At 61.9% G+C, this 53189-nt stretch carries 41 protein-coding genes and 2 pseudogenes; 23 read left to right on the top strand and 20 right to left on the bottom strand.

All coding sequences use genetic code 11. The features are described 5' to 3' along the window. The 12 genes and pseudogenes from V7D69_RS05825 to V7D69_RS05770 all read left to right on the top strand — a co-directional run. Positions 1–395 (top strand): annotated as a pseudogene (locus V7D69_RS05825) (conjugal transfer protein TraV); the annotation flags it as partial. After that, the gene (gene traC, locus V7D69_RS05820) at positions 395–2941 is read left to right on the top strand and encodes a type IV secretion system protein TraC (protein WP_333605329.1); all 2547 of its coding nucleotides are present in this window, start codon (positions 395–397) and stop codon (positions 2939–2941) included. The pseudogene V7D69_RS05825 and the gene traC, both read left to right, overlap by 1 nt. 31 nt (positions 2942–2972) lie before the next feature. After that, a complete protein-coding gene (locus tag V7D69_RS05815; RefSeq protein WP_333605328.1) occupies positions 2973–3368 on the top strand; it encodes a hypothetical protein in 396 nt (131 codons plus the stop codon). Further along, positions 3365–3772 (top strand): type-F conjugative transfer system protein TrbI, encoded by a 408-nt coding sequence (locus V7D69_RS05810; protein ID WP_333605327.1) that lies wholly within the window; start codon positions 3365–3367, stop codon positions 3770–3772. The genes V7D69_RS05815 and V7D69_RS05810 overlap by 4 nt, the downstream gene beginning before the upstream one ends. Beyond that, positions 3759–4283: a S26 family signal peptidase gene (locus tag V7D69_RS05805; RefSeq protein ID WP_333605326.1), complete on the top strand. Its 525-nt coding sequence runs from the start codon at positions 3759–3761 to the stop codon at positions 4281–4283. Before V7D69_RS05810 ends, V7D69_RS05805 begins: the two co-directional genes overlap by 14 nt. Next, positions 4280–4927 (top strand): type-F conjugative transfer system protein TraW, encoded by a 648-nt coding sequence (traW, locus tag V7D69_RS05800; RefSeq protein WP_333605325.1) that lies wholly within the window; start codon positions 4280–4282, stop codon positions 4925–4927. Before V7D69_RS05805 ends, traW begins: the two co-directional genes overlap by 4 nt. Further along, the gene (gene traU / locus V7D69_RS05795; protein WP_333605324.1) at positions 4924–5952 is read left to right on the top strand and encodes a conjugal transfer pilus assembly protein TraU; all 1029 of its coding nucleotides are present in this window, start codon (positions 4924–4926) and stop codon (positions 5950–5952) included. The genes traW and traU overlap by 4 nt, the downstream gene beginning before the upstream one ends. After that, complete coding sequence (trbC, locus tag V7D69_RS05790) at positions 5949–6713, top strand: type-F conjugative transfer system pilin assembly protein TrbC (protein WP_333605323.1); 765 nt, start codon at positions 5949–5951, stop codon at positions 6711–6713. Before traU ends, trbC begins: the two co-directional genes overlap by 4 nt. After that, a complete protein-coding gene (locus tag V7D69_RS05785; RefSeq protein WP_333605322.1) occupies positions 6710–8416 on the top strand; it encodes a conjugal transfer protein TraN in 1707 nt (568 codons plus the stop codon). The genes trbC and V7D69_RS05785 overlap by 4 nt, the downstream gene beginning before the upstream one ends. After that, positions 8397–9233, top strand: a complete 837-nt coding sequence (locus V7D69_RS05780) for a conjugal transfer protein TraF (RefSeq protein ID WP_333605321.1) — start codon at positions 8397–8399, stop codon at positions 9231–9233. The genes V7D69_RS05785 and V7D69_RS05780 overlap by 20 nt, the downstream gene beginning before the upstream one ends. 1 nt (position 9234) lies before the next feature. After that, positions 9235–10659 carry a conjugal transfer protein TraH gene (locus V7D69_RS05775; protein ID WP_333605320.1) on the top strand — a complete coding sequence of 475 codons (1425 nt, stop codon included), beginning with the start codon at positions 9235–9237 and terminating at the stop codon, positions 10657–10659. A gap of 35 nt (positions 10660–10694) precedes the next feature. Then, complete coding sequence (locus V7D69_RS05770; RefSeq protein ID WP_333605319.1) at positions 10695–13397, top strand: conjugal transfer protein TraG N-terminal domain-containing protein; 2703 nt, start codon at positions 10695–10697, stop codon at positions 13395–13397. A 4-nt stretch (positions 13398–13401) separates the two neighbouring features. On the opposite strand, the gene V7D69_RS05765 is transcribed toward V7D69_RS05770, so the two are convergent. The 6 genes from V7D69_RS05765 to V7D69_RS05740 form a co-directional block, all read right to left on the bottom strand. Continuing rightward, a complete protein-coding gene (locus V7D69_RS05765) occupies positions 13402–13632 on the bottom strand; it encodes a hypothetical protein (protein ID WP_333605318.1) in 231 nt (76 codons plus the stop codon). A 97-nt stretch (positions 13633–13729) separates the two neighbouring features. Beyond that, the gene (locus tag V7D69_RS05760; RefSeq protein ID WP_333605317.1) at positions 13730–17023 is read right to left on the bottom strand and encodes a DUF499 domain-containing protein; all 3294 of its coding nucleotides are present in this window, start codon (positions 17021–17023) and stop codon (positions 13730–13732) included. A gap of 13 nt (positions 17024–17036) precedes the next feature. Beyond that, positions 17037–19841: a DUF1156 domain-containing protein gene (locus V7D69_RS05755; RefSeq protein WP_333605316.1), complete on the bottom strand. Its 2805-nt coding sequence runs from the start codon at positions 19839–19841 to the stop codon at positions 17037–17039. Then, entirely contained in the window at positions 19825–24075 is a 4251-nt protein-coding gene (locus V7D69_RS05750) for a sacsin N-terminal ATP-binding-like domain-containing protein (protein WP_333605315.1), read from the bottom strand. The genes V7D69_RS05755 and V7D69_RS05750 overlap by 17 nt, the downstream gene beginning before the upstream one ends. Then, entirely contained in the window at positions 24072–27581 is a 3510-nt protein-coding gene (locus V7D69_RS05745) for a helicase-related protein (protein ID WP_333605314.1), read from the bottom strand. The genes V7D69_RS05750 and V7D69_RS05745 overlap by 4 nt, the downstream gene beginning before the upstream one ends. 22 nt (positions 27582–27603) lie before the next feature. Then, positions 27604–28467, bottom strand: coding sequence for a WYL domain-containing protein (locus tag V7D69_RS05740; protein ID WP_333605313.1), 864 nt, complete (start codon positions 28465–28467; stop codon positions 27604–27606). A gap of 106 nt (positions 28468–28573) precedes the next feature. Here V7D69_RS05740 and V7D69_RS05735 point away from each other — a divergent pair, with 106 nt between their 5' ends. The 9 genes from V7D69_RS05735 (at position 28574) to V7D69_RS05695 (ending at position 37064) form a co-directional block, all read left to right on the top strand. Beyond that, on the top strand, positions 28574–28810 hold the full coding sequence (locus V7D69_RS05735; RefSeq protein WP_333605312.1) for a DUF2188 domain-containing protein: 237 nt from the start codon (positions 28574–28576) through the stop codon (positions 28808–28810). Between the two features lie 44 nt (positions 28811–28854). Next, positions 28855–32196, top strand: a complete 3342-nt coding sequence (locus V7D69_RS05730; RefSeq protein WP_333605311.1) for a DEAD/DEAH box helicase — start codon at positions 28855–28857, stop codon at positions 32194–32196. A 348-nt stretch (positions 32197–32544) separates the two neighbouring features. Beyond that, the gene (locus tag V7D69_RS05725; RefSeq protein WP_169493606.1) at positions 32545–33189 is read left to right on the top strand and encodes a S24 family peptidase; all 645 of its coding nucleotides are present in this window, start codon (positions 32545–32547) and stop codon (positions 33187–33189) included. 13 nt (positions 33190–33202) lie between these two features. Then, positions 33203–33628 carry a hypothetical protein gene (locus V7D69_RS05720; protein ID WP_333605310.1) on the top strand — a complete coding sequence of 142 codons (426 nt, stop codon included), beginning with the start codon at positions 33203–33205 and terminating at the stop codon, positions 33626–33628. Then, the gene (locus V7D69_RS05715) at positions 33619–33927 is read left to right on the top strand and encodes a DUF5818 domain-containing protein (RefSeq protein WP_333605309.1); all 309 of its coding nucleotides are present in this window, start codon (positions 33619–33621) and stop codon (positions 33925–33927) included. Before V7D69_RS05720 ends, V7D69_RS05715 begins: the two co-directional genes overlap by 10 nt. Continuing rightward, positions 33927–34124 carry a DUF6961 family protein gene (locus V7D69_RS05710; RefSeq protein ID WP_333605308.1) on the top strand — a complete coding sequence of 66 codons (198 nt, stop codon included), beginning with the start codon at positions 33927–33929 and terminating at the stop codon, positions 34122–34124. Before V7D69_RS05715 ends, V7D69_RS05710 begins: the two co-directional genes overlap by 1 nt. 234 nt (positions 34125–34358) lie before the next feature. Next, entirely contained in the window at positions 34359–35078 is a 720-nt protein-coding gene (locus tag V7D69_RS05705; RefSeq protein WP_333605307.1) for a DUF1353 domain-containing protein, read from the top strand. A 190-nt stretch (positions 35079–35268) separates the two neighbouring features. Further along, the gene (locus V7D69_RS05700) at positions 35269–35889 is read left to right on the top strand and encodes a hypothetical protein (protein WP_333605306.1); all 621 of its coding nucleotides are present in this window, start codon (positions 35269–35271) and stop codon (positions 35887–35889) included. 62 nt (positions 35890–35951) lie between these two features. Continuing rightward, entirely contained in the window at positions 35952–37064 is a 1113-nt protein-coding gene (locus V7D69_RS05695) for a hypothetical protein (protein WP_333605305.1), read from the top strand. A 78-nt stretch (positions 37065–37142) separates the two neighbouring features. Here V7D69_RS05695 and V7D69_RS05690 read toward each other — a convergent pair whose 3' ends face one another. The 7 genes from V7D69_RS05690 to V7D69_RS05660 all read right to left on the bottom strand — a co-directional run bounded on the left by V7D69_RS05690 (position 37143) and on the right by V7D69_RS05660 (position 47773). Beyond that, entirely contained in the window at positions 37143–38867 is a 1725-nt protein-coding gene (locus V7D69_RS05690) for a thiamine pyrophosphate-binding protein (protein ID WP_333605304.1), read from the bottom strand. Between the two features lie 24 nt (positions 38868–38891). Then, on the bottom strand, positions 38892–39926 hold the full coding sequence (locus tag V7D69_RS05685; RefSeq protein WP_333605303.1) for an FAD-dependent oxidoreductase: 1035 nt from the start codon (positions 39924–39926) through the stop codon (positions 38892–38894). A 28-nt stretch (positions 39927–39954) separates the two neighbouring features. Next, positions 39955–41391 (bottom strand): FAD-binding oxidoreductase, encoded by a 1437-nt coding sequence (locus V7D69_RS05680; protein ID WP_333605302.1) that lies wholly within the window; start codon positions 41389–41391, stop codon positions 39955–39957. 42 nt (positions 41392–41433) lie between these two features. After that, positions 41434–41919 carry a hypothetical protein gene (locus tag V7D69_RS05675; protein ID WP_333605301.1) on the bottom strand — a complete coding sequence of 162 codons (486 nt, stop codon included), beginning with the start codon at positions 41917–41919 and terminating at the stop codon, positions 41434–41436. A 199-nt stretch (positions 41920–42118) separates the two neighbouring features. After that, positions 42119–45043: a MobF family relaxase gene (gene mobF, locus V7D69_RS05670; protein WP_333605300.1), complete on the bottom strand. Its 2925-nt coding sequence runs from the start codon at positions 45041–45043 to the stop codon at positions 42119–42121. 37 nt (positions 45044–45080) lie between these two features. Then, a complete protein-coding gene (locus tag V7D69_RS05665; protein ID WP_333605299.1) occupies positions 45081–47450 on the bottom strand; it encodes a type IV secretion system DNA-binding domain-containing protein in 2370 nt (789 codons plus the stop codon). Next, positions 47447–47773, bottom strand: a complete 327-nt coding sequence (locus V7D69_RS05660) for a hypothetical protein (protein WP_333605298.1) — start codon at positions 47771–47773, stop codon at positions 47447–47449. The genes V7D69_RS05665 and V7D69_RS05660 overlap by 4 nt, the downstream gene beginning before the upstream one ends. 448 nt (positions 47774–48221) lie before the next feature. On the opposite strand from V7D69_RS05660, the gene V7D69_RS05655 reads away from it, so the two are divergent. Further along, positions 48222–48416: a hypothetical protein gene (locus tag V7D69_RS05655; protein ID WP_100865752.1), complete on the top strand. Its 195-nt coding sequence runs from the start codon at positions 48222–48224 to the stop codon at positions 48414–48416. Positions 48417–48497: 81 nt separating this feature from the next. Here V7D69_RS05655 and V7D69_RS05650 read toward each other — a convergent pair whose 3' ends face one another. Further along, on the bottom strand, positions 48498–48734 hold the full coding sequence (locus tag V7D69_RS05650) for a hypothetical protein (RefSeq protein ID WP_333605297.1): 237 nt from the start codon (positions 48732–48734) through the stop codon (positions 48498–48500). 321 nt (positions 48735–49055) lie between these two features. On the opposite strand from V7D69_RS05650, the gene V7D69_RS05645 reads away from it, so the two are divergent. After that, positions 49056–49286, top strand: a complete 231-nt coding sequence (locus V7D69_RS05645; RefSeq protein ID WP_333605296.1) for a DUF6437 family protein — start codon at positions 49056–49058, stop codon at positions 49284–49286. A gap of 116 nt (positions 49287–49402) precedes the next feature. On the opposite strand, the gene V7D69_RS05640 is transcribed toward V7D69_RS05645, so the two are convergent. The 6 genes and pseudogenes from V7D69_RS05640 to V7D69_RS05615 form a co-directional block, all read right to left on the bottom strand. Beyond that, positions 49403–49795 (bottom strand): single-stranded DNA-binding protein, encoded by a 393-nt coding sequence (locus V7D69_RS05640; protein WP_333605295.1) that lies wholly within the window; start codon positions 49793–49795, stop codon positions 49403–49405. 300 nt (positions 49796–50095) lie between these two features. After that, on the bottom strand, positions 50096–50524 hold the full coding sequence (locus V7D69_RS05635; RefSeq protein WP_324260349.1) for a DUF6915 family protein: 429 nt from the start codon (positions 50522–50524) through the stop codon (positions 50096–50098). Between the two features lie 11 nt (positions 50525–50535). Then, positions 50536–50985 carry a DUF6878 family protein gene (locus tag V7D69_RS05630; protein ID WP_333605294.1) on the bottom strand — a complete coding sequence of 150 codons (450 nt, stop codon included), beginning with the start codon at positions 50983–50985 and terminating at the stop codon, positions 50536–50538. A 123-nt stretch (positions 50986–51108) separates the two neighbouring features. Further along, entirely contained in the window at positions 51109–52062 is a 954-nt protein-coding gene (locus V7D69_RS05625) for a DUF2493 domain-containing protein (RefSeq protein WP_333605293.1), read from the bottom strand. A gap of 295 nt (positions 52063–52357) precedes the next feature. Then, a complete protein-coding gene (locus V7D69_RS05620; protein ID WP_333605292.1) occupies positions 52358–52780 on the bottom strand; it encodes a hypothetical protein in 423 nt (140 codons plus the stop codon). Positions 52781–52791: 11 nt separating this feature from the next. Beyond that, positions 52792–53109: pseudogene (locus tag V7D69_RS05615) on the bottom strand (zincin-like metallopeptidase domain-containing protein); the annotation flags it as partial. Between the last annotated feature and the right edge of the window lie 80 nt (positions 53110–53189).

Genomic DNA, 53189 nt, shown 5'->3' with positions numbered 1-53189 from the left:
CCCCGCCGCTCATGCGCGAGCTGCGGCGAAAGCTCAAATCGGCGCAGCAAAGGAAGGAGGCCATTGCCGATGATGCGCCGTCAAACATGATCGAGGAGTCCGAGCCGGCGCGCGGAGCATCCGATGCCGTACCTGAAGCCTCGCCCTTTTCACTCGCCGCTCCTCCCGCCCTCGATACGCAAGTTGCCTCGCCGCCGGTCCTCCCCTCCACGGCGCGCGAGGCCATTGCCGGTGCCAAAGCGCCGGCGGTCGAGGGGTTCGACGTGCCGCCCCCGCATGATCGAACCCCTCGGCCTCTTGTCCAGCGGACGCCCCCGAATTTCCCGAGCATCGAGGCGATCGAAGCCGCCAAGGCAGCAGCGGCCAAGGCCGCGCCCAACAAGGATCACAGGTGATGGCCGAGAAACTGAAGTCGATTGTCGACCGGGTCCTCTCGGGTCTGCTGGGCGATGCGGAGCATGCCGAAAAGGGCCGCCCCCAGCTGATGCTCGACATGCTGTCGGACTGGCTTCCCTACCGGGTCTATGATCCCCAGAGCCGGCTCTATTTCAACGCGCGGTCGAAGGGATTCATCCTTTCGGTGACCCCGTTGATCGGGGCCGATGAACGGACCGGCGAGATCCTGGGGCAGTTCTTCTCCGAGGGGCTACCGGCGGGCGCCTGCCTGCAGGTGCTGCACCTTGCCAGCCCTCGCATCAGCCGGATCGTCGCTCCCTGGTTTGCACCGCGCTACGTCCAGGGCGGCGTCTATGAAGCGATCGCCCGGCACCGGGCAAAGCGGCTCTACAGTCTCGTCTGGCAGTCAGGCTCGAGCGATGCTCCGTTCCATGCCCGCCATCACCAGGTGATCGTGTCGGTCGGCGTTCCCGCCGCGAAGGCGACGAGCAACGAAGATCTCAAGCACACCCGCGATGGCCTGATCGCGATGCTCAAGTCCCTCAATCTCGGCGTGGCCGAAGTGGGTCCGCAGGAACTCATCGCGGTGATCGACGATCTGACCTCGCCGACCACCGCACCGCAGGACGATGCGGTTCCCTACAATCCCAACGACCCGATTGCTGCCCAAGCCATCCGTCACGACATCGAGCTCGTCGTCCACGAGGATCGGATGCAGCTCCGCACCGAGCGGTTCCGACCCACTGGCAAGGTCAACGACGGCGTGCCCGAGATCGGCACTGTCTATCCCGACGCCTTCGACGTGCGGCACTATGCGTCGCGCAACATGCCGCAGCGATGGGCACCGTGGGAATGCGCGCGGCTGATCGGCGACCTCTTCACCGACAAGCTGCGTTTCCCATGTCCTACCGCGACCATGCTTTGCCTAGTCTATCCCGATCAGGAAGCCGCTGCGGCAAAGGCTGGATTCAAGTTCATGCGCACGACGAGCCTTTCCGGCACGCGCAGCGCTCGTTTCCTGCCGCGCATCGGCGAGCAGGCAGCCGAGTGGCAGCATGTACAGTCCGAGCTCCAGGAAGGGCGCCGGCTTGTCCGGGTCTTCTACGGCCTGACGGCCTTCTCGCCGCTTGGATCGGGCGACCGCCACGAGCGGGCCATCAAGTCGATCTACAAGGCTGCCGGCTGGGATCTCGCCGACGAGCGCTATCTCCAGGTCCAGGGTTTGCTGGCAGCCATGCCGTTGACGCTGGCCGACGGGCTTGGCGCGGATATGGAGCGGCTGAAGCGGTTCAAGACGGTGCTGTCGACGACGGCCGCCAACATCGCCCCGATGCAGGGCGAATATCTGGGCAGTGCTCATCCGCATCTGCTCTTCGTCGGACGCCGGGGCCAGCCCTTCTTCTGGTCGCCGTTCGAGAATGATGCCGGGAACCACAATGTCGCGATCTGCGGCAAGTCGGGCTCGGGCAAATCGGTGCTGCTCCAGGAGATGTGCGCGGCGCTGCGCGGGGCGGGTGCGCAGGTGGTGGTCATCGACGATGGCCGCAGCTTCGAGCATTCGGTCAAGCTCCAGGGCGGACGCTTCGTCGAGTTCACGATGAAGGCAGGCTTCTGCCTCAATCCCTTCTCGATGATCGATGTCACGCGGGCTCAGGCCGACGAAGATTACCGCCTCGACTGTTTCGGGATGATCAAGGCGATCGTTGGCCAGATGGCCCGGCACTCCGCCCGCCTCAACGATACCGAACGCGGTCTGATCGACCGGGCGGTCAATTCCGTGTGGAACGAACATGGCGCCGATGCGAGCATCACCGCCGTTGGCGATGCCCTTGTGGCCCTCGGCAGCGAGGCCGCCGCCGATCTCGCGACGGCTCTCGCCCCGTTCATGGCCGGCGGGACCTACGGAGCCTTCTTCGAGGGGCAGGCCAGCCTCGACCTCGATGCCGATTTCACGGTCTTCGAGATGTCGGACCTCGCGAGCCGGGAGGAACTGCGCGCGGTTGTGCTGTCCGCCATCATGTTCATGACCAGTCAGGCGATGACCCGCAGCCCTCGCTCGGTTCGGAAGCTGCTGCTGATCGACGAGGCGTGGTCGATGCTGAAGGGCGGCTCGATGGGCGAGTTCGTCGAGACCTATGCCCGCACCTGCCGCAAATACGGCGGGGCGCTCGCCACCGCCACCCAATCGCTCAACGACTATTACAAGTCCGATGGCGCGACTGCCGCACTCGAAAACAGCGACTGGATGCTGATCCTCCAGCAGAAGCCCGAGACCATCGCCGACTTCAAGGCATCGAAGCGCCTCGACATGGACGACCGGACCGAAACCTTGATCCGCAGCCTCAAGCGCTCGGGCAACGACTATTCGGAGGTCTTCATCAAGGGGCCGGAGACCGAGGCGATCGGCCGGCTCGTCCTCGACGACTATTCGGCAACGCTCTTTTCGAGCTCTCCGCAGACCTTTGCCGCGATCGACGCCGAGATCGCCCGAGGCCACCAGCTCGCCGACGCGATCGAGCGGATCGCCTTCGCCAATCGCTCCTGAAATCTCCCTTCATTCAAGGATTATTGATTCTATGCCTCTTCATGTCGTCACTCCCTTCGATCGGGCTCACGAACCCCAGCTGGACGAAGGCCTCGATCTTCCGCCCGGGCCAACCTGGCGCCGGCACGCCGCGGATACCTGCTTCATCCTCATCAAGGCCGGCGGTTTCCTTGCCTCGACCTATCTGATGACGCTTGGCCTGCCGCTGCTCTTCTTCCTGATGATTTCGGGAGGCAGCGTGGACGTGTTTTTCGCGCAGGTCGCCAATCTGGCCGACCGCTTTCTGTCGGCCGATGCCGCTCGCCAGTCTGGCTTCGTCGAAGAACTGAAGTTCGGTCTCATCGGTCTCGCCACCCTGATGGCGATCTGGCGCATGCCGCGCTTCCTCAATGAGGTCGCGGACGGACTCCGGGAGGAAGAGCTGTGAAGAACATTCTGGCAACATCAACTGTTTCGAATCGGCTTTCCGGGCTCAACCTTACCGCGATAGCGCTTGCGTTGAGTATGCTCGGCTCAACCCTTTGGGGCGTCTGGGCGACCCAAGCACTCCTCGATCTCCGCAAGCGCGAGGTCGTAACGGTGCAACTGAGCCGCATCATGGGCGACTTCATCGAAGCCGAAGCTCGCGCGGGGCGGACGCCGGAAGAAACCAAGCAGCGGGTGCAAGCCTACCTCCAGGCGGTCGAGGCATCCGTCCAGCGCCTGGCGCGCGACGGACGCACCGTCCTGGTCGCCGAAGCTGTGGTTGCCGGCAGCACCCCCGACTTCACCGAAACCGTGCGCGTCGATGTCGAGCGCCGGATGGGAGCCATTCCCGATGCGCGCCGCTGATATCATCTTCCGATCCCCGACATGGCGCCGCGTAGCGCTCTGGAGTGGTCTCGGCGCCGGGGCATTCGCGCTCTCGTCGCTGGCCGCCTTTGCGGCAGGCCATGCGCTGATGATCAACGCGAGCCCGAGCCTGCCCTACTGGGCGATCTGGCTCGATCGCGGAGCCGCTCCGCAGCGCGGCGATATCATCCTGTTCGATCCGCCAGCCTCGCCGCTCCTCGCGAAGCATTTCGGCAAGGAGCCGAAACCCTTCGGCAAGCGCGTCAGCGGCATGCCGGGTGACGTCGTCACCGAAAAAGACCGCGTCTACTTCGTCAACGGCCGCCAGGTCGCCAAAGCGAAGCTCAAGAGCCGGCGGGGCGAGTCGCTGGCCCTCGGCCCTACCGGCACGGTGCCCAGAGGCTGCTACTTCGTGACGACCGGGCACAAGGACGGCTTCGACAGTCGCTATGCGGCGATCGGTTGGATCTGCCGTCAGCGCATTCTGGGTGTGGGGAGGCCGATCCTGTGACACACCGCTTCCTCGCCCTCGGTCTCCTCCTTGGCTGCACGGTCGGCGCAATGCCTGCCGCGGCGCGCGATTACGGCCAGCAGGGGGCCGTCTGGCCGGTGATCGAGCCGGATCTGCTTCGGCAGATTCACGCCCGTCTCCAGCACCTGGAAGCGACCGGCGAGACTGCACGGCTCAACGAGGAGTTGAAGCGGCGAACCATCGCGCGGGTCAACCGGCCCGAACCTGTCGCCGGGGTGAGTTTGGCCGCCGATACCCGGGTGTGGCGGTTCGATCCGACGATCACGGTCGAACGGGATATCGCCGACGACAAGGGGCGGACCGTCATCGCGGCAGGTACGCGGGTCAATCCACTCGACACGGTTCCGCTTCGCGCTCCCCTCGTCTTTCTCGACGGCGATGATCCCGCTCAGCTGGCCTGGGCGAGCCGACGTTTCGGTCCAACCGCCGCGAAGCTGATCCTCGTGCGCGGTGCCCCGCTCGAACTCATGAAGGCCCGCCAGCGCCGCTTCTATTTCGACCAGGGCGGCACCCTCGTGAAGCACTTCGGCATTCGCGCGGTACCGGCCACCGTCGAGCAGCAGGGCCGCATCCTCATCGTCAAGGAATTGCCGATCAAGCCGCAGGAGCGAACCCCGTCATGAACAGGAAAAAGGGCATCTTCGCACGGCTTTGCGGCATATTGCTGTTCGCGAGCCTGAGCCTTGCGGTCAGCGCACCCGCTCAAGCCTCCGCAGGGCCGGGCCGCTGCACGGGCAAGTTCGTCAACCCCATCACCGACATCTGCTGGTCCTGCCTGTTCCCGATCTCGATCGGCGGCCTGAAGATCTGGCCCTCGAGCCGCCCCGACACGGGTAATCCGGCGCTCCCTGTCTGTCTGTGCGGCCTCAGGCCCGGGATCGCGATGGGTTTTTGGGAGCCGGTCCGCCTTGCCGACGTCAGCATGAAGCCGTGGTGCTTCGTCAATCTGGGTGGGATGAAGCTCGATCCGGGTTTTGACATCGGCTTCAAGTCGATGGCCGGCCCCTCGGCCGTGGGCGGTGCGACGCAGTACAACTCGCAGTGGCACGTCCACTGGTACGCCTATCCGCTGATCTACTGGATGGAGATCGTCGCGGATTTCCTGTGTCTTGAGTCCGGCTCGATCGACATCCTCTACATCACCGAGATCGATCCGCTCTGGCAGGACAGCGAACTCACCGCGATCATCAATCCCGAGGTGGTCCTCTTCGCCAATCCCTTGGCGCTTGCCGCCTGTGCCGCCGATTGCGTGGCGGCGACGGCGAAACTGCCAACCGACGAACTGTTCTGGTGCGCCGGCTGCCAGGGAACCATGTACCCGCTCAACGGCAACATCTCGGCGACGATCGGTCACGTCCAGGCCTCTCGGCTCGCACTCGCCCGCTTCTCCTACAAGCTCCACCGCGAGCTCGTCGCCTGGGGCACGATGGGTAGCAAGGGTCTTTGCGGCAAATACCTGATGCCGGTGATGCGCAAGCAACAATACCGCTTTCAGGCCACCAATCCCAATCCGCAGACCAAGGGCCGCTACGCCTGCGCGCCCATTGGCGCTTCCACCACCTTCATGTCGGCAGGCCAGGTCTACCCCGCCATCGGCGAGGACATGGGCTATCTGGTCTGGCGCAAGCGGAACTGTTGTGCGCTATGAAGACATTTCCTCATCTCGCTGTAATCGCGTGCGTTGCAAGCGTTGCCGCTTTTGCTGGCGCCGCGGCGCAGACCGCAGGATCCGACCTCGATCTGGAGGCGATCCGCGCGCGTGCCGCCGTGCAGGCGGCCGAAGCCGACGCCCTCGCGGCGAATGCCCGTTCCCGCGCCGAAAGTGTGGCCGACGAGGCAAGAACGAGTGCGGCGGGCGCTGAGGCCCACGGCAAGCGCTACGTCGGGGAGGCGGCGAACGCCCAACGGGTCGGTCCGGACAGCACCTTCGATTTCGACAAGATGGTCGCCGCCGCGGGCGCGATGACGAGCGAAGGCATGGGTCAGGCGCCCCGGTTCATCGCCTTCGCCAGCACTTCGATGCCGCCGACGGCGCTTCGCGCGATGATCGAAGATGTGACTCGCGCCGGCGGCGTCGTGGTTTTTCGCGGGCTTCCGCAAAACAGCGCCAAGGCGCTGACCGCCGCACTGTCCAAGGTCGCCCGTGAGGGCGAGCAACTGGACGGCGTCGGGATCGATCCTCGGCTGTTCCGCGCTTTCGGGATCGATGCCGCTCCGACCTATGTCGTTACCAGCAGTGACTTCGATCTCTGCGACGGATTTGACTGCAAGAGCGAGGTTCCCCCGCACGACCGCATGACCGGCAACGTGACGGCTCACTACGCACTGGAGGCCTTCGCGCGCGGCGGCGGCCCCGGAGCGTTGCTCGCCGCCCAACATCTTGCCCGCCTCGAAAGGCCCGTCCCATGAAACGGCTGCTCCTCGCCCTCGCTTGTCTTGCTGCCACCACCTTCAACCCGGTCGTACCGCTTCGTGCCCAGACGACGACCGATGCGGCAAAAGCGGACGGCAAGGCCTTTGGCCGCGACAAGGCCGCCGCAGCACAGGGGGCTGCCACCACCGACCCCGATGCGAGCCGCATCCCCAATTTCGGCGGCGTGCCGAGCCAGTCGGGTTATTTCGACGATCCGGACCGGATGAGCCGGGAGGCCGCCAGTCAGGCAACGTCGAGCACTGGCTACCGGACGATGCGGGACTCGATGGACCGGCGCGCGCGCTTCGCGCCGCAGGACCTCGATGCCACCATAGCGCGCAGCAGGGTCATCGGCGACGACCCGCTCTCCTATACCAGCGGGATGGGCATAAGCGGTAACCAGGGGCGCTGCGTCCCCCTGCCTCCGGGGAGCGGCACCGCCAGCCGGTACATGGCCACCTGCAACACTGGCTATACGGCAACCCAGGAAACGCGGAACTGCCCGGTCGCGCTGGTCGCCAAAGTCGAGCAGCGGCAGGCCTACGGCTATTATTGTTTGCCCGCCTCGGGCGACCCCAACGCGGTTTACGACTGCGCGCGCTACCCCGCGCCGCAATGCCGCCTCGTTCAGTCCATCCCGGTCAACATCTGCGACCCCTCGTTCGGCTGTACGTCGTTTACGATCAACGAAATGAGCTGCACGTCGCCAATCGATGGTGCCACGCCGTACACGGTGACCGGCGAGAACGTCGTCACGACAACCCGCGACGAGAGCCAATGCGCGGGGCTAGCATCAGACAGCACCTGCCAGCAGGACACCGAGAGCTGCACCGACAGCGATCCGGTCACGCGCATCGTCGATGGGGTTTCCGTCACACAGCCATGCTGGGCCTGGTCGCGCAGCTATACCTGTGCGAAGTTCACGCAAGCGCAGGACTGCCAGGCGCTCGAAACCACGCCCGGCTGCAATCTGGTGCGCGAAGACTGCCTGACCGACGAGCCTTGCCGGACCTGGGAGCGCGTCTACGACTGCCCGGTGCCCGACCAGCCGGCGAGCACCAATCAGTTCATTTGCGATGGCGATGTCTACTGCATCGACGGGTCGTGCGAGACGATCGAGCGCGAGGCCAATGACGAGTTCAAGGATGCCGTCGTTGCCTTGAACGCGATGAACCAGGCCCGGCGCGAATTCGATCCCGACAATCTCACCCTGTTCAAGGGAACGCGCGAGACCTGCTCATCCAAGGTCTTCGGCGTGCTCAACTGCTGCAAGGGCAAGGGCTTCCCGCTCATCCCGGGCATCCAGTTGCTCGTGGCGCTGGGCTGTAGCCGCGAGGAGATGCTGCTCCACCAGAAGGATGCGCAAGGCCTGTGCGCCTATGTCGGGACCTACTGCTCGTCGTCCTTCCTCGGCGTGTGCCTGACCAAGCGGAAGGTCTACTGCTGCTTTGAATCCAAGCTCTCGCGGATCCTGCAGGAGCAAGGCCGTCAACAGCTGAACAAGCCCTGGGGCAAGCCCAAGACCGAGCAGTGCCTCGGCTTCACCATCGACGAGTTTGCCCGGCTCGACCTCTCGAAAATGGATTTCAGCGAGGTCTACGCCGAGTTCACCGATGCCGCCCGCCTGCCCGACGAACTGCAGGCAACACAAGAAATCCAGCAGAAGATCGAGGACTACTATGCTCGCGCGCGCCAGTAAGGTCAGCCGGCGGCTTCTGGCCGCCAGCCTCGCCCTCACCACCACCTATCCCTTTGTCACCGCTCCAGCGCGGGCCGGGGAGCCGCCGCTCGTCACAACCGATGACAGCCAGGACAGCTTCTACTGCCAGGAGCGCAGGCTTGGATACTGGTTCTATTGTTCGCGGCCAAAGCCGCCCGAGCGAGACAACGCGCAGGCGCCGCCCACGGCTAGCGCGACTAGCCAACTCGATGCGGTCACCGCCGAACTGCGGGAACTCAAGGCGAAGGCGATCCTCGAGCCAACTCCGACCAATGTGACGGCCTACATTCGCTTCCAGCGCGAGCAGCTCGACCGGGCATCACTGTTCAGCGACGTCTGGCAGCGCGCGATCTGGCAGGATCCCGACCTCGACTACACGTTGCAGCGGCCCGTCTCCACACTGGGCAAACGCCAATGGCAGGACGCGCGCGGTGCGGAACGCAACACCGTGATGGCGCATCTCTCCGAGCGCTACGGCCTGTTCTATTTCTTCGCCCAGAGCTGCGGCGCCTGTGAGGTGATGTCGCCGATCGTGCAAAGCGTCGCCACGACCTGGCACATCACGGTACGCGCGATCTCGACCGATGGCGGCCCCTCCCGGCACTTCCCGGCCTATGCGGTCGAGACCAACCAGCGAAGCCGCATGGGGCTCGAGCCCAAGATCACCCCGGCCGTCGTGTTGTGGGATGCCGCCAAGGGCCAGGCGATTCCGATCGGCTACGGCGTGATGTCCGCCGACGAGCTTCAGGACCGCATCTATCTCCTCACTTCGAAGGAAGCCGGACGTGACTACTAGAATGAAACGCGTCATCGCCGCGATCGTCGCGGCCACCCTCCCCCTCGCTAGCGTCTCCGCCGACGTCGGCAGTTCGATGGATTCGTTCCTCAACGATGTTGGCGGCGCGGCGAACGTCAACGGCCCGACCGCCTACCAGGGGCAATCGGCGGGCTATTACAGCCTTGGCAACATCTGGACGCGCTTCCCGCAGAAGACGACCAACATTGCAAACCTGCAACTGCCACGCGCCCGCGCCGGCTGCGGCGGCATCGACATCTTTGCCGGCTCCTTCAGCTTCATCAACGCGAGCGAGATCGTCGCCATGCTGAAGGCGGTCGCGAACAACGCCGTGGGCTTTGCCTTCAGCCTGGCGATCGACACGGTCTGCCCCGAGTGCTCGAAGATCATGCAGGAGTTCAGCCAGAAGGCTCAGCTCATGAACAATCTCAACATCAACAGCTGCGAACTGGCCCAGGGTCTGGTGGGCGGAATCTGGCCCAAGGGCGATCTCGCCGACAAGGCGATCTGCGAGGCGATCGGCAATTCCGAGGGGATTTTCACTGACTATGCGGCCGCCAAGCACGGCTGCGGGACCAAAGGCCAGCGCGCCAGTACCACCGCCCAGGGCGCAGGGAAGTATGACGACGTCAACACGGGCGTCGCGCGCAACTACACCTGGACCATCCTCAAGAAGTCCGCGTTCTTCTCGCCGAACGGCACGTTCGACCAGGAGCTTGCCGAATACGCCATGACGCTCCTCGGCACGATCATCTATGTGCCGCCTAAGGATGACGAGCCGGGCAAGTTCGTGCCGATCGTCGGGGAATCTTCATCCACTCTCGTGACGTCGCTGCTCGATGGCACGAGCGGCAGCAATGTCCTGATCTTTCATTGCGACGAGCCCGACAAGTGCCTTGATCCGGGGTTCAAGTCGCTGAGCCTGCCGGCCTCGAAGGCCCTGCGGCCGCGTGTCTCCGCGCTCATCGCCGGCATGGTCCAGGCGATCCGCGACGATACGGCAATCACCGAGGCGCAGAAGGAACTGCTGCAGGTCTCGTCGGCGCCGCTCTACAAGATCCTGACGGTGCAGGCGGCCTATGGCCGCGGCATGCCGACTGACGATCGTGAGACCTTGGCCGAAATCGCAAGCGTCGATCTGCTGTTTGCCGTTCTCGACCGCATCGTCGGGGAGGCCGGCCGCTCGATGTCGAGCTTCATCGGCGCGGACGAGGCGAAGATCGCCATGTGGCAGGGTCAGGTCAACGTGGTGCGCCAGGCGCTTACCGACCGGCAGGCGAACACGCACCTCAAGGTCAACGCGATCATGCAGATCATCGAGAAGACGGCGTTCATCGAGAACGTCCTCGCAGCCTCCCTGTCTCCGGGCATGGCCGCCTCGCTCGACTGGTCGCGCGGCGTCCAGAACCGCGCCCTCACTCACTGATTCCCCAGAGCGCAAACCCAAGCGGGACACGAGACATGGTCGAAATCTTCACGGTCGGCGGCGGCGATTATCTGGTGAACGTGTTTCAGGCGGTCGCGGCCTGGACCGGCAATGGCGGTTACAAGAGCCTGCTTCAGGTCGTCATGGTGATGGGCCTCGGCCTGTCCGCCCTCACGCTCGCCTTCAATCAGGACTGGCGCGCCTGGATCAACTGGTTCCTGGGCGCGACCCTGATTTACTCCTGCCTGATGGTGCCGCGTCTCGACGTCCATGTGACCGACCGACTCAATCCCAGTCTTGCTCCGGCTAATGTCAGCAATGTGCCCTTGGGTCTCGCACTCATGGCGAGCTTCACCAGCCAGGTGGGCGATTATCTCACCGGCTCGGCCGAGGTCGTGTTCGGCCTACCCGGCGATCTCAATTACTCCAAGAACGGCATGATCTATGGCGCCAGGCTCTATGACGCCACGCGGTCGCTGCGCATCTCTGATCCCGAATTTGCCGCCAACCTCGACGAGCACTTCCGGCAATGCGTCTTCTACGACGTGCTGCTCGGCCGCTATTCGATGAAGCAGCTCGCCGAATCCAACGACATCTGGGCAACGATCGCACCGGGCAGTCAGGCCCGGGCACAGCGCTTCCTGACCCGTGATGCGACCTCGGGCCAGGTAACCTCGAGCATCGTGACCTGCCGGGAAGCTTATGATGCGCTAAACAATCAGTGGGCGGGCCTTGTCGATGACATGGGCACCGTTTTCGGCCGCCAGCTCTATCCCAACCAGACAGCGGCGCTCGCCAAGGCCAAACTGTTCGCCGACCTGCCCGTGGCCTATCAATATCTGAGCGGCGTCTCGGCCAATGCGACCGAAATTTTCAAGCAGACGCTGACGATCAACGCGATGAGCCAGGCGATGCATTCGATGGCCGGCGGCAGCGGGGCGTCGAGTGTCGACGTCTATTCCCAGACGCGCGCCGACATCCAGACCGAACGCACCTATAGCTCGATCGCGAGCAATGCGATGAAGTGGGTGCCGCTCCTGAACATCGTCCTGACTGTTCTGTTCTACGCCCTCTTCCCGGTCCTCTTTCCGTTGTTCCTGCTGCCCAAGGGCGGCCCGGTTGCCCTCAAGGGTTATGTCACCGGCTTCTTCTATCTCGCCGCCTGGGGGCCGCTTTTTGTGATCCTGCACATGATGCTGATGTACAAGGGCGCCACCGACATGGCGGCGGTCGCCGGAAGCAATGGCCTCAGTCTTGCGAGCTTTACTGGCATGGCCGACGTCAACAGCGATATCGGGCTGCTGGCAGGCTACCTTATAGCCTCGGTGCCCTTTCTCGCCGGCGGGGTCGCCAAGGGCGCGATGGCTATTTCGCACCACGCGACCAGCTATCTCAATCCGAGCCAGAATGCCGCCGAAGAGGCCGCGCGCGAGGCAAGCACCGGCAACGTCGCGCTCGGCAATACCAGCTTCGAGAATTCGACCGTACTGACCCGGCAATTCGCGCAGGGGACGATCGCGCCGAGCTTTACCTATGGCGCCGCTCAGACCCGAACCTTCAGCGAGTCAGGCTCGATGACCACGAGCTTTCCCGAAGGCAGCTACGACCAGATCCCGAACTCGAGCTACCCCTTCACGCCGAGCTTGGGCCAGGAGTTCACCGCGCGCCTGTCAACAATGGCATCGCAGGCTCGTTCGAACAGCGAGAGCTATGCGAATGTCGCGACGGAATCGACCGCCAGCGCTGTGACAAGGTTCCGGGAATTGAGAGATCAGTTCAGCCGCGGCTCGGCTTTCGAGAGCTCAACCGGCACGTCCAACTCCGACAGCATCCAGACCGCCTTCAGCGAGGTCGATCAGGCCTCCACCAATCTGCAACGGCAGTTCGGGCTCTCGCGCAGGGCAGCGGACGACATCACCGTAGCTTGGTTCTTGAACGGAGAAGCTGGCGCGAGCGCTGGCGTGACGAACGGAGTCGCTTCCGCCAACATCGGCGCCAAGGGAGGGAGAAACCAGGCGTGGACCGACAGCGACATTGGCATTGCGTCGGAGGACCGCTCGCGGATCTTCGGTAGCTTGGCCCAGATGTCCGACAGCAGGAATTGGTCGAGTACCCGCGACGGTTTCGTTCGGTCAGTCAGCACCTCTAGCAGCTCCTCAATTTCAAGCTCGGCAAGCGGCATGAACGCGTCCCTCACCGAAGCGCAAAGCTACAGCCGCGAGGCAAGGCGCGCCGAGGAACTTGCCAACCGCCTCGAAAGCCAAGCATCGTTCTTCAAGGGCAACAGCGCGGCAGGAAGCCTCAATCTGTCCCAAGCCTACCGTGAATGGGGATTGGCCGAGATCGAGCGCAACCGAGACTTCTACGGCAATGTTCGGTTCGACGACGTGACCTTCCAGCTCAGCCCGGAAGGCCAAGCGTTGCAGGCCAAGTTCATTGAAGGTTATGCCGAGCAGCTTCGCGACGGGATCGAAGATCGCCTAGTCCTGGCCCCCGGACAGCCCGTGTCCCGTCCGGCTATCTCTGGCGCCGGATCAGTACGCGGGCGCGCGCAGACTGGCGGAGGGGGCTCTGGCACAGTGCCACAGGTGGGCGCCGGCAATATCCATGATGAGGTTCAGAGGGCTCAGGCTGCCGGTCGCCAGAAGATCAGCGGATCAAGAGGACGTCTGGATGCCGTCACAAAGGGAGCACAGGGCGCAAGTGCTGAGGCCGCCGATGATGTCAAAGAGTGGTGAAGCGTCAGCCCTTCAAGGCATCCCAATAGAGCACAAAGCCGGCGAAGATCACGAGCAAAAGGAGGACTACAACCGTCAGGGCTCGCGACCACGGATCGGCCCATGACTTCTTGATCCGATATTCCATCAGGCGATTATCGCGGATCGCCTGATCGATTTCAGACAGCCCTTCCCACTTGCGGGTTCCGCGAGCCTCGGCGTTTTCAATGTCGAAATTCGTCATGATGGCGTTCATCTCATTGCTCCTCGGAACATAGCAGAAACAGGACCGGAGGACAGGAAATTCTGCCCCCCGGCTGCAAGCGCCATCTCTCCTCAAAACCTCCGAAAGGCTATTCGACCGACTTGTCGAGGAAGCCGAGTGTGGTGGCATTTTCGATCAGCGTTCTAACCTTCGCTCGATCCAGGCCGGAGGGAACATCGGCATCGATCTCAAGCCGCAACTTTACCGAGCATCCGGGAAGCGTGGTCAGCTGTTCGACGATGGCCTCGACGACCTGATGGATATCACGCGCGGGTCGGTCGGGAGAGATGAGCACGGAACCACTGAAACGCGTAGGCTTGCGTTCGGGCTGCGGTGTCGGCGTTTGGCCACCACCCGGAACTTCTTCACCCGGTTTTTCAGGTTCGGCCGAACCGGGCTCACCAATAGGATCAGGGGTAGCTGGCTTCGGCCTGTTTGCTTCGGCAACATCCGGTTTGACGATGAGACTGTGGCTGTCGATCACTACGATAGCATTCGAAGCGCGTTCGATGGCGAGTCCCAGATATGTTCCTAAGCCTTCGTCCCATCGCTCAGCATAGGCGAACGGCCCAGGGAGCATGCCGCTGATTGCCGCGTACACCGCCTTGATCAGAACCTCCTGATTCTTGAGGCGTGGCAGATAGACGTAGCGACTGAGATACTCGCGGAGGTCTCGAAGCGAGAGGTGCGGCTTGCCATTCCAGATGTACTTCTGGAGATCTCGATCGAGACGCGTGGGCCCAAGCTCGGTGAGCAACCCCTCTTCGGCGACGAGCTTCTTGCTGGCCCTGGCCAGAAGGCCGTCTTGAGCCGGTATTTTGCCCGACACCCACTCGACGTCTGCTTGAGCGCTCTCCTGAGCAGGATAATGCAAGTAGCACCATGCCTCTTTCAGGCGGGTTTTCACCGTCTCATTGGCTTCTGTCAGTTTGGCCTTGGCGAGCGCACTGTCACTCTGGGTGAGGTTCAGGCGCTCGATGTCTCGAACGATCTCTGACCAGGCCAGCGCCGACCGGACAGCGTCCTTGAGGTTATCCAACTGCCTTGAGTCAGCCGCGATGAACACCAGCATGTTGCGGTAGACGCGCGGGGTGCTGCCACGCTGCATCAAGATGTCCTTGGCCTCGACCAAGGCTTCCGAACCATCGCGCCCATGATGCGGGTGCGCAACGCCCAGCACGACCGCGCGGACGCCGCCGGCTTCATCGGGTACTTCAGCTGAGCTCGCAGGCGCGACCTGGACAGCGTCGAAATGGCCGCGATCGGCAAGGCCGTTTACATACTTGCCCAGTTCCGCATCGATCGTGACATCGACCAGAGCGGCCTCAATCTGTGCGGCCTTGTCCGTGGCTATGCGATTGAGGCTGGCCGCCATCGAGTACCAATACCGGCCAAGGTCCGAATGCATGAATTTGGCCTGGTTAGTTAGTCGCCGGAGTGCGTCTCCAAAAATGGCCGGCCTCTCGCCGGGTTGGACAACGCCAAGATTTATCTGCTTGTCGTCGAGGCCGGTGTTCTGCTGCTGATGCGTCGGCGCAGTTCCCATGAAAATCGCGCGCGCCACGCGGCGCGTCGCCGAGTAGCGGTTGAGGTTGGGAGCTGATTGATCGACCTTGTACGGGGTAGACGCAGTGCCATCGACGTCGCCCGCGATGATCGACTGCCAGCTTACGTCCAGATAGTGAAGCAGCTCGGGCTCCACCCGAGGCGAACTGACTGCAACGCTACCGGGCATAATCATGACGGAGGGGTCGCCACTCATCCACAGTTCGTGAATGGCCTGCGCCATCAAGCGAAGCACACCACGTGTGCGCTGAAACTTCTCGAGCGAGCCCCAGCAGGTGTAAAGTTGGTCGAACAGTTCGGGGTGGATCGGATAGGCCTTTTCCAACTTACGCCGATAGTCCTCGTCGGCGCAGCCCTGCGGGAAGTCATTGGCATTCTCGCGGTACAGCTTGGCAAATTGCTTGAGGGTGTTGTCGCGGTGGTGGAACCGGTCGCCCGGTATCTCTTTGAAGAGCCGCCGGCGGACGATCTCGTAGCTCTCCTCCTGGCTGGCGGGTCGCCAAGAGGACTCCACACGGCTGAATGTCTGTTTCAATCGCGCCAGCGCTTCTTGACCGCCTTCGCCGCCAACTTCGATCTGCGATGCTGGAAGAGATGCGACCAACAGCGTGCCGGGACTGGCTTTCACAGCCTCGGTCAACGACTGTACAAAAGACAGGTTTGCGTCGAACGAGCCCGAGGGAAGCCCCTCCACTTTGTAAATCTGCCGCAAGTAGGCGACCCATTCGTCGATCAGAATGAGGCACGGCGCATACTTCTTGAATATCGCTTCGAGCAGGTTTGAGCCGGGCGCGATCCCATTGGCATCGTTCTCGGCAATCAGGTCAAAGGCTTCGGCCCCGCCCAGCTGCCAGGCTAACTCGCCCCATGTCGTCCGGATCTTGCGGCCTCCGTCTGCGTTGAGCACGTCTTGGGGGCCGCGCGACGTTCCAACGAGCACAGCCCGGTTGATATCCTTCGGCACGGTGAGCCCATACTGATCGAGCAGCTGATCCAGGCCCGAAAGGTCCTGAACTGGCGTGGGTCCCGCCATATGGTAGAGCGCCAGCATTGAGTGCGTCTTGCCGCCGCCAAAATTGGTTTGCAGTTCTACGACTGGGTCGCCTCCACTTCCTGTGAGACGCTTGGCAGCGCCGACCAACAGAGTGCTCAGACCTTCGGTAAGATAGGTGCGGCTGAAAAACTGCCGTGGATCGCGGTACTCGGGAGGCGCGCTGCCTGAATGTACCTTGGCGAGGTCAGCAGCAAATTCGGCTTGCTGGAATTCACCAGTGGCGACGTCCTGATGCGGCTCCACCACCTCGCGCCACGGAAGCAGGCCGGCTACCGTTTCGACTGAAATTTCCAGTCGCTGAGTCTTGCGGCGTTCCTCATTGCGCTGAAGTTCGGAAAACTTTGTCCGCAGGATGGTATCGCGCATCTTGCCAAGCTGATCTGACACTTCGCCCGCACTGATTGCTTCCATCAAGCGCCGCATGGAATCGAGAGCACGTTCTGCATCGTCGTAGGTGAAGGTCTCGTTGTGCGAGAGCTTATTGCGGACGTCGAGCAACTCAGAGACGTAGGAACGCTCGGGATGGCCTAGCACGGTAGCGAAGGCATCCTTCCAGAAGGCCATCATGGTCTTGAGCAGGCCTTGCTGATCCCAACCAACTTCGCCAGCGGAATTGGGCCGCAACCCCTGAACGCGCTGCACTACCTCCAGCTGCCAATGGCCCTTGATGGAGCTTTCCAGACGCTTCTCCACGAAGGGCGTGAGCGCCGAGGGGAGCAATTCCATGCCTTCGAAAACATATTGCCGCGTGCTTTTCGCCACGTCGAAATTCCCCTCAAATGTCCATATTCATCTGGCGATTGCCACTGGTGTCGTGGATAGCTGCCGCCTGTCGCGTCAGTTCAGCCCAATCGGCGATCAAGGCGTTGTAAGACGTAGCCTCCTTCGCATCTTTCCGCTTGTTGGCGCTGATGTCGTAGAGGCAATAGGCGAGATCCTTCACGGCCTCGGCGTGGGTGTTGATCTTCTTGAGCAGAACTCCCGTGCTGTGAGAAATGCCGTCCTTCTCATGCTGCCTGACCAGGTGCTGGAGACACTCCCATACAGTCAGGTGACGGTCGTCTTCCGGATCCCAATCGTTGTCGAGTTCGTCACGCGCGAGGATACGGACTTTGCCGGCGGCGCTTTCGACGATCCCGGCGTGCTTTACGCTTTCAACGGAAATACCACGAGCCCGGGCGAGATTATCGGCGATGCCGTAGTCCCCTTTGCCGTTCCCGTTCTGCTCGAACCAGGTAATTGCGAACCGGGTGTCTGCGTCGAATTCACCCTGGATTCCGCCTAGATATTCGTCGAGTTCCCGGTTGATGAGCTGAAGTGCGGTCTTCACGCTCATCGGGCTATCGTCGGATTCGAGGACGGCTTTGTAGCGCGAGAATACACCCATGCCGGGGCCGATGGCTGATTGCGGCATATCCGCCGGCGCAATGTTAGCGGCCTGAAGCTCGGAAATAGCTGGTGGCAGTTCACGTTTCAGGGCGCGAATGAACTCGGCGCGGGTAATACTCTCAGCCGTGGTTTCCTTCTTCCGGCAAACCAGAACGACAGAGTTGGCGAGAGCATTCGTCCCCGAAGCGATCATGCGGTTCGCCATTTCAGTGCGCATCGGCCAAGTACCAACGACGGCGTAGCCCGCTTCGACAACGGCTTGCAGAAAGGTCGCCCAACCAGTCGAGCTGATACCCTCTTGATCAATTTCGTTCTGCTTGAAGGCATAATAGATCGTCGCCGGAAACGTGTCCGATGACTGCTCAGCCATATTGGCGATGGCGCGACTCATCCCATCAAGGAAAAAACGCTCAGCGGCCTCTCGCCCTCCATGGCGATACGGCGTTGCGACAAGCTCCTCCGACTTGGGGGTCGCAAGGACAGAGAAGATATCAGGATAAACTTTCTGAATATTTGGCTTCATCCAACAGTAGAAAAAGTCCGATAGATCTGCGTATCCAATATTGTCGTAATAAGGTGGATCACATGAAATGACCGTCCTCGATGGGTAATCGACGGTCTGAGCATCCTGGTTTCGCACAATGCCCTGCGAAAAGGGTTGAAAGCGGTCCAGAACCTTTGAAACTGTTGTCGCACTGACAAGAAAATCGCCAGCAGCCCCTGCGAAAGGGTTTGCCTCGAAAAAGTCCCACGACATGGGGATGGCCTGGCGACTGAACATATTCTTCAGCTGCGTTTTGTCCGCAGCCCATCGGCAGATCGTGTTGCAGCTATCGGCAAGCCTACTTCCCGCCAACCCTAGATAGACGCTTATTGCCTCAGCATAGGCCTGAGCTCCGGTGCCTCCATCACGCAACGGGGCGGTGTCGGCCGCGAGACCTGCGGCTCGGGCATCGGTCTCAATCTGCGCTCGCGCCTCATGCACGAGAGCGCTGAAGGTGTTCAGAGCCACCAACTGGCGATCGGTGAAAAGATCACCGAAGGTCGTCAGGCCGTAGTCCACAGTCCAGAAATTGCGGGGATCGTTCGGCAGGCTGGTTTCCGGCTTCCACTCGGGCTTTGCCGACAGAGCCAGTGTTTCATGCGCGACCGAAGGCGCGACATAGCCTCGGCTGCGATTACCATCGGCGACAATGGCGATCAGCGTCTGACCGACTTTGCCGGCACGGCCGTTGCTCTTCACATAGTCGGGAGTGATCGCAGTATCAGACATAAGGCAGCGAAAATTCGCGCCACGGCCTGCTTTGGTCCCTTCCTTGGCGGCCGCGATCTCCGCTTTGGTGCCGCCATGCCTGATCCGATAGGTAATGGTCTTAGCCTGTTTATCGACAATGGGCTCGACCCAAGCCTCTTTGCCAGTCTTGGTGCTGAGCAAGAAGCTTGACGCGATCGGCACCTCGACGTTGGCGAACGCGGGATCGGGACTAGGCACAGTTCTCGACCAGATCCAACCAATCACCGTGGCCTCGCCGCCGCCGTACTCCTTTGGCAGATCTACCTGCGGATAGAGGTGCCCGATCCGCTCCCACGCCTTCTCCCGCATCCACTCGCCATAGTATTTGACGTCCTCGGCAAGACCCTCAGCGTTGCGATAGAACTGCCGATCCTTAGCGCCTGGGTGGATCGGCTTCTGGTCTTTGAACTTAGGGGGGATTTCGATCATGGCCTTGCCAATCATCACGGCAACCGGGTTCAGGTCAGACCCATAGGCGGGCAGACCAAGGCGCTGCGCCTCGAGCGGGATCGACCCACCGCCCGAGAACGGATCATAAACCGGCGGCAGTTCACCCCCGCAGCTCCTTCGGATTTCAGCGCGGGCGCGTTCCAGCACTTCCTCGTTGGTCGAGTTCTCCCACTTCACCAGGTCCTCAATGATGGCAAACAACCGCTTGCGCTCGACCTCCTGCGCCTCCGGCGTGGGGAAGTTTTCGAGATCGCTCGACGGATCATCGACAAGCTGCGAGAACAACACTGCGCGGCATGCCGCCAGTGGTCGTCGCGCCCACCACAAATGCATCGTGGACGGGTGCCCATGTCGGATCGACTTTTCGCGTGCGGAGGCGGCGTTGATCGCTTCGAGCGGGATCGCAACCTCGATCAGCTTCTTTTTGATGTTAGGTATCGAGGTCATAAACCAGCCTATAAGTCGCAGGGTGAATGGTGATCTCACCGCCTTCGCGCATGGCGCACAGGCGTGTTCCCGTCATTTCAACGGGCTCGCCGTCCGGAGTTGTGAGGATGAAGGAATAGTCGTCTGGGCGTTGGTCTAGCAGGCCCCAGACGTCGGCCTCGATCTGCAGAGGCTCAAGCTCCAGGCAATGCTCCTTGGGATAGTAATGGCAGAGCACTTCACCGGACGAAGACCGGCACTCCCAAGGAAATCTGCTACCGTTCGCGCGCCCGATCCAGCTGCCATCGGAGTGGAAAAACCTCTCGTCTCCGTCAGCCTTATAGCCCTTCGCATAGGCAAATCGGGCAATAACACTTGGCCGTGCGGGTCTAGGCGCCGGACGCGGTTTCACGAGGATATCGGTAGGCGGCAATTCTCGATCAGGTTCGGCTGGGCGACCCGGATACTCGGGCGCCGTCACCGGTTCGTCGTCCGCCTCATCAATCAGCACGTCATCGGTTTCGACATCGTCGGCGTCGGAGAACTCAGGACGTGGGGGCTGCGGCGGCTCTTCCGCATCGGCATCTTGTCCATGCCGATCGGCGTGATCGTGGCCTTGCTCGCCGGGAGTCGGCGCCTCAACTCGCTCCGGCCCAAGTGAGAAATTCTCCTCAAGGTAAGCCTGGATGTCCTCCGGCGACCGCTCAAAGGCATAGGCGAGCGCGGCCTGGATATCGGAGCTGAGCGACTTGCCAATCTCCTCCGGTACGCGCTTTGCCAACTTGGCCTTGGAGAGCGGCGTAACAAACAGCGTGCCGTCATGCCAAAGGATGTCGGTCAGCCTAGCCGTGCCGGCGGGAACGCCGTCCAAATAGGGGACCACCTCGAGCTTGGGCGCGGCAGCCCAAGTAGTCCCTTCGATCACCATCGCGACATGCCGCACCCGCTCGGTTTCACCAGCATCGGCAAGTTCGATCCGGCCAAGCTGCCTGCCGAACGCCGTCAACCAGGCGCGGCGCTCCTGGAGGCCGCCTAGCAACGATGGTTGATTGAACCGCTCGTCGACGAAGTGCGAGAGTGCCGGAAGCGCTGCGAACGGCGGCGTTTGCATGACATCCGCAGCCAATCTCTGGCAATCTGCGGTCTTGCGCTTGACCCAGTCATGGAGGTGACTCCACTTGATCAGCCCCTGGAGACTAAAGGCGTATTCAAGCGTGCCCACCGGCGCCCACTCGCCAAGCAGGTTCATCCAGTTCCCGCACTCTTGCCATATCCGGATGGGATATTTGACAATAAGCGCCCGTACGCGCCGGGCTTCATCGGCCGCGAGCGTTGAACCAGATTCGAGCGAGTTCAGCCATTCCAGGGCAATATCTGCCGACGGTCGATCCGCTACACCGACCCGACGCCAAAGACTGAGATCGCCGATCGAAGCCCGAATGATCGGGGCTCCAGGGACATCCTCCTCGTCCGCATGAAGAAAGACAGTAGTTGCCGAAACCCACGAACCGTCGTGCGCCAGGATCAGCTTTTCAGTTTGGAAGGCATCCTTGACGCTTTGGGCATCCGCGGTCGAGCAGCCATCCAACATTCCGTCGAGGCGCCGATACCATTTTTCGACTTCAAGGACCGGAGCGCGTTGCGCGCCGGCAAGTGCTCGTAGTCGCTTGAGCAATTGCTCCGGACCGCTCGGCGTTTTCCGAACGCCCAAAAGGTCCAATAACGGGCGCGTCGCTTCCCGATCCAGAATGCCCTGAACGAACGGTTCGACGTCGATGAAGGACTCGGTTTCCGGGGTTCGGCGGAGAAGGTCGGCGGGAATGTGCGGCGTGTTGCGCGTATCGGGAAGGCAGGGTTTTTCGCGAAGCTTGAGTATCCAGCCCGCAGCAAGCGTGTCCCAACTGACGGCGCGCCTTGAGCCGGTGGTGGCGATCTGAACGATGCGGGCACCGGACGCCCTGGACCAGTAGGTTTCGCGCTGGGCGAAAATTCGCGCTGCCACTTTTGTCCAGAATGACGGATCGTTCGCAGCCTCGGCCTCCCAATGCCGCCAGTAGTCCGCTGCATAATCCCAGTCTTCGATCTCGAAGCTGTCGGTAACATAGTGATATGACAGGGCGGTCTTTTGACCGCGTGCCTTTGCCTCCGCGACTATCCGCGACCGGCCGTAGATCGAGATTCTCTTCGAAGCCAAAGGCGCAAAAGTCTGCAGGCCCGAGCGACCCGAGCCTACCCACCGCAGCCACTCATCCCGCGAGCATGAAGTGAAGCTCGCCGAGTAGTCCTGATGGAGAAGCTGTGTTTCCTGCACGGCCTTCGGCAGCAAGGCATCGAGGGTCCCATCCTCGTCGAACAGGATCGTGTGGTTGGTTCCGCGCAGCTTCCGATCGGCTGCCGCATATCGAAAGGCCGCTCCAGGGGTTGCGTTCAGCTTTGCTGCGATCTGGGCGATGCGTACGCAATCTGCCATCTTTGGCTGGCCGGATGAAAAATAGGCCTCCGCAACAAGTTCGATGACCGAGTTGACGTCGCTCGTATCGTTCAAGCCGATCTCTTCGAGGACATCCAGCGCTGCCTGGGCAGGATCCTTTCGCTGGTCCTTGGCACCGGCCTTCTCCCGCCGCTGATCGGCCAAAAAGCGGGTCCAATTCTGATTCAGAACAATCAGGTGTTCGGAAAGGAACGACCAATCGTCATCGGACTGAAGCAGCTTTTTCTCGCCGAGGCGCACGACCTCGGCCGCAGAATACAGGACGTCCTGACCTTGAACAGGAACGATGCGGAGCGCGGATGGATCGCTGCAATCGTACCCTGTTACCTCGGGCGCAATATAGGCCCAGAGATTGAGCAAGTGCCGCCAGGTCGCCGGCCGAGGCAAATGGACTTCGGACAAGCGCTCCAGCAGATCGTCCTTGGTAAACTCCTCGACGAAACCCCAGTTCTTGAGCTTTGTCCGATTGGCCGCCGAGACATGCCGCAGGAACGCCGGCCGGCCGGCTTCATCCAGCAAAGCCATTGCCTGCTCGGCTGGCCAGACCTCGAAAACAGCGGGCGGCATGATGATCGCCGCCTTGCCGGAAACGAGCTTCCCCTCGTCCGTGAGCAGGATCGGCTTTTCCTGGATCGCAGCATTAAAGGCCAACTCAGTGATAGCCGCGCACATGCCTTCAAGATCGCTCGCCTTCCGGTCTACGTCAGGAAGGAGACCATAGGCGACTGCACGATCCTGAAGGCCGATTGAGGAGTCGCCAATCCATTGCTCCATCGCTTGCGCGGCGAGCTGGCCGGCACGCTCGAGAAGCCAGCGGTTAGTCGGCGAAATCGCCGGATCCTTGATCTTGAGCCGGGCGGGGTCCTGAATGAATGGCGCATTGCAGGCGAATGGCAGTTTGGTTTCCACGCCTGTGGGGAGGACAACGTACAATCTGCCCTTGGCGCCCAGAACGATCTCAACGCGGCATGGTGGAAATTCCCCACTGTCCTCCACGCCAAGCATGCGCTCCTGACGGATCTCTTCCAAAGCCTCTGCCGGAAAGGCTTCTTCGTTCGAACGGACCAGCAGGAACGGGTCCTCCGCCTTCTCGTCGAGCGCCATCCATTCGCTTTGCTCGACCGGCCCGGCACCGAGACTCTGCCAGTGGACGGATTGATCTCCGATCCGCAGCTTTCGGATATTCCTGAAAAACAGGAGCGACACCGGGCTCTTGAGCCATTCGGCCAGATTCTTTTCGACCTCTTGGCGGCGAAGGTCGCTTGAAATCGCCACCTCGACCCGGGTTGTGCCCGAAGTGAGGGATTTCCCGGGCATCCAGTGAGGCTGAGTGAACCGGCCACGATCAAATTCGATGGCGAGAGTGGGTGTCAGAAGTTCAACGCGATCGCCCAGGCTGAATGTGCTCTTGAAGCCGATCCCCCGGAAACCGATCGTATGAAGCGCGCGCTTGTTCGAGTAGCCGAAGCGACAGATCGATGCGAAGTGCGCCTCGATGAAATCCTCGCCATTATGTTCGAACACGAAGCGGCCGTCTTCGATCGAGACATTCGCCTCGCTTGCGCCGGCGTCATCGGCGTTCTGAAGGAGTTCCGACAGGATATGGCGCGGACTTTGGACCTGTTTGAAAAGCTGGTGCCATGGTCCCGCGAGTTCCGGATCGGCTTCCAACTGGTCCCAACGCGCGGAAGCACGCGCCCTGATCCCCTCGAAATAAGGTGGAGGCAGGCTCGTGCTCTTGATTGGCTTTGCGCTCGAACTCATCGCGGCGCCTCCGACCGCTCCAACAGGCGGGGAAGGTGGAACTGAACTGCGGTCTCAAGGAATGACGGCTCCCGATCGACGAGAGGACCGCGGACATAGCGAGGCTCGTTCCTCACACCCTCGGCGACCGCGACGATTGCCAGGATGAACTTGTCCGGTTCGTGCAGGGAAGTGATGATCTCCTGGCGTGTAACCATCACCGAGTTCGCTCCATCGATCCGCCCCTTGACCTCGATGAAGCGCATGTGCCCTGATTCTGGATCGTAGGATTCAATGTCGTAGCCAAGCTTCTTGGCGGAGACGTCGACGGGCCTGTTTCCCAGCCCCGTCTCGGCAGCAATGACCGCTGCCATTGCTGCCATTTCGATTTGACGGCGTGCAGCCGGATCGACTGCAAACTGATCAGGAATCGCATCAGTCGACGATTGGCGCGCCGCCAGCAGTCCACTCGGGATGACCACCATTCCCCCGCGCACGCGGGGCGGTTGCGAGGAAATGAAGCGTTCCTTTTCGAGCTGGTCCATGCGGCGCTTCTGACGTTCGGCGAGGTCCTCAGCGCGACGCTGTGCGTTCTGCCAGTTCAGGCGCGTCTTCTTGCCTGCCTTCTCCTCTTCCTTAAGTTCGAACGCCCGGGAGTCCCAGTAATTGATTTCCTTCTTGAGCCGCGCGCGAACTTCCTGCTCGACCTTGTCGATCTCGGGAATTCGCCGTGCCTTCACTTCGGCGACATGCCCCTGCGCGAGCTCGACTGTGGCGAAGCGGATCGCGGCCTTCTCGAGTTCGCTGGTGAGCCAATCTTCCTCGAGAAGATCGCGGACCGACCCGACTTCCTCGCTCGTCGCTGGCCGAAGATTTAGGTGAGGCGCGATCCCTGCGTTCACCGTCTTGCCAGACTTGTCGATGGCCGCAAATTGAAGCCGCTGGGATATCACATGCGGCTTTCCGAGGCTTGTGAGCCGCCCGTCCTGGATCGTATGTTCCAGCAGGAAGATAGCGGACAGGTTATCTCCCCCGTCGGTGTCATCCACCAGTATGGCTCCTTGACGCATGATTTGCTCATACTGTTCGCGGACGAGGCTGATCACCGCTTCAAGGAGGGGGTGTCCGGGGCAAACGAAAGCCGCAACGGGCTGCTGGTTGATCTTGTCCTTCTCGAAACAGATCCGTTCGTACTGCTTCTGGATCGGAGCGCCTGTCCCAATCTGGCGGTCTCTCTCGCGTATGCGAACCGGAACGTGCGTGATCTCCCAACGCCCCTCCTCCCGCCGCTTGATCCGGCCGCCCAGATGCTCGAACGCCTCGACGAAGAAGCTCTGAATGTGATGGGGTTGAAGCCGTAGCGCCTCCGCGCGCTCCATTTCGAGACGAAGTTCTTCGACAGCGGCAGCGGGCATCGTGTCGTTAGTTAAGGCCCGCCGACGCAGCAATTCGAGCAGATGAGCCTGATCGACGGCACCATCGACTTGCCGGAAAAGACGGGCTTTGACCTCATCCTGCTCGCCATACTGGATGGCCTCGAACAGGAGATCCTTGAGCGCGGTTCCCTCGAATAGTTCGCCCAGAACATCATACACCCGGCCGCCCAAGGCTTCGCGGGCCGCTTCGAGCTTTTCCAGAAGCCGGGCGTAGACTTCACCTTCGCGCGTGTCAGCCGCTACGAGGTTCCAGAGGTGACAGACTTCGGTCTGGCCGATGCGATGGATACGACCGAAGCGCTGTTCGATCTTGTTCGGATTCCAAGGCAGATCGTAGTTGACCATCAGATGCCCACGCTGAAGGTTCACACCTTCGCCCGCAGCATCGTTCGCAATCAGGACCACGAGGTCCTTGTCCTGCATGAAGCGCTCGACCACCTTGCGGCGCTCCTCCCGCGAAACGCCGCCATGGATCACATCGACCGCCTCGGGATTGCCGAGACGCGCGCGAACCTTGTCCAAGAGATAGTGAAGGGTGTCCTTGGGCTCGGTGAAGATGATGAGTTTGCGCCGATTGCCCGCGGCATCGACCATCAATTCATCGTCGAGGATACGATTCAGTTGGCTCCATTTGGTGTCGACGCCAGAGCGAAGAACACCCAGCGCCATGGACTCGAGGCCCTTGAGAGTCTCGACCTCGAGAGCAAGCTGCTCGACCGTTTCTGCAGTGGTCGCTCCGGTCGAAATCAGGTCTTCAAGCTCGTCGATCTCCTCCTGCCCGTACTCCTCGATGTTCCGGAGCATATCGACGTTGACCGTCGGCTCGCCTATGCCCGAGCGGCGCCCTTTTGCGGCGAGGCGGGCCTCGCCCAACTCATTTTCAAGCCGTTCCCGGCGTCGTTTGAGTGACTGGTAGATCGCGGCTGGCGAGGACGCGAGACGCCTCTGAAGGATCTGGAGAGCGAACCCGACATTGTTGCGCTTCTTTCCGTCACCTTCGGCGAACCGCTGCACACGATTCATCTCGGTGCGGACATACTCCGTAACCGCCGTGTAGAGGGTAGCTTCGCCCTCGGACAGCTCGTACTTGACGGTTCGGGCACGACGCTCCGGAAAAAGCGGGCGCCCATCGAATTTGAGCAACTCCTCCTTCGTCAGACGCCGCATCATGTCCGCGGTGTCGGCATAATGGACGCCGTCGCGGAACCGGCCTTCAAAGCGGTCGCCATCGAGCAACGCCATGAACAGCTGGAAATCCTCCTCCTTGCCGTTGTGCGGCGTGGCGGACATGAGCAACAGGTGCCGGCAGACTTGGCCGAGCTTCTGCCCCACTTGATAGCGCCGCGTATATTTGACCTCGCCGCCGAAGTAGGTTGCCGACATGCGATGGGCTTCATCGCAGATGATGAGGTCCCATTCCTGCGCGCTCATGAGCTTTTCCTGGAGCTCTTCGTTGCGCGCCAGGACATCGAGGCGGACGATCATTCGATCGCGGTCGCTAAAGGGATTGCCCGACCGTGACGTCTCGATCATGTCCCGGCTGAGAATGTCGAACTCGAGATTGAATTTCTGGCCCAGTTCGTCCTGCCATTGCTCGACGAGGCTTCCCGGCGCGACCACCAGGCAACGCTCCAGGTCGCTGCGCGCAATCAGCTCCTTCATAAGTAGGCCCGCCATGATCGTCTTGCCCGCACCCGGATCGTCGGCGAGCAGAAACCTTAGAGGCTGGCGCGGCAGCATTTCGGCATAGACTGCGGAAATTTGATGCGGGAGGGGATCGACCAGACTCGTGTGAATAGCGAGATAGGGATCGAAGTAGTGCGCCAGCTTGATCCGGTTGGCCTCGGTCACCAAGCGCAGGAGAGCGCCATCGGCGTCGAACGACCAAGGCCGCCCGCCTTGCTCGACCTCTAGGCGATGCTCGTCGTCTCGATAGAGAACGGCCTCGGCAACGATTCCATTGTGGTCACGGAAAACGACATTGATCGCCTGATCGCCTATCCAGTCGATGGACAGAACCTGCGCGGATTGGTTCGACGCAATACCGCGCACCGATGCCCCGTTCTTGATGTCCTCAAGCTTGGCCGCCATCAATCAGTCCCCCGCGCAAGCGTCATAGTTGAAACTCAGCCTTTTCCAGCGCGGCTTCAGTCTCTTTGCGATTTATAGTCACGATATGCTGGGTGCGGGCACTCAATTTCGACGCATCCCCGAGCAAACCCAGACGCTTCAGAACATAAAACAGCATGGCATAGCGAACGGACATGTGTCCGTTACCTTGCTCAAATCCATAGTCCTTTGCGACGACCTTTTTCTGGCTTTCGGTCAGCTCGGGATGCGGCCCGATTATCACGTCGAAATAGTTGTTCCAGAGCCAATCCTGCTCACCGCCGGCACCAGGATCACCTTCGTTACGAACCTCTAGAATTCGGGGAAGGAGGAAGTCCTTGAAGCGCTCCTCAAGGTGACAGTAGGCGCGCGTATGCCAACGGAAGCCGTCGAAGCCAAAGGCGTGGGGGGTAATCCGACGCCAGGTTGGGTCCGGCCGTCGTGAATTCATGGATTGATAAAAGACCTCGATCGACGTGCGCTCGCGGACGGCATCCAGCGTCCTGCGCAAAACCTCGATGCCAATGTCCCGTTTGGGTGTCATCGCGACATCGGCAGCAGGCAGAGTCGCGATCCAAGATTCCCCCGGAGGGATAGCGCCTTCGGTTACTGAATGCAGCTGTGACAGGTAGGCGTAAGGATCGGGATCCATGAACCGAAGCGTGAACCGCTTTGCCGCGACATAGCGCTTGCCCCGCTTATCATACTCCATGTTTCCAGGCGCCCGCTCCTGATAGAGCGTCAGATCTTTCGATGCCTGCGGAACGGAAACGCCAAAAAACTCGGTCAGGTCGGCGCGATTGATCGCCCCCTCCCAGAACAGGCGGAATTCGATGAATTCAAGCCGCTGCTCGACACCCCAGCGCATTTCCACCTCTCAATACGACTATAAACTATACCCACTTGACATCGTAGTCAGTATAGTTCCTATATGCATCTGCCATTCAGGAGTCAACGCGAAAGGAGGGCATTCCATGGCAGACAGGTACGTCACCAAGCATCCCGACGGCTGGGCAGTAAAGGCCCCCAAGGCGGGTCGCGCCAGCAGTGTGCATAAGACGCAGCAAGCAGCCGAACAGGCTGCCAAGCAGACCGTGCGCAATCTGGGCGGAGGAGAAGTCCGGATTCAGGGTCGTGACGGTCGCTGGCGCGACTCCGATACCGTGGCGCCAGGTAACGACCCCAATCCCCCCAAGGACAAGAAGCACTGATAGCCGGCGCCGGGGGAACGGCGTTCAACATGAGGTAAAGACGGATGGCGTCGCGCAAGCAGCAGACCGTGAATGGGCAAGCGGGGCTTTTTGACGACGAAGTCCGCTTGCTCATCCCCCAACGGCTAGCTGTCGAAGGCAAGGTTCTGGGGAGCCCGGTGCGCCAACTGGATGTCCCTTCATCTCTTGAAACCTGCCGCTTGCGTCCCTTTGCGGTTCGCCGTGTGAACGGATACGAGACGACCCTGTCTTCAGGGGAAACGCTCAAGATCATCAACAGCAAGACGTCCACCGAGCTGGACGCAGATCTGGTCTTGCTGGTGCCCGCGGCGGCCGAGCCCAAGGCAATCGTGGATGCGCTGGAAGCAGGTCAGGGTCGCTGGATAAACATCACGCCGACCAATATCGCCGCGCTCGATCGGAATGCGCGCAATGAGCGATTGGCCGCGGTTTCACGTTCATGGCAAGACGCATTCCATCTGCGCGAGGGAAAGCCCGCCACCGACGATAGGCCAGCCCAACATGGGCTTCGCAGGCCTCAAGTGGGCGCTCTGCACGCGGCACTGGCTCATTCAACGCGTTCGACCGACCCTGCCACGATCGTGATGCCCACGGGCACTGGCAAGACGGAAACCATGCTTGCCCTGAATGCACATCAGCGGTTCAGCCGGTTGCTTGTTGTGGTTCCAACCGATGCGCTTCGCGAACAGATCGCGAGCAAGTTCGAGACCTTCGGCGTTCTCAAACAGCAGAGGTGCCTTGATGCCACTGCGGCATTTCCATTCGTCATGCGGCTTTCGCACATCCCCCGGACGCCGGAGGAGGTGGACGAGATATTCGAGAGCGCAAATGTCGTGGTCACGACCATGCAGATCGCAGGGCGCGCCGAAGCTGAGGTCCAGGAAAGGATGGCCGGGCGGGCCTCGGCGCTGTTCATCGACGAAGCCCATCATATCGGCGCGCCGACATGGGCACGCTTTCGCGGCCTGTTCGTCGAACATGATCCGCCCTTGCCGATCGTTCAGTTCACCGCCACGCCGTTCCGTGAAGATGGTCGTCGTGTCGATGGCGAGTTCATCTACACCTACCCGCTCAAGAAGGCGCAGGCGGAAGGCTACTTCAAACCAATCCGCTTTGAAGCGGTCTTTGGTCTCGACCAGGCAGATGCCGACGCAGCTATTGCCGAGAAGCTCGGCGAAGTTCTTCAGGCCGATCTTGGCCAAGGGCTCAATCACCTCGCGATGGCGCGCTGCTCGACGATCGATCGGGCCAAGGAACTGCACCAGATCTACAGTGCGATGTACCCCGAGTTTCGGCCGGTCATCGTCCACAGCCAGCAATCGACAAGGGACCGCCGCGACAATCTCGCTGCGCTCCGGCGCTTCGACAGCAGGATCATCATCTGCGTCGACATGCTTGGCGAAGGATTTGACCTGCCCGAGCTCAAGATCGCTGCGCTGCACGATCCGCACAAGAGCATTGCGGTGACAATCCAGTTCGTGGGCCGCTTTACCCGACAGGATCCGCGATTGGGCGACGCCACCGTAATCGCCAACACCGGCGTGGACGACATCGACCGGTCGCTGGCAAAGCTTTACGCGGAGGACGCTGACTGGAATGCGCTGGTTGAAGCGCTGAGCACGGCCAAAATCGATCGGCAAGTTCGCCGCGCCGAGATGTTCAAGGGGTTTGTCGGCGATCTCAGCGACATTCCCTTGCAGACCCTCGAACCCAAGATGAACGCTGTCGTCTACCGCACGTCATGCGATGCCTGGGAGCCCCTACGCGCCGAAGACCTTTACAACGCCGGCGTCTATCTCGGCATGAAGGTCAATCCACACCAGCGCGTCGCCATCTTCGTCACGCGTTCGGAGGAGGTAGCCGGTTGGACGACGGCCCAACACGCGATCAACGTCGTCTGGGATCTGCATATGATGCACTGGGATCCCGTGAAGGGGCTCCTCTATATCAGCAGTTCGTCAAAAGGCCCGTACGATAGACTGGCCAAGGCTGTCTGTGGTGAGACGACGCGGCGTGTCGAGGGCGAGGAAGTATTCCGCAGTCTTCATGGCTTCAACCGCCTGATCCTGCGCAACCTCGGCCTGACGCACCATCAGGGGCGCGGCGTCCGCTATTCCATGTACATGGGCGTCGATGTCGCGGATGGGCTCGACAACGCCAAATCTCAGTCCCGGATTAAGAACAATGTCTTCGCCACTGGCTTTCTGGGCGGAGTGCCGACCTCCCGCGGCTGCTCCGCGAAGGGAAAGTTCTGGTCCATTACGCCTGTTCGCGACCTCACCGACTGGGTTGAATGGTGCGCGGACATTGGCCAGGCTGTAAACGACCCCGGGATCACGACCGACGGGGTCTTCAAAAGCGCGATGCGTCCCCGCCAGATCAGTGCGCGGCCGGACGTTCCTCCGGTGGCGATCCACTGGCCGGAATCGCTGCTGACCCAGATCGAGGACCGGATCGAGATCAGCTTTGACGACGCACCCGTGCTGTTCACGGAATGCGACATCGAGCTACTCGACCACGAACGGACCGGGCCGCTCAGGTTTGCGGTGCGCAGCGAGGCGCATGCCGCAGAATTCGAGATCGTGTTCAGCGAGGGCGGCGCCCGCTATCCGCAAAAGTCCGGTCCGAAGACCAGCATCAAGGTCGGGGGCAAGGTCAAATCGTTGTCCGAATCCTTCGGCGACGATTCTCCCCAGATCGACTTTGGTGATGGTTCGCTTCTGATCTACAGTCATCTCTACGCCTTGCCGGACGGTGTTTCCGTCGAGCCATATCCCGCGGACCGGATCGAGGCCTGGGATTGGTCCAAGGTCAACATTCGTGTCGAAGCGCAAGGCTTGGAAAAGCGGGCGGACTCCGTCCAACGGCACGTGATCGACATGTTGCTAGCCGATAGCGACGCCTACGATCTTGTGTTCGACGATGACGGCGCAGGTGAGATCGCCGACGTCGTTTCGCTGCGCGTTACCGAAGGCCTGGTCCAGGTCACACTCTTCCACTGCAAATATTCCAGCGCCGATCAGCCCGGTGCCCGGGTCAAGGATCTCTACGAAGTCTGTGGCCAGGCGCAGAAGTCCGCACGCTGGCGGGATCGTCCCAATCGCATGTTCACCCATATGCTCAAACGCGAGAAGCTGCGCCTCGATAAGGGGCAAAGCACGCGCTTCGAGCTGGGAACACCAGCATTCCTCAAAAAGCTCAAGGCGAGCTGGCAGGACTATCGCTACGAGTTCGACGTCCGCATCGTTCAACCCGGTCTTTCGCGGAGCGCCATCTCCGAAGAGGGGCTGCACCTTGTCGCCGGCGTAGAGACCTACCTGCTGGAAACCAGAGGCATGCGCTTGCGCGTAATCGGCAGCGCGTGAGCAGCGCATCCCCCTGCCCTCGTCCGGGCCGATCCGTTACAAAAAGTTCGTGGAACATGTTGGCAATCCTCGCCAGCCGCGGCCAGGTAGGCCTGCACCTTCTCGAGCGTCTTTCGCCGCGGACGGCGACCCGACCTCAGGTCTCCGACCAGTCTCGGATCCCCAGTGACCAATCTGCCAAATGTGCTGGGCGACACGCTGCTACGCACCAAATATGCCTCGATCTGCTCCAGTAGCTCCATCGCCTTCGACTCGCTTTGCGCTTGCGTTCTTGTTATGTTCCTACTAGGAAGGCTTCCTAGAGTCTAGGATCGAATTTCCTAGATGGATGCGATAGGACTGCCAGCGATGGAAGACGCACGTAGAGCCCTGGACGAGCTGATCCAGAAGCGAGGGGTCAATTACTCCTCGATATCGCGCCTCCTGGGACGCAATGCCGCCTATATCCAGCAGTACATCCGGCGCGGTAGCCCCAGGCAGTTGGACGAACAGGATCGCGCGGTGCTCGCCCGTTTCTTTGGCGTCGATGAGAAGGTTCTTGGCGCCCCGGAACGGCGTTCAGGCCCCGTTGTCGAACTGGTCCATGTGCCCGTTCTCGCGGTCGAGGCTTCCGCCGGTCACGGTGCGCTTGCGGAAATGGAAGCCAAATGCGCCCAATTCGGATTCGATGAAAAATGGCTGCGACGGCTGACAGCCAGCAAGGCAACGAACCTGTCGATCATCGCGGTTCATGGAGACTCGATGGAGCCCACCTTGCATGACGGCGACGAAGTGATGGTCGATCTGGGCGATGGCCAATCGCGCCTGCGCGACGGAATCTATGTGATGCGCATGGATGACATGCTCAACGTCAAGCGCGTGGCGATCGAACCGCAAGGCAAGCGGGTTTCGGTGCTGAGCGACAATCCCGCCTATCCCAGTTGGCGCGGTCTCGAAAAGCGCACCATCAATATCGTCGGCCGCGTTCTCTGGTTCGGCCGAGCTCTGCGCTAGGCTCACCATACCGATGCTTGTCATTCTTGCCGCCTCGATTGTCGCCGCCGGGCAGACCTTCACTTGCACGCCCACCCATGTCTGGGACGGCGACGGCCCCGTCTGGTGCGCAGAGGGACCACATCTCCGCATCGCGGGGATCGCGGCGCGCGAAATGGACGGCACATGCCGCTCCAACCAGCCCTGCCCCACTGCCTCGGCGGTAGAAGCCCGTGATGCGCCGGTAGGCCTGCTGGGCGGGCCGCGCGGCACCATCCCGACAGGTCATGTCGTCGTTCGAGCTCCGAGGCTGACATGCCGCTCCGAAGGGTCTGCCGGAGGCAGCAGGACAGCCGCCTGGTGCCGCCTGCCTTCGGGCGCCGATCTCTCCTGCGCCATGGTCCGCACAGGGACGGTTCTTCGCTGGGATCGCTATTGGAAGGGTCCGGCGTGCCGCTAGGCGCCGACCTGCATCTCACCGGATACCTGGAAGAAGGACCATATGGCCTGCTTCTTCGTAGTGGCGGCGGCGTGTGGGAACTGGACGCGCACGGCCCGTCGCGTCGTCTGATCGGCTGCGAGGTCGAAGTCACGGGCCAGCGTGCCGGGTTCAACGGGATCGTCTGCGATCAGATTTGGCCGGCAGGACAGCCCCGTCCTCGCCGGCTCAGGCTCAACATCGAATATCTGCTGACCGCAGCATTCGTAGGCTATGGCTTCATAGCCTTGCTATTCGGCCTCGCCGGACAATTCCGCTGATGCTCAGCGAGTGGGAACTCTGGGCTTGTGCCAATCATGTGCTGACGACGCATGGCGACAAGGCCCCGCTCCATGTCGCCGAACAGATTGGCGCCCTGGCGCTAGCAGGCGACGAGACAGGTATCCAAACCTGGCAAGCTATCGCCAGACGCATTGAGCAGCTTACCGGACGAGAAGGCGTCGCGAGTGGCCATTAACTTTGATTGGTGCAAATTTAAGCTTATCACGAGAGCAGCCGAGATTGTCTATCCGTGTCGGAATCGCCGGGCAACACACCGTCGTCTACGTTTCTGGCACCGAATTGATCAAATGCTACCGCCAGGAGATCGCGCCTCGCGACTATTTCGATTCTGACACCACTGCATTGAACGCTTTACTAAAACACAGGTAGATGACATCAAAAATGGCCAACTAAGGTGAGGAGGGCATCCATGCGGCGCGACTTTCTGGGTGCGGTCGTTGTGTGGTTATTACTCGCTCAACCCGCCCATGCGCAGTTCGTCGGCGACTTGGAGCTCGCGCCCACGAATTGTCAGAACTCAGGCATCTGCACGCTGGTCAAGGATTTCGGGTTCATAGACCCACGAGGGGTCGGCTGGCAGGCACAGGCCGGGCTCAAGACCGATGGTGCATCGATCCCAGGATGGGCGCAGCCGCTGGTCGGCGGCCGGTTCGACGAGGCTTTCATCAAGGCAGCGGTTATCCATGACCACTACTGTATCAGGCATGTTCGCAGCTTTCTCGATACGCACCGCGTCTTCTACGACGCCTTGATCGCAAGCGGGGTCGATCCAGTGAAGGCGAATACGATGTACTACGCCGTGCTTGTCGGCGGTCCCAAATGGATCACCGTCATATCTGGGCAACCGTGCAGGATCGGCTCTAATTGCGTTCAATACTTCGGCGGCCAGCTCAACCTTCCCGGCGCCAAGATCGTCAACGGCGAAGGGGGCGATCGCTTTGCCTGGCGCGATGCGATCTACAGCCGACAGGACGTGCAGGACGAGATACGCGAAGGTGCCCGCCTCATTGAGCAGAGAGGTTTGCGCGATCCCTCGGAAGCTTTGCTGCTCGCACGACAGCGTCGGCCCTCCGATGTCTTCCTGGGAGCGAGGTCGGCGCTTATCTTAGATGAGAGCGCCGATCGATGAAGAGAGCAGGGCGGTCGCTCGACCTGACAAGGCCGCTTCAAAACGGCAAAGATGGGCAGCGAAAAGGGGACCAAATATGAAGCCAAAGATATGGGTCGTCTTGGCACTGACCGCAGCATCTTGGAGCGTCCAAGCGTCCGCGCAGAGCCGCGAGATCGTTCTCAATTATTCGGATCCTGAGGGAGCCGAAATGGCCTTGGCGATGGTCCTCAACGTCGATGAGCTTCCCACATGGATGCGGTCCGTGGGATCCACGGCTGCGCTCCGCGGCAACCCGGTGGGCGTCACCGTACAACGCAACGCCGACGCTTTACCGCAATACACGATGTCGGTTCCGCGTCTCGGCAGCGGCGTCGGCATAGCAAGAAGAGCCACGCCCAACGCCGTAATCGGCAATACCTTTGCGCTGCGCGGCTTGGCCGGAAGACCGAGCGCGAGCGTCGCCTGTGGCGAGCAGAACAGAGCAAACTGCAAGCTCTCAGACACGGCGTCCGAGATCGCTCTGCTTCTCTCTCAAGGCGCCTCGTCCAATCAAACCGGCCTTAGGTCCTTTATTGAGAGCAAGGGGCTTGTTTTCGATAGCCACTCGGTACGCCGAGTAATCGCTGGTCTCGACGCGCAGGGTGGAGTCGAGCGCGTCGACTTCGTCGGCCTCGTGCGCCAAGCGAATGAGGAACTCAGCGCGCCTGATGCGACCTCGTCGGAGGTGCTGCGGATCCATCGCGGCGGAAGCTACGAGATCGTCAAGCGGCAGCAGGACGCACCCATCAACCTGCGCGATGTGAAATTCGGTTTTGAGAGGTCCCAATGAAGACTTGGCTCCGCAACACGTCCGCCGCGCTGCTCTGCGCATGTGCCGCCCTACCCCTCGGGATGCAGGTCGCGGCCCAGGAACCTTCGATCCTCGACGTATCCCCGTTCATGATGCCGCCGCGTTCGACCTGGGCGGCGATCTCCCCTTCGGCTGACAGCAACGTCGTTGTAACCGAAGGAGGCGGCACTGACGGCGCGGGCTTTCGCACGATCCACCTCAGGAAATCGACCCATGCGACCAAGCAAGCTGCCGTCGACCTAGCTCGCTCAGGATTGGTGAAGACAGGCGACATCCTCCTCAGCTTCCGTCCGCTGTGGGATAACACGCTGGCCTATGCCCACATGCAACTGGGCGTATCTCATTCCGCGCTCGCCTTCGTCGTCTCGGACGCCGCAGGGCCGTTCGTCATGACGCTGGAATCGCCTATGTCGTACAGCAGCCCGATGAACTATCCGGAGCATTACTCAGACCTCGATGCAATCCACATCATTCGCCCCAACTTGAACGCCGTGCAGGTAACGAACCTGGAAAAATGGGCGCGCTTGGCAGGTAGCAAGCAGGACCGGTTCGAGTTCTATTCCGACTATGGGAAGCCGATGTACCAACGCGGTGTCGCCGGAGTGAGCACACCGAGCGAGGAAGCCAAGTTGCTCGCCCAGATCCTTCTCGGTCAGGATGCGCGCAAGTTCGCGAGTTATTGTTCCGAATTTGTCTGGGCCATGCTCAGCCTACGCGACTGCGATCCTGCGGCTTTCAGCGGCACATGTGTTCACTCGCCCTTTTCCACCGCAAGCGGGATGATGACCGGGCTGGTGCCGCAGCTCCATGGCGACTCCGGACTCGCTCAAGGCGCTGAAGCGTCGCTAACCGGCGGCGGAGTTGCTGCTCCTGAACGCAAGACTACCTTGACTCAAAAAGTGTTCGTCGACGTACTTACCAACGAGTCCCAGCTAGCAGGACGGATGTCGTCGGGACACATAGCCGTCGCCAAGGCCAACCGCCCTGGCATTCAGGCTATCAACGGCTACTACAGCGCCGGCGAACCGGCGCCAGTCGCTTCCGCAATCAACGCTGGAATCGTCGACAATGTGTCGCCGACCTCATACATCGTCCGCTCGAATGCGGGTTTAGATGGCTTCCACTATGTCGGAACCGTAGTCTTCGATCGCTAGCCCGGCGATTTTCCTGATGACGCTTAGCGTGACAGCGATGTTCACTGAGCATGACGCAGCCTAACTGCATTCAAGCGTTCATAGCCCCTGTGGCAGCGACTTCGATTTGACCATGGCCCGGATGATCGACGGTCCACCGCGGTAGGCCTTGGCGGCGGCCAACGCGGTGCGCAAATTGGCGACCGAATCCGCAAGATGGCGCGATGGCACCCCCATGCCTTCAGCGACCTTCAAGTAATCCCATTGATTGAGCGTCGCGTAGGAAATCGCGTTTTCCGCAGGCACGTTGTAATAGCTCGGGCGCAGCAGGTATTGTTCGTAGCCGTAGAGCCCGTTGTCGACGACGATAATGATCACATCTTGCGCCTCGCGAACCATAGTCGACATGGATGTGGCCATCATCTGGAAGCCGCCATCACCGCAGATGACAACTGAGCGCTTGCCGCCTGCAAGTGACGCGCCCAGCCCGGCAGCGACCGAGTGGCCAATGGATGCCCAAACGGCGCCCGCCAAGAAGCTGTCGGTCGCAGGAAGCGTCATGCGCGCCGCACTGTAGATACCAAGGAACGTGTCGGCGACAATCCGCATCGAAGCGTCAAGAAAACCGGGTTCGTTGATCGTGCTAAAGAGCTCGTCGTAGCTGAGGCCGGCGCCGACAGGTGGCGCGAGTGCTACCATTTCTCTCAGCGCAGCTAGCGCGCCCGGTGCCTCGTCGCCGTCCCATACGGCTTCGCCTTGTAGCTCAATCTTCGCGATCTCGGCTAGCTTCTCGGCTGCTTTTATACCCGCGGCGTCCGGCTCCAGCGGCGCGTCCGTCAGCGCCATCGTCCTCAGTGCTTCGACCAGTGGCACAATGTGGACGGAGGTCGCCGGTTTGCGCTTGTCAACGAACTTGCCGTCCCAAGCACGCATGAGGACGTCGAGGCTCGGAAACAGGCCTGCGTGGCCCGTGCTGAACACGGCACCTAAAGATACAATGAGATCGGCTCCAGCAAGGCCGCTCTTGACGGCGGTGGGCGCCTCCTCCCCATTGAACACGCCCTTGAAGTTCTTGTCTGCCGCCACGCTGGATTTTGCCAACAGAGTTGTCGCCCAGGGGATATTGAGCTTCGTCAGGATTGCAGCCATCCGGTCTGGAAGGCCATATCGGGCGATTTCGCAGCCCACGATGAGGAAGGGCGAATTAGCCGCACGGATCGCGTCTATGATAGTCTTCGCAGTCGCTGCGGCCGTACCGGCAGGGATTGTGAGATCGAGCTGGCCGGCAGGCGCTGGGCATTGCGCACCAAGCACGGCTTGTGGAAACTCGATATAGGCAGGGTGCTTGGCTTTGATGGCGGTCTTGATCGCATCGTCGATCATCGCAGGCGCATTGGCCGCGCTCTCAACGCGCTTCGACCAGCACGTGAGCGGTCCAAAGGCTACAAGATCGGTATGCGCCCCGCCCATCGAATGCGAGAACAGGATGCCGTCCCGGGTCTGCGTGTCGACGCGAGCAACCGATGGACCGCCATTGACGACGAGGATCGGACTGCGCTCGACATAGGCGCCGGCGACGGCATTGATGAGGCTGAGCGTTCCCACGCCATAGGCGACTGAGACCGCCGATAGGCCGCGCACGCGAGCGTAGCCGTCGGCCGCGTAACCTGCCTCAAGGTCGCTTGCAGTCACTATAGCGCGAAAGCCGGCGGCCCGCGCGGCGGCGTCGTACATGGCCGAGCAGTAGACGGCCGGCACCCCGAACAAGGTGTCGACATTGTTCTGCTTGAGGCGAGCGATGATGTAGTCCGATACCGTGGCCACGTGGCGAATTCCTTTCGAGGCAGTTCACTTGTTGAACGGCAGCGCCCAGGAGAAGGTCTTGACGGCGAAGCCTGCGAACAGCGCCTTAGCGTTCTCGACGATCGAAGTGAGGATCGCGACGTCCTTGGCTTCGTCGTCCCTAGCCTCGAAGCTGCCGCCGACAACGACGTGATCGGCGCGCGGAAAGACGTAGCTCGATCCGTTGCTGAAGAGGTAATCGAGGTTGGCCTGAGCTGGAAGCAGCGCCAGTAGGCCCTTGCGTGGTTCAACGGCGCGGTCGCCCAGGAGCTTGCGCGCCCCGTAGCCAGTGCAGTTGATGATGACCTTGGGCGGGAGGCGCAGGAGCGCCTGTTTGTCTTTGATCTCGCCTTCGACCCAGGCGACGTGGCCTTGCAGGTCGGCGCGAAGCTTGGGCAGAAAGATAGGCGGCTCTACCAGCAGGGTCTCGTACGACCAGCCTGGCCCGTTCATGTGTTCAAAAGGCAAGCTGGCCCATTGCCGCGGCGCGGGAATCGCGCCGGAGCTGCTTGCGAGGTCAAGACCGTGCGAACGGACCTTGCAGAAGTTAGTGCGCTCGGAAACCCCGAACCCCTTGCCGATCCGCTGCTTGTGTTGATCGAACGCGGTCTTGAGGATGCGGTCGAAGCGCGCGCGCTCGCCTGGCAGGAATTCGACGATCGAGGGCGCCCATTGCCCGCCCGCCCGATCGGACGTCGTATCCTTCATCTTGGCGGCATAGATGTTGACGGCATAACCTGCTTCGAGGAGCACAACCGCGCAGGTAAGGCCCATGACGCCGGCGCCGACGACCGCGACCGTGGCTCCCTTCTTGATTCCCGTATGGCGTACGATGTCCCTCACCTCGACTGCGCATCCCCAGCTCATGGTTATGCCGGCCCCGCCATGGCCGTAGTTGTGGACGAGATGCTTGCCGCCGGTAGTCTCAAGCTCGAGCCGAAATGTGCCGGCCCGCCACGGACGGACGCCGACGGCCCAGTCGCCCGTTTGTGGGTCCCAAGTGAAATCGGGATCTGGCTTGAGAGCGGGAGGCAGGGTCATGGCAGCTCCTGTGAGGGGCGAAGAGATATCATGGGGCGAGCGGCACGCTTTGCGGAAACCGGAATAGGTTCGCGGGATCGACCTGCTTCTTGATCCGGCTCAGCCGTGGCAGGTTGGCGCCCCAGTATCTGGTCGCGAAATTGGGCATGTCTTGGTCGCAATAGTTGACGTAGGCCCCGCCGGTGACGTGAGGCCGCATCGACGCGTATAGGCCGGCGATGTCCTTGGTGATCTTCGCGGTCGATGCAGCGCTCGACCACTGAGAAAAGTAATGGATGAGAACCTGTACTCCCTCGCGGTGCGGAAATGCGGTGACATCGCTGCGAAGCCGGCTAACCGCACCGCCGTGGGGACTCAGGATCAAGATGATCCGCCCCGCCGGAAGCGGGGCGAGCCCCGCCAATGCGGTAAGGACAGCGTCCGCCGTGAGCCGCTCGGCAAAGTCCGATTTCTCCTTGGTAAAATATCGCCCGAGCTCATTGTCGCTTCCCGCGAATTTCGCGACCGCCTTGGCGAAAGTCATGGTTTGGACCTTCAGCGGGTCCGCCGGGACTTCCAGAGCCAGCAGCGACGCGAGCGCCGCGTGCACGCCTTGCTCGCTGCCGACGCTTTGCCCGAAGCAGCGCAGGCTGAAGGCACCGCTACTGAGCTTACCGATCTTGAAGAGCGCGGTGATCGCAGGATCAGCGCTGAATGCCATGTCCTGCCAGGCGGCCGCCAGGCGCGCAGCGCGCTGCAAATCGCTAATCAACCACGTCACACCGAATACAACAACCGTGGCCACCGGATGCACTCTGATCGTGAAGCTTGTGGCGATGCCGAAAGATCCCCCACCGCCCCCCTGGCTTGCCCAGAACAGGTCGGGATCGGACGCTGCGCCCACCTGGCGAACGGTGCTGCGCGCGTCGATGAGCCGAAGCGCGGTCAGGCTATCGCACGCCAGGCCGAACTTGCGCGCTAGGAGACCGTAGCCGCCGCCCAAAAGGTGGCCCGCAATTCCGACGACTGGGCACGTGCCCGCAGCGATGGCCATGCCGCGCAGGCTCAGCGTGTCGTAGACCTTTTGGAGCGATGCGCCGGCCCCGACCTTCACCAGCGAGCGGGCAGGATCAAACGTGACAGAGTTCAGCGAGCGGACGTCGATCACGACGTCGGGACTTTCGGAATAACCCTCGAACGAATGACCGCCACTGCGCACGGCGAACCGCATGCCTTCGTCGCGCAGCCAAGTCAGCACTTTGGCTACGGCAGCCTCGGTGGCACAGAGCGCGCGTAGCGATGGTGCCCGGGCCGTGCGCAGATTATAAGTCGGCAGATAGCTGTTATAGGCGGCGGAACCGGGCGTTAGCATCGTGCAGCCATCGATCTTAGGAGGCTTGCGCGCCAAGGCGCGCGCCGGCATCATCGGCTCCAGCTGGGCGGCGGATTTCCTGCGCAGTACCGGGAAGTAGTAGGGGCTTTCCACTGGTTTCCCTTCGTAAAACGCAAGCTTTGCCGCCGCTCATCGCTAGACGCAGAGCTTGCCTCCGTTGGACGCGGTTCTGTCGATGTAATGATTGCCGTCCCAACAATAGCGGACGAACGCCTTTTCCAGGTAAACGCCGAGCCACGGAATGCGGGTTGCCCCGCGGTCGAGCCGGTAAACAGTGGAGATACTGGTCGTCGCATCACAGCCGGCGGATTGGTAGCTGCCATCTTCGACCTGCATCGCAACGCAAAGTTGAGGATAATCGAGCCTATTGAACTGCACGAGGAACAGGTAGTCCGTGCTGCGCGACCCGAACCACGGATAGGCCCGCGTCTTGCTATCCTCGAGCATGGCCCAGGTCAGGTCGCCGTTGCTCGCCTGAATGACCGCCTCGGCCGCCGCATGCGCCGCCCTGGAATAAGGGGCAGTGATGGCGATGGCACGGTATCCGCGCGGCGCTGGCGGATCAGCCTGAACTGGCACTGAAGCCAAAGTGACCAGCGCAAAGCCGACTGTCCATCTCATAGAACAACGCCCCCAAATCTTTAGACCGAATCACGCTCGGATATTCGATAGAAGATTTTGCTCTTTTGTTGGGTTCCAAGGCAACCTAAGATGCCAAAGCAATAGTGATTTTGCGAGGTATTATTCCAAGGCATGTGCACCAAGTGCCGAGCCTCGCCCATTCAACCTTGGCTATCAAGGTCGAAGGGAAGGCTTTGGGTTAGATTCCGATCTCGAAAGGCTTAGTGAGCGAGCGGTCCAGTTCCGGCGGTTCACGCGCCGGTGCCGGCGCTCGGTCCTTCGCCTGGCCTCGCGCGGCGGCATCGCGCAAAAGATCGACGGTCTCCAGAGCCGATCGTTTCATGCCCGGATTGCGTTCGACTGCGGCCTCGAGTTTACCGGCGTTGTCGACGAACAGGGTCAGACCGTCGCGTAAGCGGGTGATCGTCACCAGGAAGGTTTGCTCGTTCGCCAAGTTACGTTCCCGGCTGTCCATGACCGCGATCCCCCGATCGGAAGTCAGGCCCTGTGCCATGTGGGCATTGAGTGCATAGGCGAGATCGAGCCGTTCGAGCATCGGATCATCGCGCCCCAGCGTGTGCTCAGCCCCGAGCGAAGTCTTCACCATGACGGATTTGCCGTCGATAGCGGCGATGCGCGCCTGATCGGCATTAAGCAGGCCACGCTTGTGATCGGTCTCTGTCCAGCGGATCCGGTCGCCCGCATGGATGTCGAGCGCGCGAACTTCGAACAAGCGCAGCGGATCCTGCTCGCCTTGCGGCCGCAACTGGCCGGGCCGGAACTCGAAGCGGCTGCCACGCTCGTTCTCGAGGCTGACCCGCTCCCGCGCTATGTCGGTTTCGACCACCCGATAGCGCCCGGGCCGCAGACCCTGGGCTCGCTGGCGCCGGTCGACCTCGACCACCGTGCCGGCCGCGTAGCTGCGTGCATAGCGCAATTCCTCGCGCGTCACGTTGATGCGCGAGAGGGTTCCGAGCCGCATCGACCCTGGCCCCAGTTCGCCGTTGGCCTTTAAGCCGGTCTGGACGGCCTCGTTGACCTCACCGCGTAGCGCCCGGCCCGAAGCATAAATCGACGTCGTCTCGCGCTCCGCCGGCGACAGCGATAGCCAAGCCACAGCCGCTTCGACGGCAGCCCCATTTCCGGCTTCCACGACATGGGTTCCAAGATGCCTCAGGGCCTCGTCGATATGACCGCCCTGGGCCGCATATTGGGCGTCGCGCAGCGCCTTCTCTCTAGCGCGGAGGTTGACGCTCATGATTGCGGTTTCGACGCCCGCCTGCTGCATGACGTCGAAGGGTTTCCCGGCATCGACCGCGCCAAGCTGCTTCCTGTCGCCGATGCTGGCGAAGCGGTCCAGTTCCAGCAGATTAGCCAGACGAACGAGCTTCTCCTTGTCGGCATTGCCGACCATTGAGGCTTCGTCGAGCAGCACGACGGTGTCGCGCATCGCGGCCTTTGCCTCGGCAACCCGCGATGGGCCGGCCCCTTCGAGCAGGTCTCGATGCTGGCGCAGGAAGCGCGACACCGTCATCGAGGGAATGCTGGTTTCACGCTCGAGCATCTGGACCAGCGTGTTCTGCACCGCGAGACCGAGCACGGCCCTGCCTTCCTCGCGCAGCACATCGGCAACCGGTTTCAGGACGGTGCTCTTGCCGGCGCCGGCGACACCCTGGATCGCGACGATCCGGTTGTGCGAGGCCAGCAGCAGGCGTCCCGCGCCTTCCTGGCCCGGGTTCAGCGTCATGCCGTATTTGAGCTGGGAGAGTGCCTGCAGCCGCTCCCCGGCAACATCGGGCGGGACGATCGCGGGAGCGAGGCCGCGCCCGCTTTCGACGGCGGCAATGATGCGCTGTTCAAGGCCGAGCGCATCGCGGGTCGTGACAAGGTCGCGATCGGCGCCCTTGCCCTTCAGGAGGTGCCCCTGGCGCAGCAACTGGTCGACACGGTTCTCGATTTCCATGATCGATGTGGGGAGCGCGAAACCGAGCGCCGCGCGGAAGATGTCGGCGCGCGTGAAGGCCGCCTCACGCTCGCCGAGGTGGCGGATGGCGGAGGCAACAGCATGGGCAGCGGCAATCTGCTCCGGTGTCCGGTTCCCCATCCGCGCAGGCAGGAGCGGGTCGCTGTCCCTGAGGCCGAGACGGGTCGCGAGGACTGCGGCAAGCGCGCTGCCCTGCCGCACGAGCCGGAGCGCCGCCTGTCCAAATCCCGCGACGTTGCCGATGTCGTGCGCCGCGCGCGCGTTGGCCCTGGCGATCACCTGTGCGGGATCGAAACCAAGCTTGGCTGCGGCCTCTCCCCACTGCCGCGCAAGCGCGTCGCGATCCACGATCCGGCCCTTCTCCGCTCGTGTCATGAGGTTCGCGACATTGCGTGCCGCAAGACCCTTTCCCTCCATCGTGGCAAGCCGATCGAGGATTTCCGCGCGCCGGGAACTGAAGGCGTCGCGAATGGCCTTGGGAACGCCCACGGCCTCGAAATTGCCGTGCTTGCCATATTCGCCGACCTCATAGCCGAGCTTTTCTACGCCCAGGCGAAAGCGCGCCATGGTCATCGCGTTGAGCAAGGTATTGTGCTCCCAGAGCTTGTCGTTCCTGAGCGCCCGCCACTTGCCGTCGGGTCCCTGCGTCACGTTGGCAACGACCGCATGAAAGTGCGCATTGGGCTCCTGGTTGCGGTTCGTGTCGTGCTGAAACAGACCCACGACGAGATTGCCGGTCGCGACAACCCGTTCCCTGCCGCGCACCTCCATCCGCGTCTCGGCGAGGTTCTTTTCGGCCCAGGTCAGTGTCTCCCTGACCGCTGCCGCATAGGCATCGAGTATGCGCTTGTCCCCGCCGACGAGCGCGAGGATCGACCAGCTCTTGGGCATCGAGAAGGTGAGATCCGTGCCCGCACGATGAACGCGATTATCGCTGCCGACGCGACTCCCGCCGGGCAGCAATCCCTTCAATACGGCCTCGAACTGCTTCGCCTCGATTCTGCCGCGGAGGCCAAGTTTTTCGGCGCCCTTGCCCAGCCATTCGCCCGACCGGTCGGCATCGGCCCGCGTGTAATAGTTGTCGGCGGCGAAGTAGTTGGCAGCGCCGCCAGCCGTGCGGACATTGGCTACAGAGAGCATGATGCCCTGCCAGGCCGTGCGGCGCTTGCCCTTGGCATCACAGATCTAGATCGCCGAGATCGGGTCCTTCACGCGGCGGGGTATCGCGTTCGGGCAATCCATCCTCGACCATCAGCTTGCGGGATTCGGGCTCGACCTGCCGGCCTGCCGCCTGGTCGGGATCGGATGGCCGGCCTGGGGGTGTCTTTGCCGCTGGGACACCGGGCCGACCGGCTTCTTTCGTATCCCTTTCGGGGTCGCTTTCGGTAGGCGTCCGGTCGCCCCGAGAGCCTGCCCCTTTGGGAGAAGCAATCGGGGTCGGCGCGGGATCAGCCGGCACCTTAGCGCTCCCCGCTTTCCTGTCCTGAGGCGTGGTGCCGGGGGGATTGTCAGCAGGGTCCACGACACGCGCATGATTGCCTCCAGTCAAGCGTTCGCTTGTCTTCTGCGTCCGATCGCTGGTGCCCGGATCAAGCGCGAGAACGCCCTGCTTGGGGACCACCGGCTTGCCCGCCCCGTCATCGTTGGAAGACGGATGCTCTGCGGCTGTAGAAGCAGTTGGATGCGGCGATGGGGCGGCAGGTGGTTGCAGGCGATTGGTGTTGGCGACGGGGCGCTCCTCGGCTCGCCCGATAAAGGTTTCCGCCAGCCTCGGCCGACCTATTGGCTTCAATTTGATGGGAGCCGCCGGGAAGCCATCGGGGAACTTGATATACCCTGAAAGCCGGGACAGGTTCATCAACTGATCGGGCAGGAGCAGCGGCTCGATATGCTTGCGCGGCGTCAGGCTCACCGCATCCCGAGCGTTGTTGTAGCCGTAGGTATAGCCTTCCTCCATGTCGCGGACCTGTCGGTGACCGATGAAGTCCGAGCACCAGGTTGCCGTCTCGCGGTCGGCCGTACCCAGGATCAGCTTGGTCCGGGCGAGAGACGACAAGGTCATCGCCATGTTCTCGCCGTAGACCTCCTTGAGCTTGGCGTAGGCGTGCAGGCCCAGGACGATCGCACCGCCGAAATTGCGCGCGGTCTGAAGCCCCTTTTCCAGTGCCGGGAGTCTATGCAGCGCGCCCAGCTCGTCGACGAAAAACCAGCACTTGAGGTCCCGGGTTCGTGGGCCAGTCATCAATGTATTCATCGCCGTGTCGAGCCAGAGCGTGAGCAACTGCGCGCAAACGCTCATATCGACATAGCGCGCCGAGATGAACACGACCGAGCCCTTACCCTCGGCCACCTGACCATCATTTTCGATCCACTGGCGAACCGAGAAGCGCCGCCCCGAGGTCGGAAGGAGCTTCAGCGCCTTGGCGTTCACGTTGAACACCGCGCGGATCGATTCCGCCATGCGGGCCGCTTCGGGGGCGGTTAGCGGATCGGCGATCGTGCCGCGCATCATGGCATGTACGCGCGACAGATCGGCGGTCATCAATTCGCGCGCGAGCGCCTCGTTCGTACCCCTGCCCTCAGCGACCAGCTTGAGGCAGAACTCGACGAACAGCGCGCGGGCAGCGATCACCCAGAACTGCGCTTCCCCGCCTCCATCATGCGGAACAAGCGCTTCGGCAGCGGCCCAGAACTCACCCTCGGTGCGGCATTCGTCGAACAGGCTCCACCGCGGGCAACGGGCGTCGAGTGGATTGAGGATGACGTCCCGATGGCCCTCGTGGAAATGCTCGATGAACGCGCCGGTGAGATCGAAGACGACGCAGCGTTGTCCCTTCGCCCGGGCCTCAGCCAGCATGTCCGACATGGCGACGGTCTTGCCCATGCCGGTCGTGCCGATGAGCATCGCGTGGCTCTGTTCCAACCGCCAGGGATAGACGACCGTCGCGAGGTGCGATGGCTGGTAAGGAAATGCCCGGGCCAGTTCGCGCGGGGTACACAGGCGCCATTTCCACCCAAGGGTTTCCGACAATTCACGGGCACGCTCGCGCCGGTTGTGATCACGCAATTCGTCGACGAGTTCGGGAAGCGTGACAAGCATTGCGCCGCGCTCGTGCTTGCGCTCCTTGGAGCGGCTGCCGAACCGCGCGGCGAACCAGTAAAACAACACGAAACTGGGCACGAGAAACAGCGCCGATCGCACAAGCGCAGCGCCGAGCAAATCGAGCATATGCTCCCAGGCACGAACCACAGGCGGGAAGGTATCGAGCATCGCGATGGGGAATTGAACAGAACCGCCATAGGCCGTTTCGAGCGCGATCTTCTTGGTCGGATCGAACTCCATGAAGCCGTAGAAGGCGGCATAGACCCGCATCCAGACGAGATAGACTTCCTGGTCGGTCAGACCCGTCGAAAGGGTCCACCACGAGGTCCACGCGATAACGATGGCAGCGATGATCAACGGCCCCTTGAGGCCGGCTGCGAACATGAAGCTGAAGTGTCCGAGGAGCTGACTGCCGCGGGTGAAATTGACGAGGTTGCGTTTCATGAGACGCCTCCCTCGCCGGTGGTTGCGGCCACACCGATTTCCTTGCACTTGCGGGCGTAGGCCTGGTGCGCCCGTTCGCGCAAACCATGGTCCGCATGTCCCGCGAGGAGCGCATCCACACCGACCATCAGAAAGACAGACTGACGCGAAATGCGCTCGACGGTGGTGCTGAAACGGGAGGTGAGTTCTTCCTCCGCGCAGGCATTGGCGAGCAGCGAGCGAACCCATTCGCTCATGCTGATCCCCTTGGCTTTGGCGGCCTTGCGGATCAGCGAACTGAGCTCGCTGGAGATGTAAACCTGGAGACAGATTGGCCGTGTCATGCACGGACTCCTTGTGGTCAGGAGCCCGGTGCGCACTGCGAAAGGCAATGCAGGGTCTAAGTCATTCCCAAGAACATGTCAAGAACATCGAGAAGCGCGCGCTTCCGCGGTTGCGCCTGGAGATGCGGTCACTTCCAAGTAAGGCGAAGGAGCCAAGTTATTTTTGACGGAGAAGCTACCCTTTTCGATTTGGAGAAAACATGAACGTATTTTCAATGATATGTCTGCAAAATCCACGGCGACCTGTCGCGTACGGTGTGCCCCCTGTTCCCCGCTTTCGGAGTAGGACCAGCAAGCTGATCCGACCTATCCCGAAGCCCCAAGGAACGATCTTCCGGCGGAATCGAAGCGCCATCCTGCACGTGAAGGATTGGCCTGATCGACGCTGGGCGCGATGCGAAATCCGGGGTATGATCGCGGACAACTTCCACCGTCATGGAGAGCGACAATGGCCAGCGTGACCTTGTCCGCGACACCCAAGGGCAACGGCTTTCAGGCGACCGTCAGCTATGACAGCTGGGTCTCGATCAGCTCTGCCGAAACCTATCCGACAATGGCCGAGGCGATCTCGGCGGCGGCGATCAAGATGCTCGACATGCCCGAGAGACTCGAGGCCATGGACCGCGAGGACCAGACGGTCTGATCATCGCCTGGCGCCGCGATCAGGTCGCCGAGCATAAGAAAAGGAGGAAGCCCTTTGCGGACTTCCTCCTTTCGAATGTGCTCAAGCTTCGTCGCTCAGCTTGCTCGGTACGGTGTCAATGACCCGGTCCAGCATCCCGGCCGGAAGTGCGCCGTAATCGCCCTCGTCGACCGCGATGTAGCCCGCCTCGTCATCGGTCAGGACGTACTGCGTGAAGTAGCTGTGAAAGGACCGGGCATGGGCCTGATCCAGTGCGGCAACGAAGGCCACCTGATCGGCCTGGAAACCACCGTGGGCAATGTTCATCGAAATGTACATGTCTAACCTCCTGATGTTTGATGCGTCGCATCAGGAGCTGCGAGGATGTGGGCGACGGGCCGGGTCAGGGACCGCGCGGCACGCGCGGCCGCGAAGCGGCGATGGGGGTCACGATTTTTTCGGGCTTGCCCGGAAAAATGGTGGGGCCCCGTCGTCCTTGACGCGGCCCCAAAGCCTACATCACCATCGGACTTCTGCGAGAGAGACCTCTCCAACCTCTCAGCCCAGGCGCACGATCAGCGCAGAAACCAATTTCCTACACCCTGGCCGCCTGACATTATCGGCGTTGGAGGGGACCCACGGCCACCGAAAGGAACACTGATGGCCAGGTCCAAACCGAGTGCCCGCGATGCACTCAAGAAACTGCGTGAACAGCGTCTCGAACTCGACGCGCAGGAGGTCAGGCTCCGCGATGAAGCCGCAACCGAACTGGGCAAGATGCTCGTTGAATGCGGCGCCGAGACGATCGAACCGGCGCAACTCAAGCGGGTCATTCAGGCATCGATATCGCTCGGCATCGATGAAACCCTGAAGCGCCTGGCGGCGAAGTAGGCGGTCACCCGCGGCGGCGCGCGGGCTCGATGCCCCGCGCCGCCGCCAACGCCGGCGAGCACAAAAAAAGGCCCCGATGGCGTGTGCCACCGGGGCCTTGTCGTGGGGCATGACGATCAGTCCTCGTCGATATCGGGGGCACCTTCGTTGCTGCCCGAGCGGCCGCCCTTGGTGAGGAAGTCGACCTTGTCGGCGATGATCTCGCAGCCGTAGCGCTTGGTGCCGCTCTGGTCCTCCCACTGCGTGTAGTGGATGCGGCCCTCGATCGTCACCAGCTGGCCCTTGGTGCAGTATTTGGCGACGTTCTGGCCGAGCCCATTGAAGCAGGTGACGCGATGGAACTCGCTGTCCTTGACGGTATAGCCGTTCTCGTCCTTGTAGGTCTTGCCGTCCTTGCGGGCTGGCCGATCGGTCACCACCGAGATCGACGTGATGCTGGTTCCGCCCTGGGTGGTGCGGGCTTCGGGGTCGCGAGCGATGCGGCCGACGAGGATAACGAGATTGGTCATGGGTCTTCTCCTGATCGAGCACTCCGGGTCCATCCCGGCTGCAAACCCGACGAAGAAGCGGCCCACGGCGAAGCGCACCGAAGGGAAACCTGGATCTGGTTCGGGTGGTGCGGGCAGCCGGGCGCAGCCCGGCAACTCGGCCGGACCTGATCCGGGTTGCGCGTCTCGACGGGGCTGCTTCAGGACAGGTTTGCCCCAGAGCCGGATTGGTCCCGGACACCTTGATGGGAACCTGACCCAGCCCTTGTTTATTCCCGCGTAGCCAAAGCCGAAGCGGCCCATTCCACCACCAGCGGTAGCTCATATTTCGACCCGGACCGATCGCCCCGTCTTGGTAGGACTGCTTGAGGGAACCGCGCCGTCATCAGCAAGATCTTCGCCGATCACCGGATCCGGTTCGTCCAGGCGATTTCCACGCAGCATCCAGGCTTGCGGCGTTATCAGGCGCGCCCAGTCGGCGAAGGAGGGGATCGAGCCCAGGTCTTCCCGCACGTGCTGCTCGCCAACCAGACGCACCGGCACGATCCGGCCGTCGGCATTGACGATGGTTGCCCCGAAGAGGGTTTCGAGCATGAAAATGCCCTCGGCATGGTGTCGCAGCGCACGGTGCCGGGGATCGGCGAAGATGGCCTTGGACTGATCGAACCACTGGTGAAGCGCGAGGTAGTCTTCGACCGCCCCGCCCCACTTTCGGACCGAGGACAGGGCATGGTAATAGCAATGTGCCATGACGGCCTCCCTCACAGTTCGGTGTAGTGGTCGTCGTACGCCGTGTAGCGCAGCTTGCAGTCGAGCATGAACGTCTCGGCCGTCACGTCGATCTCGAGCGCGCCCCCCGCGCCGTCGTTGATTTCCCAGCCCGGATGATGGAGTTCAAGCGCGGCATAGGCGAGATCTTCGAGCGCTTGTTTGAGGGTCGTCTGAACCGGCTCGGCCCCGTCTTCCTCGACGCAAACCGAGAACTCTTCTGGTAGGTCGATGGCCGTATCGCTGGCGTCCCGACAAGCGATGTCCTCGATAGCGCCGCTGTCGCCGCATCCGTCGAAGGCGACCTCCACCGAGGCAATGCCATGGTGACGCAGCGGTACGATCACCGCGCGCTTGAGGCGGTTGATATCGCTGGTGACGCGGGCGCGATTGGCGGCCTGCTGCTCGGTAAATTCGGCAATCGCAATGCTGGGGCTGATCATGAAATCCTCCTGTGCTGTACGGTCGTGCGGCCCTCCGCATGATCCACCGGCACAAGGGCTCACCTCCCCTCTTCAACAGCTACGCCAGTGCCGTCGGGGCGCTGGCGCAAAGGCCAATGGCCTTCAACTGGTCGAATGGGCTCCCGACTTGGGGCTCGTGCCGAGCGGACCGCGGCGATCGACGACGGTGATCCGCCGTGTCTTGGCTTCGATGACCAGGCGTTCGAGGACGCCATTGCCCGGAAAGGCGACGACGTAGCGCGGATCGAGCGAAAGCATGCGCTCATTGCGCTTGAAGCCCGCACGGGCGCCAAGCCGCATGTCGAGCGAGAAGGTCACCTGGGGGATGCCCCGCCGTTCGGCCCAGCTCGACGCCAGGCGATCGACGCCCTTGGTGTCACCGCCATGGATCAGCACCATGTCGGGAACGCGGTCGCGAACCTTGTCGAGGGTCGCCCAGACGTTGTTGGCGAAGGTGAGCGCGTCGGCGTCGCTGGGATGCCGAGTGCGTCCGCCGGCAAACACGACCGGCGTGCCCTCGGGCATCGCCGCGCGGCGCTTGGCCTCGGCCCGGGCGCGCAGGAAATCACGCCCCTCGACCAGCGCCGAGGTCAGCATCGCGCCGTGGTTGAAACGCGAACTCGACACCGGCTTCCAGGACGAGCCGAACTCGTTGAGATAAAGGCTTGCCGCGATCTCTCGCATCTCTTCGAGCGCCAGCATGGCGGCTTCGGCGCATTGCGCACGCTCGACCTGGGTTTCGAGTTCGTGGGTGTGGATTTCGGAGCCATCGGCGGTTGCGACAAGCGCCCGAACTTCGTCGGTGGCGCGGTCGAGCGCGGTCGATTTGCGCTCGGCGGAGCGGTGGAACAGGTTGACGAAGGCCCAGCCAAGATCCTCGGCGTCGGCCTCCAGCGCGGTCCCGGAAACGAGCGAGAAGAGATCGGACCAGACCGCTTCGAGTGTCTGAACGACGGCTTCGCGAACCGGAAAATCGCTGCTCGAAACCGGGGCGGGACCGATCGAAAAACCGGCGAGATCGAGACCGGCGAGCTGGTCGGCAAAACTGGCATGCATGGGCGTGTCCTCCTGACTGGCGTGAGGCTGACGCGGGCCGCTCTTGGCTGCGCCAGCGAGAGCCCATCAGGGCCAGTTTTGGGCGGACACGCGCACCGAAGGGAAACCCGCTTGGACAGGCTGGCGCGGGCAGGCCGCGTCCCGCAGGGACCGGTCAACACGGGCCTGGCCAAGCCGGGTTGCGCGGGCGCCGCCGGCTGGCCCAGGGCCTCTCTCGCATGGTGCGAGCCATGAGCTGCGCTGTCCCGCCAGGATCGGGAGGTGCAGTGCAAACGCTGGTGCGACCGGCTCGGTGTCAGGCGGCACGTTTGCGGTAAACGCCCTCCCCGTTCGACATATGCCCGAGGCAATCGTAGTCGCCGAACAGCGCGTTGAAGCGGGGCGCGATTTGGCGAAGCCATTGCTGCGCCCGGGGGCTCCGGGCGGTGCGCCATTCATCGTCCCAATAGGCCCCGTCATCGCGTTCAACGACCCATACGGCAACGAGACCACCGTAGACCGAGACACCGAAGTCGGCGAACGCATTTCGCCCGAGGATCCGGTCCTCACGGCCACGCCAGCCATCGTGGGCTTCAAGCGACGGAAAGGCTGCGGCAGCGCGCTCGCTGAGGTCCGCGCGCAGCCACTCATATTCGAAGTCCCAGTCCTCTTCGTCATCGACCTCGAGCAGGGTGAACGCGACGATGGCGCCGCTGGGATAGCTGACCGATCGGCCCATGGTGTCCTCCGTCAGGCTGCGAGTGCGACGTCTTCGGGTTCTTCGGCGGCATCTGCGATCATTCGTCCTCCGAGCTTAAGCAGCAGGCTTGAGGCTTCCTCAGCCTTGGCCGCAGCAGTGAGAATTGCGCGGTCGTCTTCGCGCAGGAGCTTCAGCCAATGCTCGATGTAGCTCGCATGACTGTCGAGATGCGTCACCGGCAGACCGAGTTCGGCCCCGAGCATCGCGCTTGAGAGTTCGGCGACCAGTTCCTCGGCGGCGTAGACCGCCGTGCCGAAGCGGTTCTTGAGATCGCGCGCCAGGCGGCTGGAATGACCCGTCCAGTGGGTCTTATGCCGATATCGGCATAAGACTCATAATGCCGCGATCCGGATTATGCCGCATGGCCTCCGCTGGAGGCCTGTTTTCC

The organism is Novosphingobium sp. (genome assembly GCF_036733805.1).
In the GTDB taxonomy this organism is placed as follows: domain Bacteria; phylum Pseudomonadota; class Alphaproteobacteria; order Sphingomonadales; family Sphingomonadaceae; genus Novosphingobium.
The sequence above is the reverse complement of the archived record's forward strand: the minus strand, read 5'-3'. Positions and strand labels throughout refer to the sequence as shown.

Excerpts from the sequence above, each read along its gene's own strand:
- traC (WP_333605329.1), top strand. The coding sequence starts at position 395 with ATGGCCGAGAAACTGAAGTCGATTGTCGACCGGGTCCTCTCGGGTCTG.
- V7D69_RS05815 (WP_333605328.1), top strand. The coding sequence starts at position 2,973 with ATGCCTCTTCATGTCGTCACTCCCTTCGATCGGGCTCACGAACCCCAG.
- V7D69_RS05805 (WP_333605326.1), top strand. The coding sequence starts at position 3,759 with ATGCGCGCCGCTGATATCATCTTCCGATCCCCGACATGGCGCCGCGTA.
- traU (WP_333605324.1), top strand. The coding sequence starts at position 4,924 with ATGAACAGGAAAAAGGGCATCTTCGCACGGCTTTGCGGCATATTGCTG.
- trbC (WP_333605323.1), top strand. The coding sequence starts at position 5,949 with ATGAAGACATTTCCTCATCTCGCTGTAATCGCGTGCGTTGCAAGCGTT.
- V7D69_RS05785 (WP_333605322.1), top strand. The coding sequence starts at position 6,710 with ATGAAACGGCTGCTCCTCGCCCTCGCTTGTCTTGCTGCCACCACCTTC.
- V7D69_RS05780 (WP_333605321.1), top strand. The coding sequence starts at position 8,397 with ATGCTCGCGCGCGCCAGTAAGGTCAGCCGGCGGCTTCTGGCCGCCAGC.
- V7D69_RS05775 (WP_333605320.1), top strand. The coding sequence starts at position 9,235 with ATGAAACGCGTCATCGCCGCGATCGTCGCGGCCACCCTCCCCCTCGCT.
- V7D69_RS05770 (WP_333605319.1), top strand. The coding sequence starts at position 10,695 with ATGGTCGAAATCTTCACGGTCGGCGGCGGCGATTATCTGGTGAACGTG.
- V7D69_RS05765 (WP_333605318.1), bottom strand. The coding sequence starts at position 13,632 with ATGAACGCCATCATGACGAATTTCGACATTGAAAACGCCGAGGCTCGC.
- V7D69_RS05755 (WP_333605316.1), bottom strand. The coding sequence starts at position 19,841 with ATGACCTCGATACCTAACATCAAAAAGAAGCTGATCGAGGTTGCGATC.
- V7D69_RS05750 (WP_333605315.1), bottom strand. The coding sequence starts at position 24,075 with ATGAGTTCGAGCGCAAAGCCAATCAAGAGCACGAGCCTGCCTCCACCT.
- V7D69_RS05745 (WP_333605314.1), bottom strand. The coding sequence starts at position 27,581 with ATGGCGGCCAAGCTTGAGGACATCAAGAACGGGGCATCGGTGCGCGGT.
- V7D69_RS05740 (WP_333605313.1), bottom strand. The coding sequence starts at position 28,467 with ATGCGCTGGGGTGTCGAGCAGCGGCTTGAATTCATCGAATTCCGCCTG.
- V7D69_RS05735 (WP_333605312.1), top strand. The coding sequence starts at position 28,574 with ATGGCAGACAGGTACGTCACCAAGCATCCCGACGGCTGGGCAGTAAAG.
- V7D69_RS05730 (WP_333605311.1), top strand. The coding sequence starts at position 28,855 with ATGGCGTCGCGCAAGCAGCAGACCGTGAATGGGCAAGCGGGGCTTTTT.
- V7D69_RS05725 (WP_169493606.1), top strand. The coding sequence starts at position 32,545 with ATGGAAGACGCACGTAGAGCCCTGGACGAGCTGATCCAGAAGCGAGGG.
- V7D69_RS05720 (WP_333605310.1), top strand. The coding sequence starts at position 33,203 with ATGCTTGTCATTCTTGCCGCCTCGATTGTCGCCGCCGGGCAGACCTTC.
- V7D69_RS05710 (WP_333605308.1), top strand. The coding sequence starts at position 33,927 with ATGCTCAGCGAGTGGGAACTCTGGGCTTGTGCCAATCATGTGCTGACG.
- V7D69_RS05705 (WP_333605307.1), top strand. The coding sequence starts at position 34,359 with ATGCGGCGCGACTTTCTGGGTGCGGTCGTTGTGTGGTTATTACTCGCT.
- V7D69_RS05700 (WP_333605306.1), top strand. The coding sequence starts at position 35,269 with ATGGCCTTGGCGATGGTCCTCAACGTCGATGAGCTTCCCACATGGATG.
- V7D69_RS05695 (WP_333605305.1), top strand. The coding sequence starts at position 35,952 with ATGCAGGTCGCGGCCCAGGAACCTTCGATCCTCGACGTATCCCCGTTC.
- V7D69_RS05685 (WP_333605303.1), bottom strand. The coding sequence starts at position 39,926 with ATGACCCTGCCTCCCGCTCTCAAGCCAGATCCCGATTTCACTTGGGAC.
- V7D69_RS05675 (WP_333605301.1), bottom strand. The coding sequence starts at position 41,919 with ATGAGATGGACAGTCGGCTTTGCGCTGGTCACTTTGGCTTCAGTGCCA.
- mobF (WP_333605300.1), bottom strand. The coding sequence starts at position 45,043 with ATGCTCTCTGTAGCCAATGTCCGCACGGCTGGCGGCGCTGCCAACTAC.
- V7D69_RS05665 (WP_333605299.1), bottom strand. The coding sequence starts at position 47,450 with ATGAAACGCAACCTCGTCAATTTCACCCGCGGCAGTCAGCTCCTCGGA.
- V7D69_RS05660 (WP_333605298.1), bottom strand. The coding sequence starts at position 47,773 with ATGACACGGCCAATCTGTCTCCAGGTTTACATCTCCAGCGAGCTCAGT.
- V7D69_RS05655 (WP_100865752.1), top strand. The coding sequence starts at position 48,222 with ATGGCCAGCGTGACCTTGTCCGCGACACCCAAGGGCAACGGCTTTCAG.
- V7D69_RS05650 (WP_333605297.1), bottom strand. The coding sequence starts at position 48,734 with ATGTACATTTCGATGAACATTGCCCACGGTGGTTTCCAGGCCGATCAG.
- V7D69_RS05645 (WP_333605296.1), top strand. The coding sequence starts at position 49,056 with ATGGCCAGGTCCAAACCGAGTGCCCGCGATGCACTCAAGAAACTGCGT.
- V7D69_RS05640 (WP_333605295.1), bottom strand. The coding sequence starts at position 49,795 with ATGACCAATCTCGTTATCCTCGTCGGCCGCATCGCTCGCGACCCCGAA.
- V7D69_RS05635 (WP_324260349.1), bottom strand. The coding sequence starts at position 50,524 with ATGGCACATTGCTATTACCATGCCCTGTCCTCGGTCCGAAAGTGGGGC.
- V7D69_RS05630 (WP_333605294.1), bottom strand. The coding sequence starts at position 50,985 with ATGATCAGCCCCAGCATTGCGATTGCCGAATTTACCGAGCAGCAGGCC.
- V7D69_RS05625 (WP_333605293.1), bottom strand. The coding sequence starts at position 52,062 with ATGCATGCCAGTTTTGCCGACCAGCTCGCCGGTCTCGATCTCGCCGGT.
- V7D69_RS05620 (WP_333605292.1), bottom strand. The coding sequence starts at position 52,780 with ATGGGCCGATCGGTCAGCTATCCCAGCGGCGCCATCGTCGCGTTCACC.